The following is a 57,671-nucleotide window of genomic DNA, read 5'->3' on the forward strand; positions in this document are numbered from 1 at the left end:
GATCTGGGGCTGCCTCCGGCGTCGGAGTCGGCGGACTCCGACAAGTCGAGCACGGATCCCGCGGAATGCGGCGCCGTGCTGTCGCCCGTCGCGGATCAGCGACCGGGCGCGGTGGCGTCGGCGTCCGGCTGGTTCACCGGCCCCGACTTCGCGACCATCGACCAGGACGCGGCGAGCTACGGCACCGGCGCCGACGCGTCCCAGGCCTTCGCGGCGGTGCAGGACCGGCTGGTGGGATGCACCGAGTACACCGGCACGGACGCCGACGGCGTGCAGGTGCAGTACCGGGTCGGCGGCCGCGAGCAGCAGCCCGCCGGTGACGCGTCGGTGGCATTCCGGCTCGTCACCACCAGCGAGGGCGTCAGTCTCGTCTCGGACGTGGTGGTGGTCGTCGTCGGGAGCACCGTCACCCAACTGGTCGCGACGGGCCAGGATCCGATCGACGCCGGCGTCTTCGGCGACCTGACGAGCACCGCCGTGGTGAAGCTCGCGCCCGCACCCGCCGGCTGACCGACCCAGGCCATAAGCGACCGATGCCGGTGTCCCCGAGGGGACACCGGCATCGGTGCGAGAACGCGGCGATCCGTCAGGACCGCGCGGTTCGGCCTGGAATCAGGCAGGGCATGCAGGCGAGGTCAGCTGCGCGAGCGACACGATCTGGCATGCGGTGATCTTCGACAGCTTCCACGTTCCGTTCTCGCCGGGAACGAAGATGGCCGGAACGCCACCCTGCTGGACCTGGCCGTTGACGGTCAGCTGCAGCTGGCCGCTGGCGGTGCCGTCACCGTTGTCGATGACCGGGTCGAGAACGGTGACCTCGGCGTTGTTGGCCTTGGCTGCGGCGGCGACCTGGTTGATGAGCTCCGGATCCTGCTCCGAGCCCTCGACCATCGCGGACTTGACCTCGAGCGGCGTGGCGGGATCGAGGCCCTGCACCAGAAGCGCGTTGAGATCGGCCGCGGTGGGCACCTCGATGGCTTCCGAGGTCTCGGCAGCTGCGGAAGTCGTCGTCGTGGTCTTGGTCGCCGTGTCGCTTTCGTCGGAGCCACACGCGGACATCGTGAGGGCTGCGGCGATTGCTACTCCGGCAACCGTGATCTTACGAAGCTTCAACTCAATAACCTCTTCATTCTCGGTGTTCGTTCTCGGACGATCTGAGCATCTATCGCTACCCGGGCCAACATTACCCAAGGGTAAGCATCAGCGCCCGAGGCTACCTTCTCGTGGAGCCGGTCTCCACTCCTTCGTCCGGGCGGTGGATCCGGTCACTCGAGCGAGCCTTCCACATCGGCCCGTTCGAGTTGTACGTCGTCCTCCTTGAAGGTCCGCGCCTTCCCCGGACCCGTTGTGCGCGTTTCGAATCGGACGGTCACGACACCGTGGCCGGCTCCCTGTACCCAACCGTGGCCGAAGTCCGGGTGCGTCACGTCGAGACCGGGATGCCACCGGGTGTCGATCGCCCGGGCGGGTGCGGGAACGGGCGCGGAGAGGCCGTCGTCGGCGCCCGCCATCGTGATCTTCGACTCCTGATAGCCGGGGACGTCCAGGTCCAGTTCGGGGAACAGCGAACCCTGGCGGACCGTCGACAGTCCGGCGAATCCCACCCCGACCAGACGCACCGGCCCGAGTTCGAGCGGATCGATCACCTGGCGCTGCGCCGCCGCAACGAGGATCTGACGGTCGAGGGTCGCGTAGGGCAGCGTGACCGAGCGCGTCAGGATGCTCATGTCCGCCTTCTTCAGCTTGAGCACCACCGTCCGCGCCGCCCGGCCGTCCTTCTGCAGGCGCACGAACGCGGACGCCGCGCTCGACTCGACGGCACCCCGCAACTCCGCCATCGTGACGATGTCGGTGGCGAAAGTCGTCTCCGCACTGACCTGCTTGGACTCGGCGCGTTCGGCGACGGGCCGATTGTCGATGCCCTGCGCCAGCCGGTGCAGGCCCGGTCCGACCGTGGTGCCCAGAATGGACGCCACCTCCGATTCCGGAGTCCGCGCGAACCCGCCGATGGTCTCGATGCCGAGGCGCTTCAGCTTCTCCTCCGCGACGGGGCCGATGCCCCACAGTTTCCGCACCGGAAGCTCGTCCAGCACCGCATGCTGCTCGTCCGGCGAAATCACCGTGATCCCGTCGGGTTTGGCCAGACCGGACGCGATCTTGGCCACCTGCTTGCCCGACCCGGCGCCGATGGACGCGACCAGTCCCGTCTCCTCGAGCACCAGGGCACGCAGTCCCTCGCAATAGCGTTGCACCGCGGCCGCATCCGCCCCAGCCAATTCGGTGGGTTCGCCGAACGCCTCGTCCATCGACAGTTGCTCGAGCACCGGCATCGGACCGCGGAGAGCGTCGAACACGGACTTGCTCAACATGCCGTAGAGGCGACCCCGCGGCGGCAGCACCACCGCACCCGGACCCACCAGCCTGCGGGCCTGATGCATCGGCATGGCCGAACGCGCTCCGAACACCCGCGCCTCGTAGCTGGCCCCGGCGACGACGCCGCGTCCGCCGAGACCACCGACGAGAACCGGGCGGCCACGGAGCGTCGGCCGGGTGAGCTGCTCGACCGACGCGAAGAACGCGTCCATGTCGAGGTGCAGCACCCACCGACGACTCACCTGGTGCAAAATACCCGCCCGGTCCGACAGGTCACGCCTTGGCGATCGCCGCCCGCACACCCTCACCGAGCTCGACGGCGTCACCCGGCGCCTCGGCCAGTTCCAGCTCGACGGCGAGGATCTCGCCCGCGATCAGCTCCCGGTGCGCGAGCGCCCAGTCCCGCCGCTCCGCGGGCACGTCGAGGACGACGGTGATCCGATCGGACACCTCGAGCCCGGCGGCGCGCCGCGCGTCCTGCAACTCGCGGATCCGGTCCTTCGCCCAGCCCTCGGCTTCCAGCTCCTCGGTGACCGCCGAGTCCAGGACGACCAGACCGGCCCCGTCGGGCAGGGCTGCCGTCGACTCCGGTTCGGCGGCCACGAGCCGCTGCGTGTACTCCTCCGGCAGCAACTCGATCCCCGCCGCGACGACGACGCCGTCCGAATTCTCCGACCAGTCACCGGCCTTCACGGCCTTGATGACGGTCTGCACGTCCTTGCCCAGGCGCGGTCCCGCGGCGCGCGCGTTGACGACCAACTCGAACCGGCCGTGCACGTCCACGTCGGTGGTGAGGTCGACCTTCTTGACGTTGACCTCGTCGGCGATGAGACCCAGGTACGGGCGCAGGCGCTCCGCGTCGTCGGACGCGACCGTCACCTCGGGCAGCGGCAGCCGCACCCGGAGATTCTGCGCCTTGCGCAGTCCCAGCACCGTCGAGCACACCGACCGCACCTCGTCCATCGCCGACACCAACTCCGCATCCGCCGGCAGCTCACCCGCGGTGCTTCCGGGTCGCTCCGCAGGCTCCGCTCCCGCCGGCCAGTCCGCGAGATGCACGGACCGTCCGCCGGTCAGTCCCCGCCAGATCACCTCACTGACCAGCGGCAGCAACGGAGCGGCGAGCCGGGTGACCACCTCGAGCACCGTGTGGAGGGTGTCGACGGCGTCCTTGTCCTCGTCCCAGAAGCGCGAACGCGACCGCCGCACATACCAGTTCGTCAGCGCGTCGCAGAACGTGCGCAGTTCGTCGCACGCCCCCGCGATGTCGTTCGCCTCGAGCGCGCCGGTGATGGCGTCCCGGGTTCCGGCCAGCTTCGCGAGGATGTACCGGTCCAGGACGTTCGCCGAATCCGTGCGCCACTCACCGGACGTGGGCGCGTACAGCTGCAGGAAGCTCCACGCGTTCCACAGCGGCAGCAGCGCCTGCCGGACACCCTCGCGGATGCCCTGTTCGGTGACGACGAGGTTTCCGCCGCGCAGGATCGGCGAGGACATGAGGAACCAGCGCATGGCGTCCGAGCCGTCGCGCTCGAACACCTCCTTCACGTCCGGGTAGTTGCCCTTGGACTTGCTCATCTTCAGTCCGTCTTCGCCCAGGACGATGCCGTGGGCCGCAACGGTCTTGAAGGCGGGACGATCGAACAGCGCCGTCGCCAGCACGTGCAGCGTGTAGAACCAGCCGCGGGTCTGCCCGTTGTACTCGACGATGAAATCGCCCGGGAAGTGACTGTCGAACCACTCGCGGTTCTCGAACGGGTAGTGCACCTGCGCGTAGGGCATGGACCCGGACTCGAACCAGCAGTCGAGGACCTCCGGCACACGCCGCATCATCGACTTCCCGGTCGGATCGTCCGGGTTCGGGCGCACCAGATCGTCGATCATCGGCCGGTGCAGATCCGTCGGCCGCACACCGAAGTCGCGTTCGAGTTCGTCGAGCGAGCCGTACACATCGGTGCGCGGGTACGCCGGGTCGTCGGACACCCACACCGGAATCGGGCTGCCCCAGTACCGGTTGCGGCTGATGTTCCAGTCGCGGGCACCCTCGAGCCACTTGCCGAACTGGCCGTCGCGGATGTGCTCGGGCACCCACGTGATGTCCTGGTTCAGCTCCACCATGCGGTCGCGGAACTTGGTGACCGCGACGAACCACGACGGGACCGCCATGTAGATCAGCGGCTGCCCGCTGCGCCAGCTGTGCGGGTACGAGTGCTCGATCGTCTCGTGCCGCAGCAACTTTCCAGCAGCCTTGAGGTCCTTGATGATCACCGGGTTCGCGTCGAACACCTGGAGACCCTCGTAGGGCGGCACCATCGCCGTGAACTTGCCGCCCGGGTCGAGCGGCTGCACGATCTCGATCCCGTTCGCCGCACAGTACTCCATGTCCTCTTCACCGAAAGCCGGTGCGAGGTGGACGATTCCGGTACCGGACTCGGTGGTGACGTAGTCGGCGGAGATGACGCGGTGCGCGTTCTCGTGACCGACGAAGAAGTCGAACGGCGGGTCGTAGCGAAGCCCGACGAGGTCCGAACCCTTGTGCTCGGACAGCACCTCGGGCGTCTCACCGAGTTCGCGGGCGTAGTGCCCCAGCCGATCCTTGGCGAGCACGTAGCGCTTACCGTCGGCGCCCGTCACCTGGACGTAGTCGATGTCCGGGTGCACCGCGACAGCGAGGTTGGACGGCAGCGTCCACGGCGTCGTGGTCCAGATGATCGCGTTGGCGCCGTCGAGCGGGCCCTCGCCGTGCAGCGGCATGTCGACCGTGACGGCGGGATCCTGGCGCATCTTGTACGCGTCGTCGAGCCGGGTCTCCTGGTTGGACAGCGGCGTCTGCTCGTACCAGCTGTACGGCAGCACACGGAAGCCCTGGTAGATCAGGCCCTTGTCGAACAGTTCCTTGAACGCCCACATGACCGACTCCATGAAGTCGAGGTCGAGTGTCTTGTAGTCGTTGTCGAAATCGACCCACCGGGCCTGACGGGTGACGTAGTCACGCCACTCGTCCGTGTAGCGCAGCACGGAGGACTTGCAGTACTCGTTGAACTTCTCGAGACCCATGACGTCGATCTCGGACTTGTCCTTGATGCCGAGTTGCTTCTCGGCCTCGAGTTCGGCGGGCAGACCATGGCAGTCCCAGCCGAATCGGCGCTCGACCTTGTTGCCGCGCATGGTCTGGAACCGCGGGATCAGGTCCTTGACGTACCCCGTCAGGAGGTGGCCGTAGTGCGGGAGACCGTTCGCGAACGGCGGACCGTCGTAGAACACGAACTCGGGCGCGTCGTCGCGCTGGGCGACCGACGCCCGGAAGGTGTCGTCCTCGTCCCAGCCGGCCAGCACACGCTGCTCGATCTGAGGGAACCGGACACCCGCATCCTGCGAGACGCCGTAGTCGACCTTGGGGTAGGACTCGTTGCTGCTGGTCACGTTGCTGGTGTCGGTCACCGCGATCTCCTCGTGCCTGACGTACTCGGCACGGGGACGACGGAGACGCCTCCTGCGTCACCACCGCGGTACCACCCCGCTTGCACCCCGGAGGGCGCCTCTCGGTGCCGGGCTGTGACGGGCCCACCCGTTCGGTTCTACTGAGCCGGCGTGCCGGCCGTTCTTCCGAAGGCTCCCCGGTGATGGCCGGATCGTCGCCGCGAAACTCGGTTACTGAATTACTCGCTGAATGCAGTCTAGCCGCCACCCGCGTGCGGCAGCTCAGTCGCCCTCGTCGGATCCGGGCGTCGTGTCCGCGTCCCGTGCGGGACCACGTTCACCGGGGACACCGCTCGCGGGTTGCCCGGGCACGGCCGCCGCCTTCTTGCCCGCGAGGGCGCTGACGAGCAGCAGGACCGCTCCGGCGACGCACACTACGATGCATCCCCAGGCCCACACGACCGAACCGGTCATGAGAGCCACCACCAGGAGAGCGAACCCCACCGCTGCAAGAGCGAGTGTCACGACCAGCACGGCTCAACCTCTATCCGGGCCGCTGGCTGGGCAACTACCGCGCGCTCAGTCAGCTATTGCCCTTGGCGTAGGACTGGCTGTAATTGGACTGCGATCCACCCTGCGCGAACGAATCCTGACCGCCGTCCACCGGAACCGCGGATCCCCGCTGCTCCAGCTCTTCGAGCTGCGACTCCAGGTACGACTTCAGGCGCACCCGGTACTCGCGCTCGAACGTCTTGAGCTGCTCGATACGGCCCTCCAGCACGGAACGCTGCTGGTTGATCGTCGCCATGATCTCGGTGTGCTTCTTCTCCGCGTCCGCCTGCAGCGCGTCGGCCTTCTCCTTGGCCTGGCGCAGCTGGGTCTCGGAACGGGTCTGAGCGTCGGTGATCAGTGCTTCCGACTTCTGGCGGGCGTCCGCGATCATCGTCTCGGAACGGGTCCGCGCATCGCTGACCAGCTGCTCCGAGTTGGTGCGCGCGTTGCCGAGCAGCTGCTCGGACTCCGTCTTCGCGTCACTCGTGAGGCGGTCCGCCATCTCCTGGGCGAGACCCAGAACCTTGGCGGCCTGCATGTGAGCGTCGGCGCCCTGCGCGGGGGCTGCCGCAGCAGCAGCGGCGGGAGCCGGTGCCGGCGCGGGAGCCTTGGGCTGCTCGACGACGCGAGCCGGCTCCGCCTTGGGAGCGGGAGTCTGTGCCGCGGACGCAGGGCGTGGAGCCTTCTTCGCATCGGCGAGCTCCTTGTCGAGCTCCCCTACTCGCTGCCGAAGGTCGGCGTTCTCCTCGATCAGGCGCGACAACTCTTGCTCGACGAGGTCGAGAAACGCATCGACTTCGTCTTCGTTGTAGCCCCGCTTACCGATCGGTGGCTTGCTGAACGCGACATTGTGCACATCAGCGGGAGTCAGCGGCATGGAAGGATCCCTTCACGCGTCATTTGGCGGTCTAGCAAGCATTCAGTTACAGCGCAGTCTACGTAACGGTGAAACAAGACTGGATCAATGGGGTCCATTCTGTCACACCAGACCCGTAGCACGCGCTTGTCCCTGAACGATCGACATCAGGATGAAGACGATGAACAGCAAGACCATGATGGATAGATCCAACCGCACCCCACCGAGATTGATCGGGGGGATCAACCGCCGTAGCAGTTTGACCGGTGGATCGGTGACCGTAAAAATCGCCTCGAGAATAACGACCACGACGCCGGTTGGCCGCCAGTCTCGTGCGAAGGTCCGTACGAACTCGACAATGATTCTGCCGATGAGTAGCAGCCAAAAGACAAACAGTATCAAGTAGATCACCGAGAACAAGGCCACACCTTCACTCTGCCTGAGAATGTCCGGCCGATCAAAACGAGCCGCGTGGCCAGGGCTTTCTCCGCCACAGCCGCCGCGGCCCGCGTCGTTTCGGACGTTCGGATCCCGATGGTCGTTTTCCCCGCTCCCCGGTTTACTTCTGGCTGTAGAAGCCGGTTTCCGCGATGCGGCGACGCTCCTCGGCGGACACGTCGATGTCTGCGGGTGAGAGCAAGAACACCTTCGTGGCCACCTTGTCGAAGGACCCACGCAGCGCGAATGCCAACCCGGCAGCGAAATCGACGAGGCGCTTGGCGTCGGCGTTGCTCATCTCGACGAGGTCCATGATGACGGGAGTGCCGTCACGGAACCGCTCGCCGATCGTGCGGGCCTCCCCGTAGTCGCGGGGGCGCAGCGTGGTGATCTTGGACAGCGGGCCGCCCTCGTCGAAGAGGGGTCCGCGACGACTCTCCACCCGCTCGGACCGCGTGTCGACGGCCAGCGCGCCGCGGGTGCTGCCGCGCACCGCACCGCTCGCGCTGGGACGGGCCGACCGGACGGCCACGGGTTCCACCCGGGACGAGTGCCGGGGGCCGTCGTATCGGTCGAAGTCGTCGTCGAGGTCGTCCCGGCGGCCGGGAGCGTAGGCAGCCTTACTGAAGGCCGGTTCGGCGAAGTCACGGTCGTCGCGGTCGAGGTAGGGATCACGTCCACTGTCGCGGGCCGGTCGAGCGGGCCTGCGGGCAGGTTCCGGCTCGTCCAGGTACTCGTCCTCGTAGTCGTCGAGGGGAACCATGCCGAAGTAAGCCTTGAACTTGTGCAGACTGCTCATTGATCGACCTTCCTTGGCGCGGCGGACAGGATCCAACTGCGACCGGTCGCAGCGGTGTGGACGGGTTGGCGATCACCTGGGCGATCTATTTCGAGGTTATAGGCCTCGAACCCAACAGCGCGGTTCCGACACGCACGCACGTCGACCCGTGTCGGACAGCGTGCTCGAGATCATTCGTCATGCCCGCCGAGAGTTCCGTCGCATCCGGATGGTCGCGCCTCAGCCGCGCGTGTATCTTCTCCAGTTCCTCGAACGCCGCATCCGGGTCGGCATCGATCGGCGGAACCGCCATCAGCCCGCGGTATTCGAGTCCCGGCGACGACTGCACCTGCGCGGCAAGATGTTCGAGGTCGGCGATCGCGGCACCGCCGCGCTGCGGATCGCCGTCCAGACTGACCTGCAGCAGCACCCGCAGCGGCTCGGGCCGCTCCCCCGCCTCGAGTGCCGTGGTCGCCGCGCGACCGAGGGCGCCGACGAGGCGTTCGCTGTCCACCGAGTGGATGGCGTACGCCCAGTGCGCGACGGCCTTCGCCTTGTTGCGCTGGAGGTGTCCGATCATGTGCCACCGCACCGACGGATCCGCCACCGCGGTCCGGAACTCCGCGATCTTGGCCGTGGCCTCCTGCTCCCGTGACTCCCCGAACTCGCGGCACCCGAGGTCGTACAGGATCCGCGCGTCGGATTCGGGGAAGAACTTGGTGACGGGCAGCAGCGACACTTCCGCGGGGTCGCGGCCGGCGTCCCGGCACGCCGCGTCGAGCCGTGCGCGCACGGCGCCGAGCGCAGTCTCGATCTCCCCGACCCTGCTCATCGTTTCCACTCCCACACCGAATCCCTCGCCGCCACCGGCGGCACTCGTCACACGCTGTCTTGCCCAGTATCCATCCAGATCACCGCCGCGAGCCGACCGGTCGGGGCCTGCCGGCGATGACTGAACAGTGTCTGGTCCTCGATGGTGCAGCGCGGATCCTCCGCCACTCCCGCGACACCCGCGTCGAGCAGCTGCTTCCGCAGGCCGGCCCGCAGGTCCAGGCCGGGGGTGCCCTTGACGGTGCGGGTGGCGCTGCCGGGAAGGAACTTCTCGACGTCCGCCTGCATCGCCGCGGGGACCTCGTACTGTCGGCCGCTCGCCGCCGGACCCAGGAACGCGCCGATCCGGTCGAGCCGCGCCCCCTGCTCGACCATGACGTCGAGCACCCGCGGGACGATGCCGATGCGGGCACCGATCCGGCCGGCGTGGACGGCGGCGATCACCCCGGCCTCGTCGTCGGACAGCAGCACCGGGACGCAGTCGGCGCTGAGGGTCGCGAGCGCGAGCCCCGGCACCGTCGTCACCAGCGCGTCCGTGGCGGGCACCGGCGCGTCGGTGGGCCCGTCGACCACGGTCACGGTGCGACTGTGGATCTGCTCCATCCAGACCAGATGGTCGAAGGCCACGCCGATGTTGTCTGCCAGTCGACGCCGGTTGGCCTCCACCGCGGCCGGATCGTCGCCGACGTGATCACCGAGGTTGAACGTGTCGTACGGTGCGACGGAGTGCCCTCCGGCACGGGTGGTGACGACCCGGCGAACCCTGAAATCGGGGGCGGACGGTGAGCTCAACGACGCATGAAGGAGGGCACGTCGACTTCGTCTTCACCCTCCTCGTCGGACACCGGCACCGCGCGGGACTGACCGTTTCCCGGCAGTGGCGGGAGACTGCTCGGGCTCTGGTGGGAGCTGATCGTCTCTCGGGTCACCGACATCGGCTCGCTGTGCTGCTGCTCGGCCGACTGTCCTACCTCGCCTGCCCGCCCGGCTCCGATGGCGCTGCGACCGGCAGCGCCCGACTCGACCGGCCGGCGGGCGGGGGCGCCGCCGTCGAACCCGGCGGCGATGACGGTGACCCGCACCTCGTCGCCGAGCGAATCGTCGATGACGGTGCCGAAGATGATGTTGGCGTCGATGTGGGCGGCTTCCTGCACCAGCGACGCCGCCTCGTTGATCTCGAACAGGCCGAGGTCGCTGCCACCGGCGATCGAGAGCAGCACGCCGCGCGCACCCTCCATCGACGCCTCGAGCAGCGGAGAGTTGATCGCCGATTCCGCGGCCTTGATGGCCCGGCCCTCGCCGCGCGAGGATCCGATGCCCATCAGCGCGCTACCCGCGCCGGACATGACGCCCTTGACGTCGGCGAAGTCGACGTTGATCAATCCGGGGGTGGTGATGAGGTCGGTGATGCCCTGGACACCGTTGAGCAGGACCTCGTCGGCACTGCGGAACGCGTCCATGAGGCTTACGGCGGCGTCGCCGAGCTGCAGGAGGCGGTCGTTCGGGATCACGATGAGGGTGTCGCACGATTCGCGCAGCGACTGGATACCGGTGTCGGCCTGGCCGCCGCGGCGCTTGCCCTCGAAGGAGAAGGGGCGGGTGACGACACCGACGGTGAGGGCTCCGAGCTTGCGCGCGATACTCGCGACGACCGGTGCGCCACCCGTACCCGTGCCGCCGCCCTCGCCTGCGGTCACGAACACCATGTCGGCGCCCTTGAGGACTTCCTCGATCTCGTCCTTGTGGTCTTCTGCGGCCTTGCGGCCGACTTCGGGATCCGCGCCGGCGCCGAGCCCGCGGGTGAGTTCCCGGCCGACGTCGAGCTTGACGTCGGCGTCACTCATCAGCAGCGCTTGCGCGTCGGTGTTGACGGCAATGAACTCGACTCCCTTGAGTCCCTGCTCGATCATCCGGTTGACTGCGTTCACGCCGCCGCCGCCGATGCCGACGACCTTTATTACGGCGAGGTAGTTGTGCGGGGGCGTCATCGGCTCTCGCCTTCCATGAGTGTGTATCACGCTTTCGTACAGATCGGTCCAGCCTGAACCCTCAACCTCAACCATAGGGTTACGGTTATGTCAAGTGCTGCTCGACTAGAGCGAAACGCTATGCACCGGCACAGGGATACGCCATTAGGCGCGCCGAGACGCGCCGAGTTATTTGACGAACTCGCCCGCAACTCTTTCGCTTCCGGGTCACCACCCGTCACCGCACCGTCGGCAGGTCGGGACTCGACACGTCGTAGGTCTGCCCGGGCTGGGTGAGCAGCGGCAGGGTGACCGCAGCCTTGCGCTCGGACTTCTCCGTACCGCCCCACACCACGATCCGGCCGTCGAGCAGCGTCACCGAGATATCCGAAATCGACTTCGCCGCAACCTGTCCCACCTGACCGCGCAGCTGCGGCGGCATCGACTCCAGCACCTCGATCGCCGCCTCCGTCGACGGGTCGCGCCACCCCGGCGACTCCGTCACCAGACGCGGCACCCCGGGCGGCGGCGGTGCGATCTCGTAGTCCACGGCCTCCGCGTCGAGGAGATGGGTACCGCCGGGGCTGTCGACGAACACGACGGGCACCCGCTCGGTTACCGTCACCCGGATGGTGGACGGGTACACCCGCTGGACGCGCGCGGACGCCACCTTCGGGATCGCGGCGACCCGCTGAGCCGCACCCTCCGTATCGACACGCAGCAACGGCTGTCCCTGCGGCACCGCCAGCACCTGGCGAATCTGCTCCCCGGAAATCGACGTCGCCCCCGCGACGTCCGTCTCCCGCACCGACAGCAGCGGCGTGAACCAGGCGACGAGACCGAGGGCCACGACCACGACGACGCCGACGACGCCCATCACCGACGGCCGCCGGTACCACGGCCGCCGCGGCGTCTCCACCGCGGCGGACTTCCGTGCCGCCGAAGCCGATTCGCGGGTGCGCCGGGTTCCGGGGTCGGTGACCGTCGAGGTGCGCCGGCGCGACGACGTCCGATCGCTCGCCGTCGCGCGGGCACCGGCCGCACCCCCCGGCCGCGGACTGCGCTGGACGTCGCGGCGGACAGGGCGGTCCGGCCGCTCGGACCGGCCCCGACGCTCCCGCGTCATCGCGACGGGTGGTGGTGCGGAGCCGCACGCAGAGCGTCGAGGATCTGGTTGCCGAGCATCGTCACGTCACCGGCACCCATGGTGATCACCACGTCCCCGGGGGACGCGAGCGCCGCGACCTGCCGCGGCGCCTGCGACAGGTCCGGCTGGTAGTGCACCGGCTTCGACACCGACAGCGCGACCAGGGCGCCGCTGACGCCGGGGAGCGGTTCTTCCCGCGCGCCGTACACGTCGAGGACCACGACCTCGTCGGCGAGGTCGAGCGCGTGCCCGAACTCTTCCGCGAATGTTGCTGTCCGGGAATACAGGTGGGGCTGGAACACCACAATGACTTTGCCGCTGCGCACCGAATCCTCCGACTCGCGGCGGTCGGCCTCGTGGGGCTGGCGCACCAGATCGGCGGCGGCGCCGAGCACGGCACGCACCTCCGTCGGATGATGCGCGTAGTCGTCGAACACGCGGACCCCGTGCTCGCGGCCGGTGAACTGGAACCGGCGGTGCACTCCCCCGAATCCGGCGATACCTTCGAGGATCTCGTCCACGTCGGCGCCCGCCTCCCGGGCGGCGAGAAGAGCGGCCAGCGCGTTGAGGGCCATGTGCCTGCCGGGCACACCCATCCGGACCGTCCTCGGCGACTGCTCGCCTGCCAGCTGGAACTGCAGGACTCCGCCGACGTCCCTGGCCTCGAAGCTCAGCAGTCGCGCGCCGACCTCGACGCCGTCGACGGGAGCGAAGGCCCCGTCGGCGTACTCGGCGCTGCCGTATCCCAGCACCCGCACACCGGGCAGTCCCCGCGCCGCCACCCGCTGCGCGAGCGCCGCGGACCCCGGATCGTCGAGACAGGCGACGAGCAGACCACCGGGCGACAGACGTGCCGCGAAATCGTCGAACACCTGGATGTACGCCTCGGTGCTGCCGAAGTAGTCGAGGTGGTCGGCTTCGACGTTGGTGACGACGACGACGTCCGGTTCGTACTGGAGCAGCGAACCGTCACTCTCGTCGGCCTCCGCGACGAACACGTCGCCGCTGCCGTGGTGGGCGTTGGTTCCGGCCTCGTTGAGTTCGCCGCCGACCGCGAACGACGGATCGAAACCGCAGTGTTGCAGCGCCACCACCAGCATCGACGTGGTCGACGTCTTGCCGTGGGTGCCCGACACCAGCAGGGTGCGGTGCCCCTGCATCAGCGAGGCCAGCACCGCGGGTCGCAGGATCACGGGAATCCCGCGCCGGGCCGCTTCCACGAGTTCCGGGTTGTCCTTGGGGATCGCGGCGTGGGTGGTGACCACGACGGTCGGGCCGCCGGGGAGGAGGTCGAGTGCGCCGGCGTCGTGGCCGATGCGGACGTGCGCGCCGCGGGCACGCAGCGCGAGGACGCCGCGGCTCTCCTTGGCGTCCGATCCGGACACCTGCCCTCCCCTGGCCAGCAGGATCCGCGCGATTCCGGACATTCCGGCGCCGCCGATCCCGACCATGTGGACACGTTCCAACTCCGCGGGCAGGTCGGTCATCGGGTTCCCCTTGTCAGCGCGGCCACGTCGAGCACGATGCGCGCAACCTCGGTGGCTGCGCTACGGTGACCCGCGCCGGCCGCACGTCGCCCCATCTCCTCGAGCTGTGCGGGGTCGCGCAGCAGCGGGATCACGGTCTCCGCGACGAATCCGGCGGACAGGTCTCCGTCGGCGACAATCATTCCACCTCCGGCGGCGACCACCGGTCGCGCGTTCAGTTCCTGCTCCCCGTTGCCGTGCGGCAGCGGCACGTACACCGCGGGAAGTCCCACCGCCGACACCTCCGCCACCGTCATCGCACCCGACCGGCAGATCACCGCGTCCGCGGCCGAGTAGGCGAGATCCATCCGCGACAGGTAGGGAACGGCCACGTACGGCGGGCCGCCCGGTGTCGCGGGAACGTCGAGGCTGTTCTTCGGTCCGTGCGCGTGCAGAACGGCCACACCGGCCGCGGCGAGCGACTCCGCCGCGCCCGACACGGCCTCGTTGAGCGACCGCGCGCCCTGCGAACCGCCGAAGACGAGCAGCACGGGACCGTCGGCGGGGAGGCCGAAGTGTGCGCGTGCCTCCGCCCGCAGGGCGGCCCGGTCGAGACCGGTGATCGATGCCCGGACCGGGATCCCGAGGATCTCCGCGTCCGAGCGGCCGCGCGCGGAGACTCCGGAACCGGCGACCGCGGCCAGGACCCGGGCGGCGCGTCGGGCACCGATCTTGTTCGCGATCCCGGCGCTGGCGTTCGCCTCGTGCACCACGATCGGTATGCGGCGCCTGCGGCGGAGCAGTCCGGGGCCGGCCGCCAGATATGCGGGCAGCGCGACGTACCCGCCGAATCCGACGACGACGTCGGCGCCGGTCGCGTCGAGCACCTCGCGGGTGCGGCGCACCGACGCGCGCACCCGGCCGGGAAGCCGCAGCAGGTCGAGGGTGGGTTTACGGGGCAGCGGCACCGGCGGAATGAGCTCGAGCGGGTAGCCCCGCTCGGGAACCAGGGTGGTTTCGAGGCCGCGCGCCGTGCCGAGAGCGGTCACCACCGCGCTGTCGTCGATCGCCTTGATCGCATCGGCCACTGCCAGAGCCGGTTCGATGTGCCCGGCGGTACCACCACCGGCCACGATCACCGACAGGGTGGACTTGTCGCCGTTCACCTACGAAATCCTCGCTCTCCTGCTCGGCCACCCGAGCTTCGCTGTTGACGTGCACCCCGTTCGGGGGTGCGGCCCTTGCCGCGTTCGGGGCGGCCCTTCTCGTATGTGACGCTGCGGGTCCGCGGGGCCATCTCGCGGCCGGCCCGCCGGCGGGCTTCGGCTCGGCGCACCGCCTCGGCGCGCGCCGCGTCGGCCCGCACCGGCGAATACGCCTCCGGCTTGCGGAGCCGCAGGAGACGACCGAACGGGCCGTCCTGCCCGGAGTGCAGCGCCGCGACCGCCTCCGGTTCGTGCCGCGCCGCGTTGGCGACGAGGCCGAACATGAACAGCGTGGTGGCCGTCGACGTTCCACCGGCCGACACCAGCGGCAACTGCAGACCGGTGACGGGCAGCAACCCGATCACGTATCCGACGTTGATGAACGCCTGTCCGGTGATCCACACCGTCGCCGTTCCGGTGAGCAGGCGCAGGAACGGGTCGGCGGATCGGGCCGCGATGCGCAGGCCCGTGTACACGAACAGACCGAACAGGCCGAGGACGGCGGCGCCGCCGAGATATCCGAGCTCCTCGCCGATGATGGCGAAGATGAAGTCGTTGTGGGCGTTCGGCAGGTAGCTCCACTTCGCGCGGCTCTGCCCCAGCCCGCGTCCGAGGATCCCGCCGTCCGCGAGCGAATACATCGCCTGCCGCGACTGGTACCCGATGCCCTGCGGGTCGGAACCGGGATTGAGGAACTCGCGCACGCGAGCGGAACGGTAGCCGGCGGTGAGCGCGAGGATCACGATCCCGCCGAAACCGGTGCCGACGATGGCGATGAACAGCTTCAGCGGCAGGCCCGCGAACCACAGCAGCGCCATCAGGATGATGGCCAGCGACACCGTCGTACCGAGGTCGGGCTGCAGGATGATCAGGACGAACGCGACGAGCGCGGCCGGCACCAGCGGAACGAGCATGTCCCGGATACTGGAGATGTCGCTGCGCCGCGACGCCAGGATGTGCGCACCCCACACGGCCAGCGCGATCTTGGTGAGCTCGGCGGGCTGCAACGAGAATCCGGCGACGACGAACCAGCCGCGGGTGCCCTGGGACACCGTGCCGATGCCGGGTATGAGGACCAGGACCAGCAGGATGATCGTGACCGCGAAGGCCGGGAACGACAGGGCACGCATCACCCGGACCGGGATCTGCAGCGCCGCGTAGAACAGGCCGAGTCCGAGAGCCGCGAACAGCGCCTGCCGGGTGAAGAGGGTGTACGCCGAACCGTCGGAGGCGTAGGCCTCGACGCTCGAGGACGACAGCACCATCACCAGGCCGAGGACCGTCAGCAGAAACGCGATCGTGACCACGAGGTGGAACGACGCCAGAGGCCGCGACAGCCAGGCCCCGATCCGGGTGCGTGGGCCGCGCGGAGGTGCCGTGCGCGTGCGGGGACTCGACGGTGCACGTTTCGCCACCCCCGGGCCGGCCGCCGCGCGGGCCGGGGACCGCTGTCCCTCGGGGACGCGGCGGGTGCGGGCTCCGGCGGAGGTCATCGCAGCGTCCTGGAGATGTCCGACTCGTCGAGCCCGCCGACGGCGTCCGCGAAGCTGCGCCCCCGGTGACCGTAATTGTCGAACATGTCGAGCGAGGCCGCCGCGGGCGCCAGGACCACGGAATCCCCTGCCGTTGCCAGCGCAGCCGCTTCGCGCACGACGACACCCATCACGGTGTCGCTGTCGGTGTCCGCCGGCAGCACCACCCGGTGCGTCGCGGTCTGCGGGACTGCACTCACACCTGCATCGTCTCCCGTTTCGACAGTGACCACGGGAACCTCGGGGGCGTGTCGCGCAAGGGACTCTGCGATCTGCATCGCATCGCGGCCCAGCAGGACGGCGCCGGCGAGACGACCGGCCACCTCCCGAACGAGGTCGTCCACCCGCGCACCCTTCAGCAGACCACCGGCGATCCACACCACCCGCTCGTGGGCGAGGATCGACGGGCGAGCGGCGTGCGGGTTGGTGGCCTTGGAGTCGTCGACGAACGTCACCCCCCCGACCTCGGCGACGTGTGCCGCACGGTGCGGGCCCACGACGTGGGCGGCCAGGCCTGCGGCGACGGCGTCCGGCGGAACTCCGATCGCCCTGGCCAGAGCTGCCGCGGCCAGGGCATCCATCAGTCCGGCAGGCCCGGGCGGGGTGATCCCCGCGGCCGGGGCCAGCCGCTCACGATCGGCGAACGCGCGGTCGACGAGATACCCGTCCTCGACACCCAGTTCGCCCGGCGCAGGCACACCCAGCCGGAAACCCAGGGTCCGGACTGCGAGGGACGAGGAGAAGAGAGAGGACGCGACCTCGTCGTCGAGGCCCAGTACCGCGACCTCACCGGTCAGGGCGCGGGCCTTCGCATCGATGTACGGCTGCATCCCGCCGTGCCAGTCCAGATGATCTTCGGCGATGTTGAGGATCGCGCCTGCGGTCGGCCGGACCGACGGCGCCCAGTGCAGCTGGAACGACGAGAGTTCGACCGCCAGCACCTCCGCCCGGGGTTCGGTCCGCCGCAGGGCGTCGAGTACCGGCAACCCGATGTTGCCGCAGGCCAGACTCGGCAACTCGGCCGCCTCGAGGACGGACTGCAGCATGGAGGTCGTCGTGGTCTTGCCGTTGGTGCCGGTGACCACCAGCCACCGCCGGGCCGGGCCGTAGAGCCCGGCCCGGTCCACGTGCCAGGAGAACTCGATGTCGCCCCAGATCGGCACCCCGTCCCCGGCGGCGAGCGAGAGCAGCGGCGCGTCCGGGCGGAATCCCGGGCTCGTCACGACCAGCGCGAACTCGGCGACCCGGTCCCGCTCGGCGAGCAGATCGTCGATCGGGACGGTGGCGGCGCCGAGCCGCGCGCACTCGGCGAGAGCGTCGACGTTCGCATCGGTGACGGTGACGAGCGCACCGAGGTCACGAAGGGGTTCGATGGTGGCCCGGCCGGAGACACCCGCACCGGCGACGAGGACGCTGCGACCCCGCAACCAGTCGAGCCCGCCGTGTTCCTCTGCCACGTCGTCAGCCCCCGATCGCTGCCAGGTACTCGCTGTAGAACAGCGCGAGCCCGATCGCGGAGGCGATGGCGGCCAGCAACCAGAACCGGATGATCACCGTGGTTTCCGCCCACCCGGCGAGTTCGAAGTGGTGGTGGAACGGAGCCATCCGGAACACCCGTCTTCGGCTCGACCGGAACACCGCGACCTGAATCACCACCGATGCCGCCTCGGCGACGAACAGCGCGCCGATCACGACCATCAGCAGTTCGGTGCGCGTTGTGATCGACAGTCCGGCGAGCATGCCGCCGAGTGCCAGCGAACCGGTGTCGCCCATGAAGATCTTGGCGGGCGCCGCGTTCCACCACAGGAACCCGATGCATGCACCGGCACCGGCCGCGCAGATCAGGGCCAGGTCGAGCGGATCGCGGACGTCGTAGCAGCCCTTGCCGGGGCTCGTCTCGCACGCGTTGCGGTACTGCCAGAACGTGATGATCACGTACGCGCCCAGCACCAGGCTCATGGAACCGGCAGCGAGACCGTCGAGTCCGTCGGTGAGATTGACCGCGTTCGACCACGCGCTCACCAGCAGATAGCAGAACGCGACGAACACGACGGAGCCCATCGTGACCGTGGCGATGTCACGCACGTACGACAGGTGCTCACTGCCGGGGGTGAGGTCGTTCGCGCCCCGGAACTGCAGCGCGAGAATGCCGAACGCCACTGCCGCGATGAGCTGTCCGACGAGCTTCGCGGTCTTGTTCAGACCGAGGTTGCGCTGCTTGCGGATCTTGATGAAGTCGTCGAGGAACCCGACCCCGCCGAGCGCCGTCGTGAGACCGAGAACCAGCAGTCCCGAAGCCGACGGCCCGTCCGCGTTGTAGCCGATGCCGATCAGGTGAGAACCCCAGTAGCCGGCCCACAGTCCGGCGAGGATGGCGACGCCACCCATCGTCGGGGTGCCGCGCTTCGACTGGTGGCTCGCCGGACCTTCGACACGGATCTCCTGGCCGAACCCCTGACGGGAGAAGGCCTTGATGAGAACGGGGGTCAGCAGAATCGAGACGGCGAGCGCGATGCCCGCCGCGAAGAGGATCTGTCTCACCGCGTAGCCTCCGAACCCTTCTGTCCCGTGCTTCCCGCCAACACCGTGTCCGCAACCTCCCACAATCCGATGGACTGCGACGCCTTGACCAGCACCAGGTCACCCGGCGCCAGTTCCGCTTCGAGCAATGCGACCGCACCGGCGATGTCGGGGACGAGGATCGACTCCTCACCCCACGAACCTTCCATGACCGCACCCTGGTGCATGGCGCGGGCGGGCCTGCCGGTTCCGACGATGATCAGCCTGCTCACGTCCAGCCGGACCGCGAATCTGCCGATGGCGTCGTGTTCGACCACTGATTCTGGACCCAGCTCGGCCATTTCTCCGAGCACCGCCCAACTCCGGCGCGCCGCCCCCCGGCCCGTCCTGGCCATCGACACCAGCGCCTTCAGAGCCGCCCGCATCGAGTCGGGGTTCGCGTTGTACGAATCGTTGACGACGGTCACACCGTCCGGCCGGTCGCGGACGTCCATCCGGCGCGCCGAGACCGCGGCGGCACCGGAGAGAGCCTGCGCGATCTGCTCGAGGTCCGCCCCGCATTCGAGCGCCACCGCCGCCGCGGCGAGCGCGTTGCCGACCTGGTGTTCGCCGTGTACGGCGAGCTCGACGGCGACACTGCCCGCCGGCGCCGTGAGAGTGAAACGCGCCCTTGCCTTCTCGTCGAGCACGATGTCGGTGGCCCGCACGTGCGCGGACTCCGACCGACCGACGAGGACCACCCGGGCCGACGTGCGCGGGGCCATGGCCGCCACCAGCGGATCGTCTGCGTTGAGGATCGCGACGCCACCCTCGTCCGCCGGGGGCAGCGACTCCGCGAGCTCACCCTTGGCGACGGCGATCGCCTCACGCGAACCGAATTCGCCGAGGTGCGCCGTTCCCACGTTGAGGACGACCCCGATCTTCGGGGGCGCAATGTTCGCGAGGGAGGCGATGTGGCCGCGGTCGCGGGCCGACATCTCCAGAACCAGGAATCCCGTGTCCGCGTCCGCGCGGAGCGCGGTCCACGGGTGGCCCAGTTCGTTGTTGAACGATCCGGGCGGCGCGACGACGGGGCCGAGGGGGCGCAGGACGGCGGCGAGCAGATCCTTCGTCGACGTCTTCCCCGCCGATCCGGTGACGCCGACGACGGTGAGCCCCTTCGCGGTGAGGTCGTCGACGGAGGCGCGCGCGAGCTTCGCGAGGGCCGCGAGCACGGCGGCGCCCGATCCGTCGGTGTCGTGCTCGAGTGCCATCGCCTTGCTCGGGATGTCGCTCGGTGTCGGGGTGACGACGACGGCGGGGACGCCGACCGGGCGCGCCGCCAGGACCGCGACCGCGCCGGCCTCGACTGCCGAGGCCGCGTGATCGTGGCCGTCGACGCGGGCGCCGGGCAGTGCCAGGAACAGTCCCCCGGCGGTGACCTTCCGCGAGTCGAACTCGACCGTTCCCGTCACCTCGGCCGACGGGTCGGCGACGTCGTGCAGTTCGCCACCCACGATCTCGGCGATGCGAGCGAGTGTCATCGGAATCATCGCGCTCCTCCGACCTGTCGCTCGATCGCGTCGCCCAGTACGTCGCGGTCGTCAAATGGGTACTTCACCCCGTGTATCTCCTGACCGATCTCGTGTCCCTTGCCTGCGACCAGAACCACGTCGCCTGCCTGCGCCCAGCCGACGGCGTCGGCGATCGCCTTCGCTCGGTCCGCTACTTCCCACACCTGTCCCCGCTCGGATTCGGGCACCCCGAGAGCGCCCTCGCGGACCGCGGCCCTGATCTTCGCCGGATCCTCGGTGCGGGGGTTGTCGTCCGTGATGATCAGCAGGTCGGCTCCGCGGGCTGCCGCGGCGCCCATCAGTGGCCGCTTTCCTGCGTCGCGATCGCCGCCCGCACCCACGACGACGGCGACGCGACCGCGTACCTGCTCGCGCAGCGTCGCGATCACGGCCTCGACCGCTGCGGGCTTGTGCGCGTAGTCGACGACGGCGAGGAAATCCTGCCCCCGGTCGATCCGCTGCACCCGGCCCGGCACGTCGACCCCGGCGATGCCCCGGGCGGCGTCGCGCGGATCGACACCCAGCGCCGCGCACAGCGCGACGGCGAGGGACGCGTTGGCGACGTTGTACTGCCCCGGCAGACGGAGCTCCACGTCGAGCGTCGTGCCCTCGGCGGTGGTGAGCGCGAAGGTCTGCGAGCCCGAGGGCGACACCGTCGCCGGGCCTGCCGTCCACACCGCGCCCTCGCTCTCCGGCGTGGTGGCGACGGTCGTCACCATCGAGTGCGCGCCGCGGGCGACGTCGGCCATCCGCTGCCCCCACACGTCGTCGACGCAGATGACGGCGTGCTGGGCGTGGACGGACGAATCGGCCGCGAAGAGCCGTGCCTTGGCGGCGAAATAGTCCTCGAAGTCGCGGTGGAAGTCCAGGTGGTCCTGGGAGAGGTTCGTGAACGCGCCCACATCGAAGCGGACCCCGTCGACACGGCCGAGCGACAGCGCGTGGCTGGACACCTCCATGACGACGGTGTCGATCCCCTGCTCGAGCATCACGGCGAACAGGGCGTGGAGCTGCGGCGCCTCGGGGGTCGTCAGCGCGCTCGGCACCCGGCGGCCACTCATCCGGGTCTCGATGGTGCCCACGAGGCCCGTCGTCCGCCCCGCGGCGGTGAGGGCGGCTTCGACGAGATACGAGGTCGTGGTCTTCCCCGACGTCCCGGTGATGCCGATGACCTGCATCTTCTCCGAGGGTCGACCATAGATGGTGGCCGACAGCTCACCGAGGACGCCGCGGGGGTCGTCGTGGACGAGCACCGGCATGTCGGAGCCCAGCGCGGATACCAGCGCGAATCCGGCCTCGTCGGTGAGGATCGCGGTCGCGCCGCGTGCGAGAGCGTCGGCGGCGAATGCCGCGCCGTGCGCGCGGGCCCCGGGGAGGGCCGCGAACAGATCGCCCTCGATGATCCCCTGGGCGCGGAGATCCACCCCGGTGACGATCACGTGCTCGGCGGTTCCGGTGGGTGCCTCGACCCTCGCTCCGGCGAGCGCTGCCAGAGCGCTCACCGTGGTACGGACCGGCTGGGCGGGGCGAAGGCTGTCTGTGACCTTCACCTCCACTGACGCCGACTGCGGGCGGGACGGAACAGGCACCGGGCTCCTCTCGGATGTCGACTCTCACTGACAACGGCATAGTGCACGGATCGATACAGCGTGCTACCTCGGCAGTTCCGTGCGTCCACGGAAAAGTCCGTGTCCACTGAACGGCCGACGTGTCAGATTACCGCGACAGCTCTCGGAACCCGATTCGGCCGACCTTCGCTCAATCGGCCTGCAGCACCAGCCTGCGTCCGGGGTCCGGGGACATCGGCACGCTGTCGCGTTGCAGCATCCAGGACGCGATGTTGTGGAACAGCGGTGCCGCGGACTGGCCGCCTGTGCCGTCCGCGCTGCGTGTCGGCGCATTGAGCATGATTCCGACGACGTACCGCGGATTGTCGGCCGGGGCGATCCCGGCGAACGTGATCCAGTAGTTCGAGTTCGAGTAGCACTTGCAGGCGGGATCGACCTGCTGGGCGGTACCCGTCTTGCCGCTGATCTGATACCCGTCGACGGCGGCCTGCACCCCGGTGCCTCGCTGGTTGCCCGTGTCGTTCTGGGTGACGGACCGGAACATGTCGCGAACCGTGGACGCGGTCTGGGGGCTGACGACCGTCACCTCCTCGGGCGCCTCGGTCTCCGTCCGGTTCCCGGACGCGTCGACCGTCGCCTTGACGATGCGCGGCGGGATGCGGACACCGTCGTTGGCGATCGCCTGGTACATGCCGGTCATCTGCAGCAGCGTCATCGACAGGCCCTGACCGATCGGCAGGTTCGCGAACGTGCCCCCCGACCACTGGTCGCGGCTGGGGACGCTGCCGGCGCTCTCACCGGGTAGCCCGACGTCGGTGCGCTGGCCGAGGCCGAACCTGGACAGCATGTCCGCGTAGCGGTCCTCCCCCACGCGCTGGGCGAGCATCAGGGTGCCGACATTCGAGGACTTACCGAACACACCCGTGGCGGTGTACGGGGCGACCCCGTGGTCCCACGCGTCTTTCACCGACACACCCGACATCTGAATGTTGCCGGGGACCTCGAGAACTTCGTCCGGTGTGGTCAGCCCGTACTCGATCGCGGCCGCCGCGGTGACGATCTTGTTGACGGAGCCCGGTTCGAACGGCGTGCTCACCGACAGGTTGCCCATCTCCACGGTCCGCGGATTGTTGCCCACCCCGATCGCCGGATTGAACGTGCTGTCGTTCGACATCGCGAGCACCTCGCCGGTGTGGGAGTCGAGTACGACCGCCGACGCGTCCTTCGCACCGGACTTGTCCTTGGCCATCTGCACCTGCTGCTGGACGTAGTACTGCAGGTCGGAGTCGATGGTGAGTTCGACGCTCGACCCGTCCACCGCCGGTTGCTTGTCACGCCAGCTGCCGGGAATCACCGCGCCGTCGGAGCCCCGGTCGTAGGTCTGGGAGCCGTCGGTGCCTGCGAGAGTGGAGTCGAGCGAGTCCTCGAGGCCGAGCAGTCCGTGACCGTCCCAGCCGGTGGCGCCGACGAGGTTGGCGGCGAGGGATCCGCCGGGGTACTCGCGGATGTCCTGGCGTTCGAGTCCGACCTCCGGGAACTTGTCGCTGATCTGTGCGGCGATGTTGGGGTCGACGCTGCGCGCGAGATAGACGAACGTGTCGTCGCCGTGCAGTTTCTCCTTCAGATCCTTCTCCGGTGCGGCGTCGCCGAGCCGGTCGTGGATCTCCTTCGCGATCGCGTCGAGACGGGAGTCTACGTCGGGGGCGGTGTCGCTCTTGGCCTTCGCCTCCTCGAGTTCCTTCCGGACCCGTGCGGGCTGGAACGTCAGGGCCTTCGCCTCCATCGTGAATGCGATGGGGTTGGCGTTGCGGTCGGTGATCGATCCGCGCAGCGCCGGATCCACCTCGGTGGTGGTGCGCTGGTTCGCCGCTTCCGCGGACAGTTGTGGTGCGTCGATGACCTGGATCCACAGAAGCTGCGCGGCCGCGAGGCCGAGCGCCAAGAACATCACCAGGCGTCCGTACCGTTGTCTGAACGGAAAGGACGCCGTACCGGCGCCCTTGGGGCGCCGGGGACGACTTCTCGGTGCGCTTCGACTCACCGGCGACCGCCGGACGGTGGAGCAGTCGTCGGAGCGGCGGCCGAGGGGATCACGGGAACCAATTGTTCACCCTGCGCTTGGATCTCCGTGCCATTGCCGGGCTGTGGCGTGGCGCGCGGCGACGGCGTCGTCGTCCCTCGGTTCGGGGCGGTCGCGACGGCGTTGCCGCGCTGGGTGGGCGGGGCGGCGACGTCCAGCGGCGGCACGGGGGCACCCGACGCCGGGGCCGGCTTTCCGACGACCTCGACGCTGCCGTCGGGGTGGACGACGAGTCGAGCGGGATCGTTGGCGGGCACCATGCCGAGCTTGGCGGCTTCCTCCGCCAGTTTCGGGGCCGAGTTGGCGGTCTCGACGTCACGCTGGAGCGCCGCCTTCTCCTCCGCCAGCGACTGGTTGTGGGCGCGGGCGGCGCTCAGCTGGTACGAGTCCTCGGCGGACCGGGTCGTCAGCAGCAGTGTCATGGCCAGGCCCATGGCGAGCAGAACGAGGATCGTCGCCACGAACGGAATGCGGGCGGTGAGCGTGCCGGTGCGGTTCTTGCCGGAGACGGCGATCGCGGACCCACTGTGCACGGCCGCGCGCTGGGTGCGCTTCTTGTACGCCCGCTCAGCCGCGCCCGTCCGGTTGGCCGCCCGTGCGGGCCGCATCTCGGTGGAACTCACCTGAACCGTCATGCCGCCGACCTCCTGGCAATTCTTTCTGCAGCGCGCAACCGCACCGGGGCTGATCGTGGGTTCTCTACGACTTCCTGTTCGGACGCCCGCTCCGCCCCTCGTGTGAGGATCCGGAACTCCGGTCCCATCCCCGGTAATTCGACAGGAAGCCCCTCGGGGCTCTTCGACTTCGACCTGGGAGTGATTTCCTGCTTGACGACCCGGTCTTCCAGGGATTGGTACGACATGAACACGACGCGTCCCCCGACGGTCAACGCGTCGAGTGCAGCCGGGACCGCGGCGCGCAGTGAATCGAGCTCGCCGTTGACCTCCACTCGAAGGGCCTGGAACGTCCGCTTGGCGGGATGTCCCCCGGTACGGCGGGTCGCCGCAGGAATGGTGCGGTACAGCAGTTCGACCAGCGCTGCGCTGGTGGTGAACGGCTCCTTCGCGCGCTGCCGGACGATCTCCGACGCGATCTTGCCTGCGAAGCGCTCCTCGCCGTACGTGCTGAGGATGCGGGCGAGATCGCCGTGGCTGTACGTGTTGAGGACCTCGGCCGCGGTGATGCCGGTGGTCGGGTCCATCCGCATGTCGAGGGGCGCGTCGATCGAGTACGCGAACCCCCGATCCGATTCGTCGAGCTGCATCGAGGAGACACCGAGGTCGAAGAGGATCCCGTGCACCGATTCCTGCGCGGGGAGGCCCGCCTCGGTGAGCGCGTCCTCGATGCCGTCGTAACGGGTGTGCACGAACGTGATGCGATCGGCGAACGGCGCGAGCCGGCCACCGGCGATCTCGAGCGCATGCGGATCACGGTCGAGGGCGATGAGTCGCAGCTGGGGGTACGTCCGCAGGAAGTGCTCGGAATGTCCGCCGAGACCGAGGGTCGCGTCGATCATGACGGCTCCCCCGCCCTGCGGGTCGTTCACGGTGAGGGCAGGGCCCAGCAGTTCGTCTGCGCGGTGAAGCAAGACCGGAATGTGACCGAAACCATCGGCGGGCGAGGAATCTTCCCCCTCGTGATCCACCATGATCCCTCCGGCTCCTGCTCTGTGGTGCGGGTGAAGTGCCCGATGCCGGGGTTCACTGCTCGAACTTCTCTTGTCGGCCAGTTGCCGTGGCGAATGCTTCGAGGTCCCTGCCCGAAATGAAAACCTGGCGCTGGGGAAGTGCGTCAGGGTTCCGTCGGACAGAGGCCTCGCGGCATTCGCGGGGGCGCGGTCACGCTCAGACGATCTCGCCGAGCGCGACTCCTGTTGCCTGCGAGTAGTTCTCCTCGTTCGCCTCGACGTAGGTCTGCCAGGCTTGCGCATCCCAGATCTCGAGGAAATCGACCGAACCGATCACTACGCAGTCCTTGGAGAGACCCGCGTAACGACGGTGATCTGCCGAGAGGGTGATGCGCCCCTGGGCATCTGCGTGCTGCTCGTCGGTACCTGCCGCCAGTCCGCGAACGAAGGCTCGCGCCTCCGGATCGCTTCTCGACGCGGCCGCGGCCTTGCGTGCGAGAGCGGTGAACTCTTCCCGGGGATACACCGCGAGGCTGTGATCCTGACCCTTGGTGACCATCAACCCTCCCGCCAGCGCATCCCGGAACTTTGCGGGCAACGTGAGCCGCCCTTTGTCGTCGAGCTTCGGCGTGTAGGTACCGAGAAACACTCGACACCTCCCACCGCGTTCATATCGAACGCCGTATGCCCGGGCGGTTCACCTTCGCTCCCCGCTGCGCACCACAGTACCCCACTTTCCCCCACCCACAAGGTGGATAACGGCGTGTTGTCTCGCAATTTGCCCAATACTTGCTGGTCAACGCTTATTGAAGGAGGTGGGGGAAAATTCCCGACGTGATCACCGACACGGGACCGTCCGATCGGGTTCTGCCGCACACCGTCGCAAGATGCACCAAAAGCCCAGGTGAGAGCGCAACGCGAGGGGGCGACGCCCCCTCCTCGCGGTTCATCGCGGAGCGGAGGGGGGAAAGTGGGGAAACGGGGTGGGTGCGGGTGGGGATTCGTGGGCGGAAGCGTTCACTGGCCCCACCGGATCGACCCTGGCCTACCGCACCCGGGCGTCCCCGCACCGGGCCCGGACACAGCAGTGGCGGCGTGACATCACATGCCACGCCGCCACTGGTGCTACTGAGCGGGTCGTACTACTCCTGCTCGAATCTCTTCTTGAAGCGGTCTTCCATTCGCGACGAGAATCCGCCACTCTTGCGCCCGCTTCGGGGCTTACCGCGTTCGGCACGGCCGGTGTCACCTTGCGTGGTCGAGCCACCACGAGAGGACTGTCCGGACTTGCTCTTTCCTCCACCCCACAGGAGGAGGACTCCGGCACCGAACATGACGATGAAGCCGATCAGGCTGATGACGGGGAAACCGCCCGGCTTGATCGGAAGGGCGACGCCGGCGATCAGCAGGACCAGCCCCAGAACGAACAGGGCCACCGCCTGCAATCGACGACGACTCGATGCCGCACGCATGCGACCGCCTCGCACAGTGGAGGCGAACTTGGGATCCTCGGCGTAGAGAGCGCTCTCGATCTGGTCGAGCATGCGCTGCTCGTGCTCGGAGAGTGGCACGGTACCTCCCCCGGCACTGGAGTGTTGGCCACCGCCTCACGGTGCGAGACGGTGGGTAACCGACTTTGGCGGCTACCTAGATTTAATAATACGAGCAGTTCGATCCCCGTACCACCTACTCCACGTACGAGTTCCCTGCCAACCTTACGGACTCCCGCACCGAACCCCGTTCGGGGCACCGCAATGTCGCGGTCGCCTCACCGTTTTCCCGCCGTTTCCGGTCCGTCGCCGGCTACGACGCCCGCAGATCGAGACCTGCGCCACGTCCGATGTGATCTTCGACGGCCTGGAGAAAGCGCCCGACCTCGACGAAGAACTCGTCGGCCTCGAGATCGGTGAGGGTTCGCGACATTCCCGCCTCGATCGCGGCGCGGGTGGCCGAGTGACCGGCGAAGTAGTCGGCCCAGTTCACGAATTCCGGCGCCGCGTCGGCCATGAGAACCCAGGCGTTACGCGTTCGTGTCCGTCTGCTCCCCGCCGCAGCCCCCTCGACGGCGGCCAGCACTGCGCCCGCGCCGCGGAGTGCGGCCAGATACGCACTGTGGAATCGATCCGCCGGCCCACCGGCCCCCACCGATTGCGCGAGGAGCGCGTCGGCGCGATCGAGCAGCACCGAACCCCGCCTGGACGCCGGGTTGCGTACGTCACCCGGTCGGCGCGAGTTCCCAGAGGTCGGTCCCGTGACCGGATTCGTCATCACTTCGAACACCTCCAAAACCCCGGTGCAACCACCCCGCCGGGCGTAGTCAGGTCGTGAGTTCGGGGGCCGGCGATGCTCGCTTCCCTCGAGCATCGCCGGATCCCCGCTATCGAACATGCGTTCGACCTATTCAATATAGCTGGACCCACCGACACGTCGTCAAGAGAAAGGTGAGACCGGTCGACACGAACGCTGACCAGACTCCGCTCGTGGTCGAACTCTCGGCCGCCGAGTTCCGCGACCGCCTGCACGAGGCGCTGTCGATCTACGTCGCCGCCATGGGCTATCCCCACGGCACCGAATACCACCGGGCGCCGATGTGGAACGAGCACCTGCAGCGATCGGGGTGGCGTGGCGTCGGCGCGCTCGTCCCGGCCGGTGACGGATCCGCCGACAACGCGGCCGACCGCCTCGTCGCCGTCGCCTACGGCTACCGCGGGGCGCCCGAACAGTGGTGGCATCAGCAGGTCCGTTCCGGCCTGCGCCACACGGGATGGACCCGGGACCAGATCGACGTGATCCTCGGCAACTATTTCGAACTCACCGAACTCCACGTCCACCCGGACGCCCAGGGACACCGGCTCGGCGAGACCCTGCTGCTCCGCCTCCTCGCACGCAGGCCGGAACGCGGGGTGCTGCTCTCCACCCCGGAAGTGGCGGACGAGGACAACCGCGCGTGGCGGCTGTACCGGCGCCTCGGCTTCAGAGATGTCCTGCGCCACTTCCGGTTCGCCGGGGACAACCGGCCATTCGCCGTGCTGGGACGCGGGCTTCCCCTGTGATCGACGCCGTGGTGGTGGGGTCGGGGCACAACGCCCTCGTGTCGGCGTGTTACCTCGCGCGGTCCGGGTGGTCGGTCGAGGTGATCGAACGCGACACCGTGCTCGGCGGCGCGGTGTCCACGGTGGAACGCTTCCCCGGGTACAAGGTCGATCGCGGGTCGTCCGCGCACATCATGGTCCGCCACACAGGGATCGTCGAGGAACTCGACCTCGGCGCGCACGGCCTGCGGTACCTCGACTGCGATCCGTGGGCGTTCGCCCCCGCCCCCACGGGTACGGATCGGCCGGGGATCGTGTTCCGCCGCAGCCTCGAACAGACGTGCCGGTCCATCGAGGAGTCCTGCGGCGCCGCCGATGCCGACGCGTACCGCCGGTTCGTGTCGGTGTGGGGTCCGCGCAGCGCACGCGTCATGCGCGCGTTCTCGAAACCGCCGACCGGTCCCGCGCTGCTCTCGTCGTTCTGGGGGCTCGACACGGGCGGCGGCGGCAGCGACCTGTCCCGGCAGTTCCTCGGTTCGGGCGACGCACTGCTCGACGAGTACTTCGACGACGAGCGTCTGAAGGCCGCCCTCGCGTGGTTCGGCGCCCAGTCCGGCCCGCCGATGTCGGAGCCGGGGACGGCGCCGATGGTCGGATTCGCGGCCCTGATGCACACCGTTCCGCCCGGCCGCGCCGTCGGCGGCAGCGGAGCCCTGACCGCGGCTCTCGCCGCGCGGCTGCGGGCCGACTCGGGGACCGTCTCGCTCGGCGACTCGGTGGTATCCCTGAGCCGCGACGGCGACTCCTGGACGACGCGGACGTCGTCCGGCCGGGAGATCCGCTCACGGGCGGTGATCGCGGGGTGTCACGTGCTGACCACCCTCGGCCTGCTCGAGCGCGGTGGGTACGACGCGCAGACCCTCGACCGGTGGCGTCGCCGCATCCGCGTCGGCCCGGGTATCGGGATGGTGGTGCGGCTGGCCACCGACGCCCTCCCCGACTATCCGAGTGCGCCCGACGCCTCGGTCACTCACGGCCTCCAGCTGCTGGTCTCGGATCGCGCGCACCTGCGGCTCGCGCACGGCGCGGCGCTCGCCGGGGAACTCCCACCGCGGCCGGCGGTGCTGGGAATGAGCTTCAGTGGCCTCGACCCCACCATCGCACCGGAGGGGAGGCACCAGGTGACCCTGTGGTCGCAGTGGCAGCCGTATCGGCTGACCGGCGGCCGGCACTGGAGCGACCTCGCCGGGCCGGAGGCCGATCGGATCGTCGCGGAGATCGACGCGCTGGCACCCGGTTTCGGTGAGTCCGTCCTCGACCGGCACGTGCAGTCACCGCAGGACCTCGAAGCCGAGATGGGGTTGCTCGGCGGCAACGTCATGCACGTCGAGATGTCGCTCGACCAGATGATGATGTGGCGTCCCCTTCCCGAGCTCTCGGGGCACCGGGTTCCGGGCGCCGACCGCCTGTACCTCACCGGCGCCTCGACCCACCCGGGCGGTGGGGTGTCCGGCGCGAGCGGCCGGAGCGCCGCGCGCATCGCGCTCCACGACGACCGCCGGGGCCTGGGACGCCTGCGGCGACGGCGATGACCTCCCGCCTGCCCCTGTTTCTCGCGGGCGCGGCGATCGCGGCGCAGATCGTCTACCCGCTGGTGCACGGCGGGACCCGCGACGTCGTCACCGTGCTCGTGGTCGCGCTGCTCGCCGCGGCGTCCGTCACCCACGCGGCCGTGACCCGGGGTGCCCGCTGGACGGTGGGACTGGTGCTCGTCACCGCGGGGCTCGGTCTGTGCTCCGAGGTCGCCGGCACGGCCACCGGCTTCCCCTACGGCTGCTACGACTACAGCGTCGACCGGCTCGGGCCTGCTCTCGCGGGGGTTCCTCTGGTGGTGCCGTTCGCCTGGACGGCCGGGTTCTATCCGGTGTGGTGCGTGGCGTCCGTGCTCGCGCGCGGCCCGCGTCGACGGCTGACGCGGATCGCGCTGACGACGATCGGTGTCGTCGGCTGGGACCTGTACCTCGACCCGCAGATGGTCGCGGACGGGCAGTGGCGCTGGTGTGTCGCCGAAGCCGGCCTGCCCGGTATCGAGCACATTCCGCTGACGAACTACGCCGGGTGGTTCGTCGTCGCGGCCGTGATGGCCGTCGCCGTGGACCGGATCGACCGTCGATTCGACGCCGGGGCGCGGCACCCTGACGGTGTCCCGATCGGGTTGTTCCTGTGGACGTGGCTCGGTTCGGCGCTGGCCCACTCGGTGTTCCTCGGCGCACCTGAGTTGCGGTATTCCGCGATCTACGGGTGGTTGGCGATGGGAATCCTGGGAGTTCCGCTGCTCGTGTCGCTGCTTCGGCCGCGCGCCCGGCGACCCGGGACCCACGACACGCACCCTCACGCCTGACACCGATCCACTCCCCTGGCACGATACGACTGTGCAGCCGCCCTCAGTTCCGACCTCGACCCGCTCGCGGAGGGCTTTGTCCCTCGCGGCCCTCGGCCTCCTCCTCGTGCCCCTCCTCGCGGGATGCCTGCGGGTTCAGGTGTCGATGGGTGTGTCCGCCGACGACCGGGTGTCCGGCCAGATCGTGGCCGCCGCCGTGCCGGCGAACGATCAGGACAAGGGCCCGCAACTCACTCCGCCCGACTCGCTGTCGGGCAAGGTGCGCGTCCAGGAGTACAAGAAGGACGGGTACGTCGGCAGCCAGGCGTTCTTCAGCGACCTCACGTTCGGCGACGTGCAACAGCTCGGCACCATGTCGGAGCAGGCGAACGGAAGTTTCCAGATCTCGCTCCAGCGGACCGGCGATCTCGTGACCCTCGACGGGAAGGCCGATCTCAGCTCGGTGCCCGCCCAGGGCACGGACGTGCAGTTCACGATCGCCTTCCCGGCGCGGGTCGCCACCACCAACGGCACCCGCGAGGGCGACTCCATCGTGTCGTGGAAACTTCCCGCCGGCGACACCTCGACGATCCGCGCCGAGGTGCGCTACTCGGACCCGAGCACCCGCAGCTTCGCGGGCTGGGCGGGCATCATGGCCGGCGTGACGCTGGGTGTCGCCGTGATCGTCGGTGCGCTGGCCTGGATGGCCCGCAACAAAGATCCGGTGATCGGCAGCGGTCGCGGACGGGACCGCTCGGAGGTGTGACCTCTCCGCCGATCGAGCGGGTCGTCCGGATCGGCTCCCTGATCTCGGTTCTCGGTCTCGCCACCACCGTCGCCAACCTGTGCCGCGCCCCGCGGCTCCCCACGGCGGCCCGCCCGATCACCGAACCGGTCACGGTGTGCATTCCGGCCCGGGACGAGCGTGACCGGTTGCCGAACCTGATCGACGAACTGCGAGAACAGCGGGGCGTCGACGATCTGCGGGTGTTCGTTTACGACGACGCCTCCGCGGACGGGACGGCCGACGTCGCCGAAGCCGCGTGTGGCGCGGACTCCCGCTTCTCCGTGGTGCGGGGAACCGCGGAACCGCCGCCGGGCTGGGTGGGCAAACCCGCGGCCTGCCATCGGGTGAGTGAGCACGCCTTCGCACAGGGCCGCGGTGACGGCGGGATACTCGTGTTCCTCGACGCCGATGTGCGGTTGCGTCCGGGCGCACTGAACGCCGCCTGCGCCGCGCTGCGCGAGTCCGAAGCGGCGCTGGTCTGCCCGTGGCCGTTCCAGCAGACGGGGTCGCTGACGGAGGTCCTGGTGCAGCCGCTGCTCGCGTGGTCGTGGGCGGCGACACTGCCCGTCGGCGCGGCCAACCGGTCGCGGCGCCCGTCGACGGCCGTGGCGTGCGGGCAGTTCATGGTCTTCGACTCCGTCGCGTACCTCGGCGTCGGGGGTCACCGGGCCGTCGCGGACAGCCTGACCGAGGACCTCGACATCGCGCGCCTGCTCCGTACGCGCGGTCACGCGACCACACTGGTCGTGGCGGGCCGGTCGGCGTCGTGCCGGATGTACGAGGACGCCGATGCGCTGCGCCGCGGTTACGACCGCTGGCTGTGGACGGCATTCGGCTCCCGCCTCGGTACCGTGGCGGTTCTCGGTGCGGCAAGTGTGGCGTTCGCCGTGCCGCCGGTCGCGTTCGCGGCCGGACGGGGACGCGTGCGCCGGTGGGGTGCGGTGGGGTATCTCGCGGCCACGACGTCCCGTCTGTGCGCTCGGGCACTCGAACGTGGTGACCGACTCACCGTCGCCGACGTGGCCGGTGCGGTCGTGCATCCGCTGTCCGTCGCCGCGGTGACGGCACTGACGGTGTCGTCACACCGCAATCGCCGCCGCGGGCGCACCCGGTGGAAGGGGCGGACGCTCAGCTGACCCGCGCCGAGGTGACCGGGGCGGGATCCGCCACACCCGAACCGACCTTGTCGCCGAGCCGGGCCAGGACCTCGCTGGTGGCGCGCGCGAAGTTGAGCGTGATGAAGTGCAGGCCGGGTGCACCCTCCGCGATGAGTCGTTCACTCATCTCGGTGGCGACGTCGATGCCGATCTCGCGCACGGCGGCGCGGTTCTCCTCGGGACCGTCCCCGGCGGCCGTGGCCAGACGCTTCTCGAGGTGCGCCGGGAGACTCGACCCCGACAGTTCGAGCACGCGGCGGACCGACCGCAGCGACGTGATCGGCATGATCTCCGGAATGATCGGCTTGGCGCCCTGTTCGGGGTCGTACGCCGACACGCGGTCGCGCAGCCGCAGGTAGTCGTCGACGTCGAAGAACATCTGGGTGATCGAGTACTCGGCGCCGGCCCGCAGCTTCGACACCAGGTACCGGGTGTCGTGCGCGAGATCGGGCGCGCGGTAGTGGCCCTCCGGGAACGACGCGACGCCGACATGGAAGTCGCCGAGGTCGCGGACGAGCCGGACGAGTTCCTCGGCGTACTCGACGCCGTCCGGATGCTTCTCCCATTCGCCCAGCGGGTCGCCGGGCGGGTCGCCGCGCAGGACCAGGATGTTGCTGATTCCGCGGTCGGCGTAGGCGCCGACCATCGACCGCAGTTCGTCGACGCTGTGCGACACGGCCGTGAGGTGCGCGACCGGCAGGAGGGTGGTCTCCTCGGCGAGCTGGCCGGTGACGCGGACCGTACGGTCCCGCGTCGAGCCGCCCGCACCGTAGGTCATGGACACGAAGGCCGGACCCAGCCGCTCGAACTCCCGGACGGCACGCCACAGCCGAGCCTCGGCGGCCTCGTCACGCGGCGGCGAGAACTCGACGGAAAAGGGGACCCGGCCGTCGCTGGACGACCGGATCCGGTCGACGATGGACGGAGTGCGGGTCACCCAACCTTCGCTGGCCCGCCCCCTGACGGAATCGAATGTCACGCATCCAGCATAGGTAGTGCCCGGGGCAATGCACCCACTGCGTCTGCACGGGCGGCGGGATCCGGGTATCCGGCCACCCGGGAGAGCGCCCACTATGGTGGTGTCGACGCCTGTCGCCGGTCTCGGCGCGCACGCGAGAATTCGATCCTGGAGGCAACACTGTCCGTTGGAACGCGCCCCGCCGCCCTCGCGGCCGAGGTCGAAAATGCGCTTCGCGACTTCTTCACCAGCCGGCAGGACCTCGTCGACTCCGTGGGCGGTGGTTACCGCGAGGCCGTGACCACCCTCGAAGACTTCGTCCTGCGCGGAGGCAAGCGGGTCCGGCCGGCCTTCGCCTGGACCGGCTGGCTCGGGGCGGGCGGCGACGCTCGCGGCCCGGACGCCGGACCCGTGCTCCGCGCCTGCTCCGCGCTGGAACTGGTTCAGGCCTGTGCGCTCGTTCACGACGACATCATCGATGCCTCCACGACGCGCCGCGGGTTCCCCACCGTCCACGTGGAGTTCGCGGAACAGCATCGCGCCGGGGCGTGGAGCGGTGATTCCGCTCACTTCGGCGAGGGCGTCGCGATCCTCCTCGGCGATCTCGCGCTGGCCTGGGCCGACGACATGATCCGTGAGTCGGGCATCACCCCGGAGGCGTCGGCCCGCATCTCGCCCGTCTGGTCCGCGATGCGCACCGAGGTGCTCGGCGGACAGTTCCTCGACATCAGCAACGAGGCCCGGGCGGACGAATCGATCGACGCCGCCATGAAGGTGAATCGGTACAAGACCGCGGCCTACACCATCGAGCGGCCCCTGCACCTCGGTGCGGCGCTCGCAGGCGCCGACGAGACCCTGGTGTCGGCGTACCGCCGATTCGGCACCGACATCGGTATCGCCTTCCAGCTCCGCGACGACCTGCTGGGCGTGTTCGGGGATCCGGCCGTGACGGGCAAGCCCTCCGGCGACGACCTGCGGGCGGGCAAGCGTACCGTCCTGTTCGCGATGTCGCTGCAGCGCGCCGACGCCGACGACCCCGCGGCGGCCCGACTCCTCCGCGAGGGCATCGGCACCGATCTGTCCGATTCGGACGTGGACACCCTCCGGACCACGATCACCTCACTCGGCGCGGTCGCGGACGTGGAGAAGCAGATCGAGGACCTCGTCGGGAACGCGCTGTCGACGCTGGCGGCGAGCACCGCCACCGCCGAGGCGAAGCAGCAGCTCACCGAGATGGCCGTCGCCGCGACGCGCCGCGACTACTGAGGGTCCGGGATGGCCCGCGCGCTCCGGACGGTTTCCGGCCGCACCGATCACGTCGTCATCGTCGGTGCCGGCCTCGCCGGCCTCTCGGCCGCACTGCACCTCGCCGGATCAGGCAGGCGGGTCACCGTCCTCGAACGGGAGTCGTCACCGGGCGGCCGGGTGGGCACCTACCGTGGTCCCGGCTACGACATCGACAACGGTGCCACCGTCCTCACGATGCCCGAACTGGTGGGCGAGGCCCTCGCCGCCGTCGGCGCGGATTTCGCGTCCACCCGGCCGCCGCTCGTCCTGGAACGGCTGGCACCGGCGTATCACGCGCGGTTCGCCGACGGTTCCTCGCTGGACGTCCATTCCGACCCCGACGCGATGGTCGCCGAGGTCAGCCGGGTGTGCGGGCCGGAGGAGTCGGCCAGGTACCTGCGACTGCGGCGCTGGCTGGGCCGGATCTTCGACGCCGAATACCACCGCTTCATGGACGCGAACTTCGACTCCCCGCTGGATCTCGTCTCGTCCCCCGCGGCCGCGCGGGATCTGCTGACGCTCACCGCCCTGGGCGGGTTCGGCCGGCTCGGCGCCCGGGTCGACCGCACGATCACCGATCCGAGACTCCGCCGGATCTTCACGTTCCAGGCCCTGTACGCCGGGGTCGCTCCCGCCGAGGCCCTCGCGGTGTACGGCGCGATCGCCCACATGGACACCTCGCTCGGCGTCTACTTCCCCCAGGGCGGGATGCGCTCGATCGCGCTCGCCCTCGCCGACGCCCTCACCACCGCGGGCGGCGAGATCCGGTTCGACACCGAGGTCGCGGCACTCGAGCGAAACGGCGACCGCGTCGGCACCGTCGTCACGGCGGCGGGTGAGCGCATCGACTGCGACGCGCTGGTACTCACCCCGGACACGGCCGTCGTCGACGCACTGCTCCGCCCGGTGACACGCCGGACCCCCCGCCGGGTGCGAGTGTCGCCGTCCGCCGTGGTCCTGCACGGGACCGTCCCCTCCGCGGTCGCGTCGCAGTGGGCCGCCCAACGGCACCACACCATCGACTTCGGTCACGCGTGGAAGCGGACGTTCGCGGAGATCACCGCTCGCGCGGGGCGCGGACGGCTGATGACGGACCCGTCGCTGCTGATCACCCGGCCCGCCCTGTCGGATCCGGGCCTGGTCGTGGACCGCGCGGGCACTCCCTCGGAACCGCTGTCGGTGCTGGCGCCCTGCCCGAACCTGCACAGCGCACCGCTGGAGTGGTCCTCGCTGACCGGCCCGTACGTGAACGAACTGCTGCGCGAACTCGAGACGCGCGGGTACAGCGGCATCGCGGAACATTTCACGATCGACCACGTCGACACCCCCCTCACGTGGCTCGGCAAGGGCATGGCCGCGGGCAGTCCGTTCGCGGCGGCGCACGTGTTCCGGCAGACCGGACCGTTCCGGCGCCCCAACCTGGTCAGGGGCCTGGACAACGCGGTGCTCGCCGGTTCCGGCACCGTCCCCGGCGTCGGAGTTCCGACCGTCCTGCTGTCGGGGAAGCTCGCGGCCGCCCGCATCACCGGGCCCACCACGGCACGAAGTGCGGAAAGACCCACCGCGGCACGAAGTGCGGAAAGACACACGGAAGCATCAAGTGCGGGAGGATAGGGCGAGGCGTGGCGGGAACTGGTGCCGGGAGCAATTAAACTGGGTCCTCGACCATGCGATGCGCACGACGACGAGCGCACCGACCGCAACCGAACTCACCTCGGGGGAGGAATCTGCACTCATGACGTCCTCTGCCCCGCAGGCGACCGTCGCCGCTGCGACGACCACGCCGCAGCGGTCGTGGCCCCAGACCACGGCCGACTTCCTCCGCAGCCCGGAGGGGCACGCCGCCATCCTCGGTTTCGCGGGTGCCGTGATGATCACGTTCGGTGGTTTCGGTGCGGGCAGCGTCCGCCGCGAGGACCCGCTCCTCGAGGCGATGCACCTGTCGTGGCTCCGGTTCGGTCACGGTCAGATCCTGTCGACGGTCATCGTCTGGGTGGGTGTCGTCGCCATGATCACGGCCTGGGTGCGGCTGGGCCGCGCCACGCTCGGCGGCGACGTCACCCTCAGGCAGTTGCGGATGGTCGTGCCGGTGTGGACGGCGCCGCTGCTGCTGGCCGTGCCGATGTTCAGCCGGGACGCCTACTCCTACCTGGCGCAGGGTGCGCTCCTGCGTGACGGGTTCGACCCCTACGCCGTCGGGCCGGTGGTCAACCCGGGAGTCCTCCTCGACAACGTCAGCAACGTGTGGACCACCACCACCGCGCCGTACGGTCCGCTGTTCCTGCTCCTCAGTCAGGGGATCACCGGGCTGACCGGCGACAACGTGATCGCCGGGACGATGCTTCTGCGCGTGACGATGCTGCCCGGACTCGCGCTGATGGTGTGGGGCGTGCCGCACCTCGCGCGGCACCTCGGCGGCAATCCGGCGATCGCCCTGTGGCTCGCCGTGCTCAACCCGCTGGTCCTCGTCCACCTCATCGGCGGTGTCCACAACGAACTGCTGATGGTCGGCCTGATGATCGCCGGCATCGCGCTCGTCCTCGAACGCCGCCATCTCGCCGGGATCGCCCTCGTCGCGGTCGCGGTCGCGATCAAGGCGACCGCCGGCGCCGCGCTGCCCTTCATGGTGTGGATCTGGATGCTCCACGAGAAGGAGAAGGCCGAGGCGGAAGGGCGCACACCCGCGTCTCCGCTCGCGTCGTTCGCGAAGACCGCGGGCGCGGGATTCGCCGTGTTCGTGGCCATCTTCGCGGCCGCGTCCGCCGTCGCCGGTGTCGGGCTCGGCTGGATGACCGCGCTGTCCGGGTCGAACAAGATCATCAACTGGTTGTCGCTGCCGACGATCCTCGCCCACATCGTGACGGTCGGAACGTCGTGGTTCGCGGAGCTGCGGCTGGGTGAGGTGCTGGCCGTCACCCGCCCGATCTGCGCCGTTGCGCTGGTCGCGATCGTGCTGGCGGCCTGGTGGCGCTACCGGAAGACCGAGCGTGACGCGATTCTCGGAATCCTCATCGTCCTGGTCGCGATCGTAATTCTGTCGCCCGCGGCGCTGCCCTGGTACTACTCGTGGCCGATCGCGATCGCCGCCGGTTTCGCGTTGTCGACGCGGACCCTGATGATCCTCGTCGGGCTGTCCACCTGGTTGATGCTGGTCTTCCAGCCCGACGGGTCGATCGGCCTCTACACGTTCCCGCACGTCGTGCTCGCGACGTTCGCCGCGGTCGTCGCGGCCGTATCGCTCCGCACGGTCGACCCGCTGCGGCTGCGGACACCCCGGCCCGTCGAGGAAGAGCGCACCTCCGACCTCGCAGGTGCTGCGACGTCGCCCCGCGTCGAATGACCGGTCGATGACCGAGCTGGCCGACAGTTACCGGTATTGCGGCGCGGTGACGGCGGAGCACGGTCGCACCTATCATCTCGCGACCCGGCTGCTTCCCGAGCGCCGCCGGGCCGCCGTGCATTCCCTCTACGGGTTCGCCCGGACGGTCGACGACATCGTGGACGTCGATCCCGGTCGGACGGCCGGCGACTGCGCTGCCGAACTCGATCGGATCGACGCGGCACTGCGTCTCGGCTTCACCTGCCGGACCGCGGTCGGGCCGGATGCGTGCGCACCGGAGATGCGCCGGGTTCTTCCCGCGTTTCTCGACACCGTGGCGTCCTTCGACATCCCGCACGACTACTTCTTCGCGTTCCTGCAGTCCATGCGGATGGATGTTCCGGGGACTGCGGAGCATCGGGCCGAGTACGACACCATGACCGAGCTCCGGAAGTACATGTACGGATCGGCCGTCGTGATCGGGTTGCAGATGCTGCCGGTCCTCGGAACCACGGGGCCCCTCGCCGATGCCGAACCGCACGCTGCGGCTCTCGGTGAGGCGTTCCAGCTGACCAATTTTCTTCGCGACGTCGGCGAGGACCTGGATCGGGGCCGGGTCTATCTCCCGGCTGACGAACTGGGCGCGTTCGGCGTCGACACCGAACTTCTCGCGCACAGTCGCCGCAGCGGCACGACGGACCGGCGGATCGTGCGGGCTCTCGCCCATCTGATCTCGGTCACCCGGTCGGTGTACCGGGAGGCGGAACCGGGCATCGCGATGCTGGACCGACGGGTGCAACCGGGCATCCGGACCGCGTTCGTGCTGTATTCCCGCATTCTCGACGAGATCGAGCGAGGCGGTTACCGGGTTCTGGACCGGCGCGCCACCGTGTCCCGGAGAAACCGGTGGGCGACGGCGCTGCCTCAGTTCGCCCGGCTCGCGGTGCCTGCCCGTGGCCGGGTGCGGTGAGCGACGATCAGAATCCCATCGCCTGAGCGCGGCGGATCACTTCGCGGGCGAGGTCGCCGTGCAGGGCCTGGACGGGTGTACCGGGCAGGCTGTCGTCCTCACGGAACAGCCACTGCAGGATTTCCTCGTCCTTGAATCCGCCGTCGTGCAGCACCGCGATGAGACCGGGCAGCCATTTGACGGTCTCGCCGGTCTCGTCGAAGAAGAGTTCGGGAACGCCGAGGACGCCGTCGCGTCGGACGGCGATCAACTGCTGATCGCGCAGAAGCTGCTGCACACGGGTGACGGCCACACCGAGGTTCTTCGCGACGTCCACCAACTGGAGGAGCGAGACGGAAGGGTCCAGGACATCGTCACAGTAAGGGATGGCACTCACTCCCCTAACGTTATCTGGTCGCTTCCGGCGTGGCGCTACCGGTCGGTGTCGCTGGCTACGATTGAGGGGCGCGTCGCCGGGCTGCGCGCACTGACGGGGGAACGGACACTGTGCACGATGGAGGTCAACGTTTGATCGGCGAGCTGCTCGACCGGCGCTATCGGGTGGATGCCACGATCGCGCGTGGCGGCATGTCCACCGTCTACAGGGGGCTCGACACCCGCCTCGACCGTCCGGTGGCCATCAAGGTGATGGATCCGCAGTTCGCGGCCGACCCGGCGTTCGTCACCCGGTTCGAATTCGAGGCCCGATCGGTCGCGCGCCTCAAGCACCCGTCGCTGGTCGCGGTCTACGACCAGGGGCACGACCGCGAGCACGCGTTCCTGGTGATGGAACTCGTCGACGGCGGAACGCTCCGCGAACTGCTGCGGGAACGCGGGCCCATGCCTCCGCACGCGGTGGCCGCGGTCGCGGGCCCGGTTCTCGACGCGCTCGCCGTCGCTCACCGGGCCGGTCTCGTGCACCGCGACGTCAAACCCGAGAACATCCTGATCTCCGACGGCGGTGAGGTGAAGATCGCCGACTTCGGTCTGGTGCGGGCCGCCGCCGCGTCGACCACCACCTCGAACAGTGTGATTCTGGGCACGGCGGCGTACCTGTCGCCGGAGCAGGTGACGTCCGGGATCGCGGACACCCGCAGCGACGTCTACTCCACGGGTGTCCTGCTGTTCGAACTCCTCACCGGACGGACACCGTTCACCGGGGACACGTCGTTGTCCGTCGCGTATCAGCGGATCAACCAGGACGTGCCGAGGCCGGGTTCGTTCATCGCGGGCGTGCCGCCCGAGTTCGACGAACTCGTCGCGGAGGCCACCCACCGGGAACCGTCGCACCGCTTCGCCAACGCCGAGCAGATGGGCTCGGCCCTGCGTGGCATCGCGGCGGCGCTCGACCTGCCCGCGTATCGGGTGCCCGCCCCGCGACGCTCGGCGCAGCACCTCAGCGCCGCGGCCGCCGCGAGCGCGCCGCCCCTGGGCGCGCCGCCGGGGCCCGTCGCACCGCCCACGGTGCACCTTCCCCCCGCTGCTCCGCTGTCGCCGCCCAGCCCGCTGCCTGCGCAGCCCGGTGTCCAGCACACGCGGGTCGTCACCACCCAGACTCCACGCCCGCCGATCGACGAACCGTCGTTCGCGGCGGAGGACGAGCCCGACGACGGCTATCACTACCCCGACTTCGCCGCCGAACGGCAGCGGTCGCGCCGGACCACGATCGTGTGGCTGCTCGTGATCCTGATGCTCGCGCTGGCGGTCGGTTTCGGTGGCTGGTGGATGGGTTCGGGCCGGTTCACCGCGGTCCCGACCACCGACGGTCTCGATCGCGGTGCGGCGGTGACGGCGATCGAAGCGGCCGGTCTGTCGGCGGAGATCCGGGGGAAGTACTCCGACACGGCGGCGCTCGACACGGTGCTGGGCACCGATCCCACCGGCGGCTCGCGGATCTCCCGCGACGGCACGGTGGCCCTCCTCGTCTCCCTCGGGAGACCGACCGTCCCGCCCCTACCCGCGGGCGGTGAGCGCGCCGGAATCGAACAGGAACTGCGGAACCGCACGTTCACCCCGGTCGACGGCGGTCAGGCGTTCAGCGCGAAGGTCCCGATCGGTGCGGTGGCCGCACTCGACCCGGCTCCGGGCACCGAGCTCGCGACCGGTTCCACGGTCAAACTGATCGTCAGCAAAGGTGCACCGCCGGTAGACGTTCCCGACGTGAAGGGCATGTCGGAGGGCGAGGCGCGCACCTCACTCGAGGCGGTGGGCATCGTCGTGCAGGACGTCACGACGGACTTCGACCGCACTGTCGCCGCCGGAGACGCGATCGCCACCAGCCCGAAGGCAGGCACCAGCGTCAATGCGGGCACGAGCGTGACGTTGAGTGTGTCGAATGCGGTCCGAGTTCCGTCGATGCTGGGCCGGACGGTCGGCTCCGCGCGCGACGAGCTGAGCCGCCTCGGACTCGACGTGAAGGTGCGTTCGGTGACCGACACGGACAGGTCGTTCGTCATCAGCCAGAACCCGGGCAGCGGCGACCTCGTGAAGCCCGGAAGCACGGTCACCCTGGTCTCACTGCCCTGACCCCGCGGGAGCAGGGCAGTGAGGGTCCGAATGATGCGGGCGATCAGCCGCGCAGCATCTCCGCGACGAGGAACGCCAGTTCCAGCGACTGCTGGGTGTTGAGACGGGGGTCGCACGCCGTCTCGTAGCGACCGGACAGGTCGAGGTCGGAGATGTCCTGCGCGCCGCCGAGGCATTCGGTGACGTTCTCACCGGTGAGCTCGACGTGGATGCCGCCCGGGTAGGTGCCGAGACCGTTGTGGACCTCGAAGAATCCCTGGACCTCGTCGACGATGCGGTCGAAGTGGCGGGTCTTGTACCCGGTGGACGCCTCGTGCGTGTTGCCGTGCATCGGGTCGCACTGCCAGATCACCTGGTGACCGGTGGCCTGGACCTTCTCGATGATGGGCGGCAGCAGGTCGCGGACCTTGTTGTTGCCCATGCGCGAGATCAGGGTGAGGCGACCCGGCTTGTTGGTGGGGTCGAGGCGCTCGACGTATTCGACCGCCATCTCCGGTGTCGTGCTGGGTCCGATCTTCAGGCCGATCGGGTTCGACACGAGTTCGGCGAACGCGATGTGCGCTCCGTCGAGCTGGCGGGTGCGGTCGCCGATCCACAGGAAGTGAGCGGACAGGTCGTACAGCTTGGCGTGGTCGTCGTCGTTGTCGAGGCGCAGCATCGCGCGTTCGTAGTCGAGGACGAGCGCCTCGTGGCTGGCGAAGATCTGCGCGTGGTGGAGGCTGGGATCGGTGACGCCGCAGGCGTTCATGAACTGCAGCCCGCGGTCGATCTCCGCGGCGAGTGCCTCGTACCGGGCCCCGGCCGGCGACGACGCCACGAATTCGCGGTTCCAGTCGTGCACCTTGTGCAGGTCGGCCATGCCCGCGCCGGTGAGCGCGCGGACCAAATTCATCGCGGCGCTGGCGTTGGCGTATGCCCGCACGAGCCGCGACGGGTCGTGGGCACGCACGGCCTCGTCCGCGACGAGGGAGTTGATCATGTCGCCGCGGTACGACTGCAGGCCCAGGGCGTCGACGTTCGACGACCGCGGCTTGGCGTACTGACCGGCGATGCGGGCGACCTTGACGACGGGCAGGCTCGCTCCGTACGTCAGGACGACGGCCATCTGCAGCAGCGTGCGGATGTTGCCCTTGATGTGCGGCTCGGTGTTGTCGGCGAACGTCTCCGCGCAGTCACCGCCCTGGAGGAGGAACGCCTCGCCGCGCGCGACCTGGGCCAGCTTCTCCTGCAGGGCCACGACCTCGCTGGCCACCGTGATCGGCGGCACGCTCTCGAGGACGGTCCGCATCGCGGCGGCCTGACCCTCGGGCCATTGCGGCTGCTGGGCAGCGGGCTTGGCCAGCGCTGCGTCGAGACGCTCACGCATCTCGGTGGGGAGCGGCGGGAGTTCGGGCAAGCGGTCGATCGGCACGTCGACAGTCCAGTTCACCCATACAGGATATTCGCTCGACCGGAGCGATGGCGAGTCAGGTCACCGCAGTGACCGCGCCGCCTGAACTGCCTCGAACTTCGCCAGGTTGTGCCGGGCGTCGGCGAGGGCGTCGTGAGCGTCATCCGGTGCAGGTGGGAGGGTCGGGCTCCCGTGCTCCTCCCAGTACTGGCGGAGTTCCCGCGTGTACCGGGGCAGCGACTGCGGCAGCTCCGTCATGTCCCCCCACAACTGGCAGAGGGCGACGTGGTCGTAGGCGGCCACCCACGCCCACAGCTCGGGGACGATGCCGGGCCGGGGAATCAGGAACGCGTAGAGGTCGTCGCGAATGCGGGCGCGGCTCTTCCAGAGAGGCGACGACGGCTGCGGCAGCTTCGGCAGCACGTTCCTGCGCACCCACTTGCCCGCACGGTGGGGATCGAACTCGGTGGACACCGCGTAGAATTCACGTCCGTCCTCTGCGACCACCCCGATCGACACCAGGTCGATCGTGCGACCATCCTCGATGAACTCGCAGTCGTAGAAGTAACGCACGCCCGCAAACTATGCCTCACCCGTTGGCGTCATCCGGATCCACCCCTACCTCGTGAAGGAGGCCTCGGTGCGCGCAACCTCCGACGGTCGACGGTCCGCCGCCCCTGTCGCGGACCCGCTCGACCCCCCGCGGGTGCCTCTGCATCTCCGCGTCGGAGGTCTCCTCGTCCGAGTCCTCGTCCTCGCCGGGCTCGCGGTCGGATTCGCGTACAACCTGCTCGGACTGCCCGGCCTGCGGGATTTCGGCAGCTACTACCGGCTGGATCTCGACGTCTACCGTCTGGGCGGATCGGTGTTCCTGCACGGACCGACCCTGTACGGGTCGATGCCGGCCACCCAGATGGGCAACTTCCTGCCGTTCACGTACCCGCCGCTCGCCGCCGTCGTCTTCAGTCCGCTGTCGACGGTGTCGCTGGCGACGGCCGGGACCGTCGTGACGGTGTTGTCGTTGATCGCGCTGTTCGGCGTCCTCGTCGTCACGCTCGACTCGCTGGGCATCGCACCCCGCACCACGCTGGTGTGGACGGCCCTCGGTGCGCTCGCGGTGTCGATGGCCCTCGAACCCGTCTCGTCGACCCTGGACTACGGGCAGATCAACATTCTGCTGATGCTGCTCGTCGCGGCGGACTGCCTGCCGAAGAGGACGGCGTGGCCCCGCGGCGTGCTGATCGGCCTCGCGGCGGCGGTGAAGCTGACGCCGGCCGTGTTCGTCGTGTACTTCCTGGTGCGCAAGGACTTTCGCTCCGCCGTCGTGACCGCGGTCAGCTTCCTCGCATTCAGCGCCGTGGGCGCGATCGCGACGTGGAACGACTCCGTCACCTACTGGACGCACACCCTCTTCGATTCCGATCGGATCGGCACACCGGCATATCCGGCGAACCAGAGCATCACGGGTGTGCTGGCCCGGCTCGGCCTGAGCGACTCGGTGCGCACCCCGATCTGGCTGCTGCTGAGCGTCGTGGTTCTCGCACTCGTCGTTCTCGCGATGGTGCGGGCGCTCCGATCCGGTGAGACCGCGCTCGCGCTCGGACTCAACGCCGTCCTCGGGCTGCTCGTCTCCCCCGTGTCCTGGTCGCACCACTGGGTGTGGTCGGTGCCGGTGATCCTCGTGCTCGGGGTCCTCGCCTACCGTCGCCGGAGCGTCGCCCTGGCGGTCACGGCCGTGGCCGGCGTCGTCGTCGTGAGGCTCGCCGCGCACTGGAAACTCGGGGTGGGCCGCTGGAGCGGAACCCACTGGAACCTGGGGGATCAGTTCCTGGCGTCGTCGTACGTGTGGTGGGGACTCGCGGTGGTGCTGGTCGCGATCGTCGCGTTTCGCACCCGCCCCTCACAGTCCGACGAGGACGATCGGTCGGAGACCTCCGACGATCTCACCGTCCCCGTCGGCTGAGAGGCTACGGCGGTCAGCTCGCCCGCGTGTCCGGCAGACGGGTGACGGTGGTGGCGTCGCTCGCCGGCGCCACGTCGGCCACCGAGGCGTCGGCGGTGGGCGCCTTCTTCTTCAGCGTGGCCGCGTAGATGTCGACGTATTCCTGCCCCGACAGCTTCATCAGCTTGTACATGACCTCGTCGGTGACGGCCCGCTCGACGAACCGGTTGCCGCCCATGCCCTCGAAACGCGAGAAGTCGATGGGCTCACCGACGCGGATGGTCACCTTCGAGGGACGCCACACCCGGGAGCCGATCGGGTTGACCTTCTCCGTTCCGATCATCGCGACCGGGATGACCTTCACACCGGACTCGAGCGCCATGCGGGCCAGGCCCGTCTTGCCCTTGTAGAGGCGGCCGTCGGGCGACCGGGTGCCCTCCGGGTAGATGCCCAGCAGCTTGCCCTGCGAGAGGACCCGCAACCCGGCGTTCAATGCGTCCTGCGCGGCGTCGGCGCCCGTCCGGTCGATCGGCACCTGGCCGACCACCGAGAAGAACCAGCGCTGGAAAGCGCCCTTGAGTCCCGTCCCGGTGAAGTACTCGCTCTTGGCGAGAAAAGTGATCCTCCGCGGCACACGCAACGGCAGGAAGAACGAATCCAGCACGGCCTGATGGTTACTCGCCAAGATGGCCCCACCCTCCGCCGGAATGTTCTCCGTACCCTCCACGGTCGGCCTACCCAGCCCCCAGAGAACCGGCCCCAAAAACACGTACTTGAAGAGCCAGTACCACATGGCGTCCCTCCCGTTCACAACCCAAGCTTCGTTCGGGTCGACTCTACTTCGGGTGGGTGAGGGTCGCTACACACGGCCGGGAGGCCCGCACAGCATCACACTCTGCGGGTTTACAGCGACGGGCCGGACGTCAACCCACCCGATCGGGCAGGACGGCCCGAGCGAGTTCCGCCGCTCCGATCATGCCCGCCGCCTCCCCCAGCTGGGTCGGCCGGATGCGGGCCAGCGGCCGGTGCCCGGCCCCCGTCGTCAGCGCCGCGTAGTGCTCGCGGGCCTCGTCGATGAACAGCGGTGAGGAACTCGCGACCCCGCCGGCGATCACGACGAGATCCGGGTCGTACACGTCCCCGATGAGCGCCAGGCCGACACCGAGCCACCGGGCGAACTCCCGCATGGTCTCCAGTGCCAGCGGATCGCCGTCCTGTGCCGCGCCCGCGATCCGCCGGCCCGTGAGCACACCGGGATCGACCGCCACCTCCCGCGCCAGGACGGTCGACGTCGCCGGATCCGCGGCCAGAAGTTCGATCGCGGTGTCGACGAGGGCCGTCCCGCTGCAGTACCGCTCCCAGCAGCCGTGCTTGCCGCACGCGCACGGGCGTCCGTCGGGGACCACCTGGATGTGGCCGAGTTCAGGTGCGACGCCGTGGCTGCCCCGGTACAGCCGACCGTCCGCGAGGAGCGCCGCCCCGATACCCGTGCCGATGGCGAGCATCACCACGTTCCGGCCGCCCGCTGCCGCACCGAACCGGTGCTCGGCCCACGCCGCCGCGTTCACGTCGTGTTCGAGGATCACCGGCAGCCCGAGACGCTGCCCGAGGTCCCGGCCGACGGGCGCACCCACCCACGGAAGATGCGGCGCGAACCGCACCGTCGTGCGGTCGGGGGTGATGAACCCGGCCACCGCCAGCCCCACCGCGGCGACCTCGTGCCGCGCGGACAGCTCCCGGACCGCGCGGTCCAGGCCGTTTTCGAGTGCCTTCGCCGACGCCGGGGTCGGCGACTGGAGCGAATCGAGCACCTCGCCGGCCGAGTCGACCACCGACGCACGGATGCTCGTTCCACCCACGTCGATGCCGATGGTCAGCGCCGCACTGCCGCCACGTTCGCTGCCCGTGCCTGTGCTCATGGAGATGATTGTGCCCATGCCGGATCGCCGACGTGCAGGAGTCCGGCGATCCCGCGCGCGCGAGGCACGCTCAATGCTTGATGGTGACCGAGATCGGCTCGAACGCAGAGCCGCCTTCGGGTTCGGACGGTCCACCGCCGGGGCCGGGTTCCGGAGCGTCGGGGCCCGGGGTGTCGTGAACGGCGTGCTCGTCGAGGACCTGCCGCAGCACCGCGATCAACACGGACGCCTGGCCGGCGAGCAGGGTCACGAGATCGTGCTGCTCACCACGGATCAGAGCCGCGAGTGCGCACACCGGGCACCACGTGCATCCCGACCACTGTCCGGTTCCGGGCGGCGTTCCCTCGGCGTCCGCCTGGGCGTGCGGCGCCGCCGCGCGCTGGAGAATCGGCTCGAGACGGTCCAGGGCGGTCTCGGCGAGCGCCCGCAGCTCCGCCACCAGCTGCGCGTGGTCGTCGGTCATACCGGCCACACCTGCGGGTCGGGCGTGAAGCGCACGACCAGATCACTTCCGTCGAGTTCTGCGCCCGCGACGACGCACCGGCGCAGGACCGAGGCGAGGCGTACCCGGCGGCGCACCCCTTCAGCTCCCACAACCAAGTCGTCCTCCACTCGACCCAACGTGAGGGTCGACGGGTTCACGAGCGGCAGATACATCCGCATCGTGTACACAGAATCCACACCGGCCCCCGATTCCAGCCCCACCCGCACCGCAGGTGGATTCTTCCCCAACACCGCAACCGCGTCCGTGTCGTCGGCATACAACTCCCGGGCGATACCGCCGAGATCGGCCCACCCTACCGGCTCCGTCACCGACCGGGTCACCGAGAGGATCACCGTGGTACCCGCGGAGGCGGTCAGCTCGGCGAGCACCCGCTGCTGCAGGGCTCGCCGTCTGATCAACCATGCCACACCGGGATCGTCGTGTCCTGCCGGCGAATCGAAGTGCGGCAGAAGGTTGTTCACGAGGATTGCATCGACGCGCAGGCCGGACAGCGCGGCCACCGCCACGGTGCGCCGGGTCTCCGTCAGCACCACCCGCTCCGGTGTCGTCACCAGTCGCACAGTGGTTTTCGCCCGGTTCGCGAGCATCTCCCGGACCTCGCCGACCGCGGCGACGACCTGTTCGATCAGCGACACCAGCATGACGAGGCGGGGATCGGACCCCAGGAGCGCGACGATGCGGCGGTGCTGCGGCCACACCCGCTCGATGTACTCGAGAGCCATCGCAGGCGCGGCGAGCGTCCGCAGACAGTCCGCGGTGGGCGGGCAGTCGACCACGACGGCGTCGTAGTCGCCCTCGGTGGCGAACCGGACGATCTCCCGCAACCCGAGCACGTCCTGCACGCCGGGGAGCCCGGTCAGCTCCTCCGGTTCGAGCGCGGACAACTGGGCGCCGTGATCGTGTGTTCCGGCGGCCGCGAGAACCGCTGTCAGACCCCGGAATCTGTCCTCGAGCAACGTGAGGGTGTCGAGTTCGAGGACGTCGAGCCTGTCGGTCACGGACACGAGGTCCCGGGCGGCGGCGATCCCGATCACGTCGGCAAGGGAGTGCGCCTGGTCGAGCGAGACGAGGAGAGTCCGGCTGCCCGCCTCTGCGGCCGCCTGCGCCGTCGCAGCCGCGAGCGTCGTCTTGCCGACGCCCCCCTTCCCTACGAAGAACTGGACCCGCGCAGGTCCGGCACTGCCCTCGCTGCTCAGCCTTCCACCCGTTTCTTGAGTTCCTTGAGCGCGGTGTCGGTGATCGCCTTCTCCGCCTTGCGCTTGAACAGGCCGATCATCGGAATGGTCAGGTCGACGGTGAGCTCGTAGGTGACGGTGGTGCCGCCGCCCGGCTCGTCCTCGAGCACGTACGAACCGAACTGCGACTTCTGTATCTCACCGGACTCGAGCTCCCAGCTGACGGATTTGCCGTCGGGCGCCCAGTCGTAGCGGAGTACGTACGTGTCCTTGACCATGCCCGCGTCGAGCACGAACCGCACCCGGTCGGCCCGGCCGCCCTGTCCGGGTTCCATGACCTCGACGGACTTCGCGGCGGCCACCCACGCTGGGTACGCGTCGAAGTCGGCGATCACATCCATCACCCGGGCGGGCGGCGCCTCGATACTGATCGACCTCTTGGTCCTCTCGGGCATGGAGTGAACGCTTCCTTTCGCCTGGCCGACCCGCTCGTCGAACGCGGGGCCACGCCGTTACCGGTTTCGTATGTCTGTGTTGTGCCCGACTATCACACACGATCTCGGCGCCCTGACACAATGCCGACCCCGCCGCGGCGGGCGAATCTCCCTCAGGACGGCGGTTCTCCCGCAGCGCGACCCGCCTCGAGTTCCTTCTTCACCTCGAAGGACATCACCTTTCCCTCGACGCGCCTGCGACGGTTCAGCGCGGCCAGATCCGGAGCGGTCTCGCTGCGGGCCGGTTCGGCGTGGAGGAAGTAGTGGACGATCGCTCCGTCCAGCACCGGCTCGAGCCACACTTCCATCGTTCCGGTGAGGGGCCCGGCCACCGTCCACCGGATGCCCTTCTCGGCCCTGTCCTCGCGGACCGCGAGGGTGAGATCCGGCCACCACCGACGCCAGCGGGCGGGCGGGGCGATCGCCGCCGCGACCTGCTGCGGCGGGGCCGCGATGAACGTCTGGTCTGCGACCTGAATGCTGCTCACGGCGACTAGCTTCACACACCGCGGTCGGCGGTGGCCGCGGGGTTCCGCCGCACCTCGTGAACAAAGCTCTGACCACCCTTCTTCGGCCTGGAAGCAGACCGGGCCGGCGAAGGTCTAAAGTTGGGAAGACAATCCTACTCGTCAGTATCTTCAGTGTCGGAGGTTTTTGTGCCCGAGTTCAGCGCGCCACAGTCGTTCACGATCGCGGAGGACGCGTCCGCGGTCGACTCGGTGTTCGCCCACGCCGCGGCCGACCCGACGCTGGTCGTGTACAAGCGCAAGATCGGCGGACGCTGGACCGACGTCACGGCCGCCGAGTTCGCCGCTCAGGTCACCGCGGTCGCCAAGGGTCTCATCGCTCTCGGCGTCCAGCAGGGCGACCGGGTGGCACTGATGTCGGCCACCCGTTACGAGTGGCCCCTCGTCGACTTCGCGATCTGGGCGGCGGGCGGCGTCACCGTCCCGATCTACGAAACGTCCTCCGCCGAGCAGGTCCGCTGGATCCTCGAGGACTCCGCCGCAATCGATCTCGTCGTCGAGAACGCGACGCACGCGGCCACCGTGAAGGCCGTGGCCGCCGAGGCGACCGCGCTCCGCGGCGTCTACCAGATCGAGGCGTCCGACGGCGGCCGTGGCGTCGTCGAGGAACTCACCGAACTGGGTGCCGACGTGCCCGACTCCGAAGTCCGGGCGCGCGTCGCCGCGCTGAAGTCGAGCGATCCGGCCACCCTCATCTACACCTCCGGCACCACCGGCAGGCCCAAGGGCTGCCAGCTCACCCATTCCAACCTCATCGCCGAGTCCAAGGGCATCCTCGATTCCAGCCTCGGCACCCTGTTGAAGACCCCCGGCGTCAGCACCCTCATGTTCCTGCCGATGGCGCACGTCCTGGCGCGCGCCGTCAGCGTCGCGTCGTTCGACGCCGGCGCCGCACTCGGACACACCAGCGACATCCCGAACCTCGTCCCCACGTTCGGCGAGTTCCGCCCCGACTTCATCCTGTCCGTGCCGCGGGTGTTCGAGAAGGTGTACAACAGCGCCCGCGCCAAGGCGCACGGCGAGGGCAAGGGCAAGATCTTCGACGCCGCCGCCGAGACCGCCATCGTCTGGAGCGAGGCTCAGGACAAGGGCGGGCCGGGGCTCGTCCTCAAGGCCAAGCACGCGCTGTTCGACAAGCTGGTGTTCTCGAAGCTGCGGGCCGCGCTCGGCGGCAAGTGCCAGCTGGCGATCTCGGGCGGCGCCCCCCTCGGCGCCCGCCTCGGCCACTTCTTCCGCGGCATCGGCATCACCATCTACGAGGGCTACGGCCTCACCGAGACGTCCGCCGCGTTCGCGGTCAACACGATCGGCGAGCAGAAGGTCGGCTCGGTCGGCAAGCCGTTGGCGGGCAATTCCGTTCGCATCGCCGACGACGGCGAGATCCTGCTGTCGGGGCCGGTCGTCTTCGGCGGCTACTGGCGCAACGAGAACGCGACCGCCGACGCGATCGAGAACGGCTGGTTCCACACCGGCGACCTCGGATCGGTCGATCAGGACGGGTACATCACCATCACCGGCCGCAAGAAGGAGATCATCGTCACAGCGGGCGGCAAGAACGTCTCCCCCGCCCAGCTCGAGGATCACCTGCGTGCGCACCCGCTGATCAGCCAGGCCATCGTCGTCGGAGACCAGCAACCGTTCATCGGCGCGCTCATCACCATCGACGCCGACGCACTGCCCGCATGGAACGAGCGCAACGGCAAGCCCGCAGGCACCACGGTCAAGGACCTGCTCACCGACGCCGACCTGACGGCCGAGATCGACGAGGCCGTCGCCGAGGCCAACAAGCTCGTGTCGCACGCGGAGGCCATCAAGAAGTTCCGGGTCCTGCCCGTCGACTTCACCGAGGAGACCGGCGAGCTCACGCCGACGATGAAGCTCAAGCGCAACGTGGTGCACGACAGCTTCGCCGACGACATCGCCGCCATCTACGCGAAGTAATGCCTTCGGCCCGTGAGTACTTCTCAACCGCCCGCGGTTGAGAAGTACTCACGGGTGGTCACGCAAGCAGTGCCTGGAGCTTGGCGGCGAGCACGTCCCACCGCCACTCCGCCTTGACCCATTCGCGGCCGGCCGCACCCATCGCGGCCGCGCGGTCACGATCCGACAGCACCGAAATCACCGAACGCGCCACTTCGGCCACCGACGTGCCGTCCACGACCATCCCGGTCTCGTTCTGCCGCACCGTTTCCGGAGCGCCACCGGACTGTCCGGCGACGACCGGCACACCGGTCGCCGACGCCTCGAGGAAGACGATGCCGAGACCCTCGACGTCCAGTCCCGCACCCCTCGTCCGGCAGGGCATCGCGAACACGTCGGCGATCGTGTGGTGCGCCGCCAGCTCCGCGGACGGCACCGTGCCCGTGAACACGACGTGGTCCTCCACCCCCACCGAGCGCGCGAGCGAGCGCAGACGGTCCTCGTACGGACCGCCGCCGACGATCACGAGCACGGCCCCGTCGATGTGCTCTCGGATGCCCGGGAGCGCCTTGATGAGGATGTCCTGGCCCTTGCGCGGCACGAGACGTGACAGGCACAGGACCGTCGGCCGCTCCCCCAGCCCGTAGCGGGACCGCAGCTCGGCCCTCGCGCCGCTGTCCGGGGTGAACAGGTCGGTGTCGACTCCGGGCGGCAGGTGTTCGAGCGCGGCACTCGCGCCGAACGCGGACGCGAAGCGGCCCCTCGTGTACCGGCTGACATACGTGACGACGTCGGTCCGGTCGCCGATCCGTCCGAGGGCCTGGCGGGCGGCAGGGAGCATCGACCAGCCGACCTCGTGCCCGTGGGTACTCGCGACCACCCGTTCCGCCCCGGCGCGGCGCACCGTCGCACTCAGCAGCGCGAGCGGGGCGGCTGCGCCGAACCAGACGCCCGTGCAGTCGTGTTCGGCGAGCAGCGTGGCGGCACGTCGGGCGACGAACGGTGTGGGCACCATCAAGGTGGTGGGGTGCCGGACGACCTGAAACGGTTGCCGCGCATCGAACTTGATGTGCGAGTCGCCGCGCCAACGCGGGGCGTAGACGACCAGGTCGTCGGCGGGCAGGTGCTTGGCGAAGGTGTGCAGGTACGACTGAATTCCGCCGGGTCGCGGCGGAAAATCGTTCGTCACCAACAGGGTTCGGCGCATGTGATCACCGTAGGCGGTGGACCGCACGGCAACCGACCCAGGGTCACCCCAGGTGGGCGCCCACCCAGTCGGTCCAGCGGTCGCGGAACTGGTCGGCGTCGACGCCGAGGACGTCGGACAGCCGTCCGTCGACCGTCTCCGGGTCTGCCTCGCCCACGGCCAGCGTCCGGTACAGCGCTGTCAGCCTCGATTCGCCGTACTGCTCGGCGACGAAGGCGTTGATCGACCACGCCGTCTCGTAGGCGACCGAGCCGCGTTCGCCGTAGCCGGAGAAGTCGGTGTCCTCGGGGAACTCGGTCGGCGGACCCTCGGCCCCCACCTGCGCGGTCAGCGCAGGCGCGATCTGCCGTTCGGCCTCGCCGGTACCCCGGTAGGCGGCGTACTCCGCGTAACCCTCCAGCACCCACATCGGCGAACGGTCCACCGTCTCCGCGCGCGCCGCCACGTGGATCAGCTCGTGCCGCAGGATCGCCCGCCGGGTGACCTCGGTCAGCCGGTCCGCCGACGCCGGGCTGAACACGATCCGCTGGCCCGTGACCGTGGCGGCGTCCGGGTCGACGGCGTCCGAGATGGCGACGGCGGCGATGTCGCGTCCGTCGTGATTGGGGCCGACGAGCGCCGTGAACTCGTCCTGCGATCCCGCGACCCACACGAGCGCGCGGCCCGCCCAGTTCGAACCCCACAACTGGGTGGCGTTGACGACGGCGGCGGGGAGTTCGTCCGCCAGCCGGTCGACCATGGCGGCGTTCTCGGGATGTCCGAGCACTACCGACGTCCGCCCGTCGCCGGTATCGACGCGTCGCGACACGACGGGTCCGAAATCCCACGGTCCGCGCCAGGTCCGCCGCTCGCCGTCCACGGTGGCGCTGTCGCTGACCAGTGCCCAGCGGTCACCGCGCCGGGCGACGACGAGAGCCACCGGTTTGCGGGTGGGACTCTCGTCCGCGATCGCGTAGCGGAGTTGCACGGCGGGCGCCCACACCTCGTCGGCCCCGAGCGCGTCGACGAGACTCGACGGCACCGCCGTCTCGGCGCCCTCGGCGATCTCGTAGCCCCAGTCCGAGAACTCCACCCCGGCAACGTTGCCCGCCCGCCGCGTCTCGGCGGCCAGGAATCCCGGGGCCGCAGCCTGATCCATCAGACCGGACAGCCGGGCCGCGTCGTTCGTCCGCACGGCCGACGCCCAGGTGTCGAGGAGCGTCTGGACGGCTGCCGCACGCGCCTCGGTGTCGGCGTGCGCGGTGCCGACGGCTCCGTCGGCGCCCCGCCCGGTCCGTGAGAACCCGGTCAGTGCGAGTACGACGACCACGGCGAGGACGAGTCCGGCCAGTGCGGCCAGCTCCCACGGGCGCGCCTGACGGCGCGAGGTCGGATCCGTTGCGGGAGACGGGTCTGAAGCGGGCACGCCGGTGAGTGTATGAGCACGCCCCGGCGCCGCTGCCGGACGGTCGCCGTCAGTAGCGGCGGGCCCCGTAGAAGGGGAACTTCGCCATCGACTCGATCTTCACCGGAACACCGAACGTCGAGGCGTGGAGAATGTTGCCGTTTCCGGCGTAGAGGCCCACGTGGGACGCGTCGTTGTAGAAGAGGACGACGTCGCCGGGCTGCAGGGCGTCGCGGGACACCGGGGTGCCGCCGCTGGCCTGCGCCTGACTGGACCTCGGCAGCGTCTTGCCGATCTGCTTGTACGCCCACACGACGAGTCCCGAGCAGTCGAACTCGTCCGGACCGGTGGCGCCCCACACGTACGGGTCACCGATGCGGGTCATGCCTGCCTGCAGCGCGCTGGTGCCCGAACCGGGGGTGAGATGCGCGAGGATCGTGTTCGGGTCGAAGCCGGGCGGGAAGGGCGTCCCCGCGAGTTGGTCGCGTTCGGCGCCGGTGAGATCTCCGAAGGCCTTGATCACGTCGGCGATCTGCGCCTGCAGGTCACTCTGCTTGCGTTGCAGATCGTCGCTCACCGCTTTGGCCTGCTCGGTCGCGGACCGCGCGGCATCCGCCGACTCCTTCGACGCCTCGGCCGCCTTCGTGGCTTCCGACGTGGCCGACTGGAATTGCGCGACCTGGTTGCGGGTGTCGTTGGAGATGGCGTCCAGAGCGGACATCTGGTCCAGCAGTTGCTGCGGTGAATCGCTCACCATGACGGCGAAGAGGCGATTGGTCCGTGCGCCCTGGTAGTTGGCGGTGGCGAGTTTGTTCACCACGGGCTGGAAGACGGCGACGCGCGCGTTGGCGGCGTCCAGCACACCCTGGTCGGCCGCGAGTGTGGCGTCGGCGTCGCGTTGCGCCGACTGTTTGGCCTCGAGGTCGATCTGCGCGTTGTGGAGTGCCTCGGACGTCTGCTCGGACTGCCGGGACAGGTCACCGAGCTTCGTCAGGGCATCGGTCGGGTTGGTGGTGACCGGGTCTGCACCCGCCTGGATCGCGGGCAGCGACACGAGCGCCACCGACAGCACGCCGGCTGTCAGCACGCTGCCCAGGGAGCGCTTCATCTTGTGTGAGGCCACGGAAATGCAGTTCTCCGATCGTCGATCTCCACCAGCCGGGTCGGTTGTCCGATGCGCGGCTCAGGGATTTCCTCGGCCGAGGCGACCGTGGAGTGCCGAAGAGGTGGTGACCCGCGTTGCCGCCCGGTTGGCGCGACAAGACTTCGCAAGGTCTCGGATAGGTTACGGAATGGCATACGTTTGTGTCCACCCATGTCACGAACGGGGTGGCGGGGACCACCCGACGGGTGAACGACACGCTGTCTGCCTGGGGCGCAACGACATCGAGGATGGGTTCGAATCGTGATTCGAACCCACCCTCGGTGGTCGTGCGAGATCCTACGAAGCTACCCCGTGCATCCCCGCCCTCGACTCGGTGGATGCGTCGCCTCGCGTGTGGATCAGTAGCGGCGTGCGCCGTCGAAAGGCATGGACGCGATGGGCGCCAACTTGACGGGCTGCCCCTCGGTGGAGGCGTGGATCACGTTGCCGTTGCCGGCGTAGATGCCCGAGTGCGATCCGCCGTAGAAGGAGACCACGTCGCCGGGGCGGAGATCGGACTGCGAGACGGGAGTGCCTGCCGCCGCCTGCGCGTAGCTGGTGCGCGGCAGGTTCAGTCCGGCCTGCTTGAACGCCCACTGCACCAGACCGGAGCAGTCGAACGAGTTGGGGCCTGCGGCGCCGTAGACGTACGGCGAGCCGAGCTTGGTCTGGGCGGCCTGAACGGCCTTGTCACCCGCGGTATTGGCCGGCGCCGGGGGCGCGGGCAGGTTCGGGACACCGGGGATCTGCGGGATGACGACACCCGGGATCTCGAAGGTTCCGACTCCGGGGATGGTGACGGGATCTGCGGCCGCGGGGGCCGCGGTAGCGGTGAGCGCTCCGACTGCGAGCGCGCCGGCGACGACTGCCCGTCGCACATTCCGCTTGGAAACTTGTGACGCCACGAAAGGGGTACTCCGTTTCTTCCATTCATCCGCCGACCGAGTTAGCTGACGGGTTCGGGCTGGGAAGATCAGCCCTACCCACCGGTGCGTGAGGACGTCCCGGCGGGATTCACCCCAGTAGAAACTTGGGTTCCCGGTACGACCGCTCTCGCGAGTGGCCGATTAGGCGGTGACTAGCGATGCTGCCCCGGTATTGGGGCTGCGAGACTCCGCTAGGTCTCAGGAAGGTTACGAAATGGAATACCCAGATGTCGACCGGAACACGCGGAAAGTGTCCGTTTGGGCCGATTCCGGCTTTGCGGGCGCGCGATACCCACATTCGGTAACGACTGGATAACAGGCGGTTTGTTTTCGATCGCTTTTCGACAGCGGGAGTGGGCATTTCGCGAAGCCTGCCCACTCCCCGGTTTCGTCCCGCGCCGCGTTCCCGCTGTTCAACGGGGGTGCCGCGGATCGAACCCGCGACACGCGCCGGACCCGCCGACACCGGCCCCCGCCCCACGCAGACCCCTCGATCGTGGTCGCGCGCCCGCCCCTCGCACCGCCCGCGACCGCCGCCCGAGACGGGCAGTGTGATCCTCGTCTCTCCGGGCTCTCCGGGCGGGTCTGTCGGTGCCCGTCCATACGCTCTGAGCCGTGAGTGTCCCCGGTGTACCCGAACAGCTGAGATTCGACGAGCTCGACACCCCACTGCGGGACACCACGTTCGTGGTGGTCGATCTCGAGACCACCGGCGCGCGACCGGGCGAGGACGCCATCACCGAGATCGGCGCCGTGAAGATCCGCGGCGGCGAGGTGATCGCCGAAATGGCCACCCTCGTCGACCCGGGACGATCCATCCCCCCGCACAT

General features: G+C 69.4%; 52 protein-coding genes and 1 riboswitch (2 of these 53 cut by a window edge). Of the genes, 14 read left to right on the forward strand and 38 right to left on the reverse strand.

Features of this window, described 5'->3' with window-relative positions; translation table 11 throughout:
• Positions 1–510: the 3' portion of a sensor domain-containing protein gene (locus DTA22_RS13405; RefSeq protein ID WP_112299758.1), read on the forward strand. It extends 243 nt beyond the left edge of the window; the window shows 510 of its 753 coding nt (coding positions 244–753); its start codon lies off the left edge, out of view; it ends in the stop codon at positions 508–510.
• A gap of 102 nt (positions 511–612) precedes the next feature.
• On the opposite strand, the gene DTA22_RS13410 is transcribed toward DTA22_RS13405, so the two are convergent.
• The 24 genes from DTA22_RS13410 to DTA22_RS13525 all read right to left on the reverse strand — a co-directional run bounded on the left by DTA22_RS13410 (position 613) and on the right by DTA22_RS13525 (position 28,181).
• The gene (locus tag DTA22_RS13410; protein ID WP_005247603.1) at positions 613–1,113 is read right to left on the reverse strand and encodes a hypothetical protein; all 501 of its coding nucleotides are present in this window, start codon (positions 1,111–1,113) and stop codon (positions 613–615) included.
• Between the two features lie 152 nt (positions 1,114–1,265).
• A complete protein-coding gene (locus tag DTA22_RS13415) occupies positions 1,266–2,615 on the reverse strand; it encodes a DNA polymerase IV (RefSeq protein ID WP_457920859.1) in 1,350 nt (449 codons plus the stop codon).
• A 31-nt stretch (positions 2,616–2,646) separates the two neighbouring features.
• A complete protein-coding gene (gene ileS / locus DTA22_RS13420; RefSeq protein ID WP_112299725.1) occupies positions 2,647–5,814 on the reverse strand; it encodes an isoleucine--tRNA ligase in 3,168 nt (1,055 codons plus the stop codon).
• Between the two features lie 261 nt (positions 5,815–6,075).
• A complete protein-coding gene (locus DTA22_RS13425; protein WP_037226653.1) occupies positions 6,076–6,327 on the reverse strand; it encodes a membrane protein in 252 nt (83 codons plus the stop codon).
• A 49-nt stretch (positions 6,328–6,376) separates the two neighbouring features.
• A complete protein-coding gene (gene wag31, locus DTA22_RS13430; protein ID WP_005247608.1) occupies positions 6,377–7,222 on the reverse strand; it encodes a DivIVA-like cell division protein Wag31 in 846 nt (281 codons plus the stop codon).
• A gap of 102 nt (positions 7,223–7,324) precedes the next feature.
• A complete protein-coding gene (locus DTA22_RS13435) occupies positions 7,325–7,627 on the reverse strand; it encodes a YggT family protein (protein WP_005247609.1) in 303 nt (100 codons plus the stop codon).
• 133 nt (positions 7,628–7,760) lie between these two features.
• Positions 7,761–8,438, reverse strand: a complete 678-nt coding sequence (locus DTA22_RS13440; protein WP_005574458.1) for a cell division protein SepF — start codon at positions 8,436–8,438, stop codon at positions 7,761–7,763.
• An 85-nt stretch (positions 8,439–8,523) separates the two neighbouring features.
• Positions 8,524–9,249, reverse strand: a complete 726-nt coding sequence (locus DTA22_RS13445; RefSeq protein WP_174233798.1) for a YggS family pyridoxal phosphate-dependent enzyme — start codon at positions 9,247–9,249, stop codon at positions 8,524–8,526.
• Positions 9,250–9,296: 47 nt separating this feature from the next.
• Complete coding sequence (pgeF, locus tag DTA22_RS13450; protein ID WP_037226651.1) at positions 9,297–10,040, reverse strand: peptidoglycan editing factor PgeF; 744 nt, start codon at positions 10,038–10,040, stop codon at positions 9,297–9,299.
• Positions 10,037–11,236, reverse strand: coding sequence for a cell division protein FtsZ (ftsZ, locus tag DTA22_RS13455; RefSeq protein ID WP_037226649.1), 1,200 nt, complete (start codon positions 11,234–11,236; stop codon positions 10,037–10,039). The genes pgeF and ftsZ overlap by 4 nt, the downstream gene beginning before the upstream one ends.
• A 217-nt stretch (positions 11,237–11,453) precedes the next feature.
• Entirely contained in the window at positions 11,454–12,341 is an 888-nt protein-coding gene (locus DTA22_RS13460; RefSeq protein WP_245973471.1) for a cell division protein FtsQ/DivIB, read from the reverse strand.
• A complete protein-coding gene (gene murC, locus DTA22_RS13465; protein WP_037226648.1) occupies positions 12,338–13,849 on the reverse strand; it encodes a UDP-N-acetylmuramate--L-alanine ligase in 1,512 nt (503 codons plus the stop codon). The genes DTA22_RS13460 and murC overlap by 4 nt, the downstream gene beginning before the upstream one ends.
• On the reverse strand, positions 13,846–14,994 hold the full coding sequence (gene murG, locus DTA22_RS13470) for an undecaprenyldiphospho-muramoylpentapeptide beta-N-acetylglucosaminyltransferase (protein WP_112299726.1): 1,149 nt from the start codon (positions 14,992–14,994) through the stop codon (positions 13,846–13,848). The genes murC and murG overlap by 4 nt, the downstream gene beginning before the upstream one ends.
• Complete coding sequence (ftsW, locus tag DTA22_RS13475) at positions 14,991–16,526, reverse strand: putative lipid II flippase FtsW (RefSeq protein WP_112299727.1); 1,536 nt, start codon at positions 16,524–16,526, stop codon at positions 14,991–14,993. Before ftsW ends, murG begins: the two co-directional genes overlap by 4 nt.
• Positions 16,523–18,022, reverse strand: coding sequence for a UDP-N-acetylmuramoyl-L-alanine--D-glutamate ligase (murD, locus tag DTA22_RS13480; protein ID WP_112299728.1), 1,500 nt, complete (start codon positions 18,020–18,022; stop codon positions 16,523–16,525). Before murD ends, ftsW begins: the two co-directional genes overlap by 4 nt.
• Before the next feature lie 4 nt (positions 18,023–18,026).
• Positions 18,027–19,106, reverse strand: coding sequence for a phospho-N-acetylmuramoyl-pentapeptide-transferase (gene mraY, locus DTA22_RS13485; RefSeq protein ID WP_005247625.1), 1,080 nt, complete (start codon positions 19,104–19,106; stop codon positions 18,027–18,029).
• Entirely contained in the window at positions 19,103–20,617 is a 1,515-nt protein-coding gene (locus DTA22_RS13490; protein WP_112299729.1) for a UDP-N-acetylmuramoyl-tripeptide--D-alanyl-D-alanine ligase, read from the reverse strand. The genes mraY and DTA22_RS13490 overlap by 4 nt, the downstream gene beginning before the upstream one ends.
• Positions 20,614–22,227 (reverse strand): UDP-N-acetylmuramoyl-L-alanyl-D-glutamate--2,6-diaminopimelate ligase, encoded by a 1,614-nt coding sequence (locus DTA22_RS13495; RefSeq protein WP_037226643.1) that lies wholly within the window; start codon positions 22,225–22,227, stop codon positions 20,614–20,616. Before DTA22_RS13495 ends, DTA22_RS13490 begins: the two co-directional genes overlap by 4 nt.
• A 169-nt stretch (positions 22,228–22,396) precedes the next feature.
• On the reverse strand, positions 22,397–24,247 hold the full coding sequence (locus DTA22_RS13500; protein WP_037226642.1) for a peptidoglycan D,D-transpeptidase FtsI family protein: 1,851 nt from the start codon (positions 24,245–24,247) through the stop codon (positions 22,397–22,399).
• Positions 24,244–24,921, reverse strand: a complete 678-nt coding sequence (locus tag DTA22_RS13505; protein ID WP_112299730.1) for a hypothetical protein — start codon at positions 24,919–24,921, stop codon at positions 24,244–24,246. Before DTA22_RS13505 ends, DTA22_RS13500 begins: the two co-directional genes overlap by 4 nt.
• Positions 24,918–25,934, reverse strand: coding sequence for a 16S rRNA (cytosine(1402)-N(4))-methyltransferase RsmH (rsmH, locus tag DTA22_RS13510; protein WP_112299731.1), 1,017 nt, complete (start codon positions 25,932–25,934; stop codon positions 24,918–24,920). Before rsmH ends, DTA22_RS13505 begins: the two co-directional genes overlap by 4 nt.
• Positions 25,935–26,130: 196 nt before the next feature.
• Positions 26,131–26,562: a division/cell wall cluster transcriptional repressor MraZ gene (gene mraZ, locus DTA22_RS13515; RefSeq protein ID WP_005247637.1), complete on the reverse strand. Its 432-nt coding sequence runs from the start codon at positions 26,560–26,562 to the stop codon at positions 26,131–26,133.
• A gap of 493 nt (positions 26,563–27,055) precedes the next feature.
• On the reverse strand, positions 27,056–27,484 hold the full coding sequence (locus DTA22_RS13520; protein ID WP_037226637.1) for a DUF3040 domain-containing protein: 429 nt from the start codon (positions 27,482–27,484) through the stop codon (positions 27,056–27,058).
• Between the two features lie 232 nt (positions 27,485–27,716).
• Positions 27,717–28,181 (reverse strand): SAV_6107 family HEPN domain-containing protein, encoded by a 465-nt coding sequence (locus tag DTA22_RS13525; protein WP_245973470.1) that lies wholly within the window; start codon positions 28,179–28,181, stop codon positions 27,717–27,719.
• A 173-nt stretch (positions 28,182–28,354) separates the two neighbouring features.
• Here DTA22_RS13525 and DTA22_RS13530 point away from each other — a divergent pair, with 173 nt between their 5' ends.
• The 5 genes from DTA22_RS13530 to DTA22_RS13550 are packed head-to-tail and all read left to right on the forward strand — an operon-like array spanning position 28,355 to position 33,248.
• Positions 28,355–28,966, forward strand: a complete 612-nt coding sequence (locus DTA22_RS13530; protein ID WP_112299733.1) for a GNAT family N-acetyltransferase — start codon at positions 28,355–28,357, stop codon at positions 28,964–28,966.
• Positions 28,963–30,537, forward strand: a complete 1,575-nt coding sequence (locus DTA22_RS13535) for a phytoene desaturase family protein (protein ID WP_112299734.1) — start codon at positions 28,963–28,965, stop codon at positions 30,535–30,537. The genes DTA22_RS13530 and DTA22_RS13535 overlap by 4 nt, the downstream gene beginning before the upstream one ends.
• Entirely contained in the window at positions 30,534–31,346 is an 813-nt protein-coding gene (locus DTA22_RS13540) for a carotenoid biosynthesis protein (RefSeq protein ID WP_112299735.1), read from the forward strand. The genes DTA22_RS13535 and DTA22_RS13540 overlap by 4 nt, the downstream gene beginning before the upstream one ends.
• 31 nt (positions 31,347–31,377) lie before the next feature.
• A complete protein-coding gene (locus DTA22_RS13545) occupies positions 31,378–32,091 on the forward strand; it encodes an LppM family (lipo)protein (RefSeq protein WP_037226631.1) in 714 nt (237 codons plus the stop codon).
• Positions 32,088–33,248, forward strand: a complete 1,161-nt coding sequence (locus tag DTA22_RS13550) for a glycosyltransferase family 2 protein (protein WP_112299736.1) — start codon at positions 32,088–32,090, stop codon at positions 33,246–33,248. Before DTA22_RS13545 ends, DTA22_RS13550 begins: the two co-directional genes overlap by 4 nt.
• Here DTA22_RS13550 and metF read toward each other — a convergent pair.
• Positions 33,241–34,248 (reverse strand): methylenetetrahydrofolate reductase [NAD(P)H], encoded by a 1,008-nt coding sequence (gene metF / locus DTA22_RS13555; RefSeq protein ID WP_037226629.1) that lies wholly within the window; start codon positions 34,246–34,248, stop codon positions 33,241–33,243. The two genes, DTA22_RS13550 and metF, sit on opposite strands and share 8 nt — an antisense overlap.
• Before the next feature lie 147 nt (positions 34,249–34,395).
• Between metF and DTA22_RS13560 the strand changes: the two genes are divergently transcribed.
• The 4 genes from DTA22_RS13560 to DTA22_RS13575 all read left to right on the forward strand — a co-directional run bounded on the left by DTA22_RS13560 (position 34,396) and on the right by DTA22_RS13575 (position 39,803).
• Positions 34,396–35,493 (forward strand): polyprenyl synthetase family protein, encoded by a 1,098-nt coding sequence (locus tag DTA22_RS13560; protein ID WP_181910962.1) that lies wholly within the window; start codon positions 34,396–34,398, stop codon positions 35,491–35,493.
• A 9-nt stretch (positions 35,494–35,502) separates the two neighbouring features.
• The gene (gene crtI / locus DTA22_RS13565) at positions 35,503–37,128 is read left to right on the forward strand and encodes a phytoene desaturase family protein (RefSeq protein WP_112299738.1); all 1,626 of its coding nucleotides are present in this window, start codon (positions 35,503–35,505) and stop codon (positions 37,126–37,128) included.
• A gap of 121 nt (positions 37,129–37,249) precedes the next feature.
• Positions 37,250–38,854, forward strand: coding sequence for an alpha-(1->6)-mannopyranosyltransferase A (locus DTA22_RS13570; RefSeq protein WP_037226695.1), 1,605 nt, complete (start codon positions 37,250–37,252; stop codon positions 38,852–38,854).
• A 7-nt stretch (positions 38,855–38,861) separates the two neighbouring features.
• Positions 38,862–39,803: a phytoene/squalene synthase family protein gene (locus DTA22_RS13575; RefSeq protein WP_037226625.1), complete on the forward strand. Its 942-nt coding sequence runs from the start codon at positions 38,862–38,864 to the stop codon at positions 39,801–39,803.
• Positions 39,804–39,810: 7 nt separating this feature from the next.
• On the opposite strand, the gene DTA22_RS13580 is transcribed toward DTA22_RS13575, so the two are convergent.
• Entirely contained in the window at positions 39,811–40,179 is a 369-nt protein-coding gene (locus tag DTA22_RS13580) for an Rv2175c family DNA-binding protein (protein WP_037226623.1), read from the reverse strand.
• Positions 40,180–40,289: 110 nt separating this feature from the next.
• Here DTA22_RS13580 and pknB point away from each other — a divergent pair, with 110 nt between their 5' ends.
• Positions 40,290–42,308, forward strand: a complete 2,019-nt coding sequence (gene pknB / locus DTA22_RS13585) for a Stk1 family PASTA domain-containing Ser/Thr kinase (protein WP_245973469.1) — start codon at positions 40,290–40,292, stop codon at positions 42,306–42,308.
• Between the two features lie 43 nt (positions 42,309–42,351).
• On the opposite strand, the gene DTA22_RS13590 is transcribed toward pknB, so the two are convergent.
• Positions 42,352–43,737 (reverse strand): class II 3-deoxy-7-phosphoheptulonate synthase, encoded by a 1,386-nt coding sequence (locus tag DTA22_RS13590; protein ID WP_005247669.1) that lies wholly within the window; start codon positions 43,735–43,737, stop codon positions 42,352–42,354.
• Between the two features lie 42 nt (positions 43,738–43,779).
• Entirely contained in the window at positions 43,780–44,271 is a 492-nt protein-coding gene (locus DTA22_RS13595; protein WP_037226619.1) for a polyadenylate-specific 3'-exoribonuclease AS, read from the reverse strand.
• Positions 44,272–44,338: 67 nt separating this feature from the next.
• Here DTA22_RS13595 and DTA22_RS13600 point away from each other — a divergent pair, with 67 nt between their 5' ends.
• Positions 44,339–45,661: a glycosyltransferase 87 family protein gene (locus DTA22_RS13600; protein ID WP_112299761.1), complete on the forward strand. Its 1,323-nt coding sequence runs from the start codon at positions 44,339–44,341 to the stop codon at positions 45,659–45,661.
• Positions 45,662–45,674: 13 nt separating this feature from the next.
• Here the strand turns inward: DTA22_RS13600 and DTA22_RS13605 are convergent, their stop codons facing one another.
• The 6 genes from DTA22_RS13605 to DTA22_RS13630 all read right to left on the reverse strand — a co-directional run bounded on the left by DTA22_RS13605 (position 45,675) and on the right by DTA22_RS13630 (position 50,221).
• Entirely contained in the window at positions 45,675–46,433 is a 759-nt protein-coding gene (locus tag DTA22_RS13605; RefSeq protein ID WP_037226616.1) for a lysophospholipid acyltransferase family protein, read from the reverse strand.
• A 130-nt stretch (positions 46,434–46,563) separates the two neighbouring features.
• Positions 46,564–47,577: an ROK family protein gene (locus tag DTA22_RS13610; RefSeq protein ID WP_037226615.1), complete on the reverse strand. Its 1,014-nt coding sequence runs from the start codon at positions 47,575–47,577 to the stop codon at positions 46,564–46,566.
• 52 nt (positions 47,578–47,629) lie between these two features.
• On the reverse strand, positions 47,630–48,022 hold the full coding sequence (locus DTA22_RS13615) for a hypothetical protein (RefSeq protein WP_112299762.1): 393 nt from the start codon (positions 48,020–48,022) through the stop codon (positions 47,630–47,632).
• A complete protein-coding gene (locus DTA22_RS13620; RefSeq protein WP_112299740.1) occupies positions 48,019–49,260 on the reverse strand; it encodes an ArsA family ATPase in 1,242 nt (413 codons plus the stop codon). The genes DTA22_RS13615 and DTA22_RS13620 overlap by 4 nt, the downstream gene beginning before the upstream one ends.
• On the reverse strand, positions 49,257–49,694 hold the full coding sequence (locus tag DTA22_RS13625; RefSeq protein WP_005247694.1) for an SRPBCC family protein: 438 nt from the start codon (positions 49,692–49,694) through the stop codon (positions 49,257–49,259). The genes DTA22_RS13620 and DTA22_RS13625 overlap by 4 nt, the downstream gene beginning before the upstream one ends.
• A 152-nt stretch (positions 49,695–49,846) precedes the next feature.
• Positions 49,847–50,221 carry a polyketide cyclase / dehydrase and lipid transport gene (locus DTA22_RS13630; protein ID WP_037226693.1) on the reverse strand — a complete coding sequence of 125 codons (375 nt, stop codon included), beginning with the start codon at positions 50,219–50,221 and terminating at the stop codon, positions 49,847–49,849.
• Positions 50,222–50,389: 168 nt separating this feature from the next.
• Between DTA22_RS13630 and DTA22_RS13635 the strand changes: the two genes are divergently transcribed.
• On the forward strand, positions 50,390–52,201 hold the full coding sequence (locus DTA22_RS13635) for an AMP-dependent synthetase/ligase (RefSeq protein WP_112299741.1): 1,812 nt from the start codon (positions 50,390–50,392) through the stop codon (positions 52,199–52,201).
• A 58-nt stretch (positions 52,202–52,259) separates the two neighbouring features.
• Here the strand turns inward: DTA22_RS13635 and DTA22_RS13640 are convergent, their stop codons facing one another.
• The 4 genes from DTA22_RS13640 to DTA22_RS13655 all read right to left on the reverse strand — a co-directional run bounded on the left by DTA22_RS13640 (position 52,260) and on the right by DTA22_RS13655 (position 56,820).
• The gene (locus DTA22_RS13640; protein ID WP_112299763.1) at positions 52,260–53,387 is read right to left on the reverse strand and encodes a glycosyltransferase family 4 protein; all 1,128 of its coding nucleotides are present in this window, start codon (positions 53,385–53,387) and stop codon (positions 52,260–52,262) included.
• A 43-nt stretch (positions 53,388–53,430) separates the two neighbouring features.
• Positions 53,431–54,792: a peptidase MA family metallohydrolase gene (locus DTA22_RS13645; RefSeq protein WP_112299742.1), complete on the reverse strand. Its 1,362-nt coding sequence runs from the start codon at positions 54,790–54,792 to the stop codon at positions 53,431–53,433.
• A 49-nt stretch (positions 54,793–54,841) separates the two neighbouring features.
• Positions 54,842–55,894 (reverse strand): C40 family peptidase, encoded by a 1,053-nt coding sequence (locus DTA22_RS13650; protein ID WP_112299743.1) that lies wholly within the window; start codon positions 55,892–55,894, stop codon positions 54,842–54,844.
• A gap of 380 nt (positions 55,895–56,274) precedes the next feature.
• A complete protein-coding gene (locus DTA22_RS13655; RefSeq protein WP_037226609.1) occupies positions 56,275–56,820 on the reverse strand; it encodes an NlpC/P60 family protein in 546 nt (181 codons plus the stop codon).
• A 14-nt stretch (positions 56,821–56,834) separates the two neighbouring features.
• A riboswitch (cyclic di-AMP (ydaO/yuaA leader) is annotated at positions 56,835–56,999 on the reverse strand.
• A 457-nt stretch (positions 57,000–57,456) separates the two neighbouring features.
• On the opposite strand from DTA22_RS13655, the gene DTA22_RS13660 reads away from it, so the two are divergent.
• A protein-coding gene (locus tag DTA22_RS13660; RefSeq protein WP_112299744.1) for a DEDD exonuclease domain-containing protein crosses the window boundary here: on the forward strand, positions 57,457–57,671 show its beginning. The gene runs 1,552 nt beyond the window's last position; 215 of the gene's 1,767 nt are visible here — the first part of the coding sequence; it begins with the start codon at positions 57,457–57,459; the stop codon falls past the right edge of the window.

This window comes from Rhodococcus wratislaviensis (assembly GCF_900455735.1).
GTDB classification, from domain to species: domain Bacteria; phylum Actinomycetota; class Actinomycetes; order Mycobacteriales; family Mycobacteriaceae; genus Rhodococcus_F; species Rhodococcus_F wratislaviensis.

Bases quoted from the DNA above. Each gene is read 5' to 3' on its own strand.
- DTA22_RS13615 (WP_112299762.1), bottom strand. From the start codon at position 48,022: ATGACCGACGACCACGCGCAGCTGGTGGCGGAGCTGCGGGCGCTCGCC.
- ftsZ (WP_037226649.1), bottom strand. From the start codon at position 11,236: ATGACGCCCCCGCACAACTACCTCGCCGTAATAAAGGTCGTCGGCATC.
- rsmH (WP_112299731.1), bottom strand. From the start codon at position 25,934: ATGGTGGATCACGAGGGGGAAGATTCCTCGCCCGCCGATGGTTTCGGT.
- DTA22_RS13605 (WP_037226616.1), bottom strand. From the start codon at position 46,433: ATGTGGTACTGGCTCTTCAAGTACGTGTTTTTGGGGCCGGTTCTCTGG.
- DTA22_RS13525 (WP_245973470.1), bottom strand. From the start codon at position 28,181: ATGACGAATCCGGTCACGGGACCGACCTCTGGGAACTCGCGCCGACCG.
- wag31 (WP_005247608.1), bottom strand. From the start codon at position 7,222: ATGCCGCTGACTCCCGCTGATGTGCACAATGTCGCGTTCAGCAAGCCA.
- DTA22_RS13490 (WP_112299729.1), bottom strand. From the start codon at position 20,617: ATGATTCCGATGACACTCGCTCGCATCGCCGAGATCGTGGGTGGCGAA.
- DTA22_RS13505 (WP_112299730.1), bottom strand. From the start codon at position 24,921: ATGACGGTTCAGGTGAGTTCCACCGAGATGCGGCCCGCACGGGCGGCC.
- DTA22_RS13440 (WP_005574458.1), bottom strand. From the start codon at position 8,438: ATGAGCAGTCTGCACAAGTTCAAGGCTTACTTCGGCATGGTTCCCCTC.
- DTA22_RS13575 (WP_037226625.1), top strand. From the start codon at position 38,862: ATGACCGAGCTGGCCGACAGTTACCGGTATTGCGGCGCGGTGACGGCG.
- DTA22_RS13625 (WP_005247694.1), bottom strand. From the start codon at position 49,694: ATGCCCGAGAGGACCAAGAGGTCGATCAGTATCGAGGCGCCGCCCGCC.
- DTA22_RS13610 (WP_037226615.1), bottom strand. From the start codon at position 47,577: ATGGGCACAATCATCTCCATGAGCACAGGCACGGGCAGCGAACGTGGC.
- ftsW (WP_112299727.1), bottom strand. From the start codon at position 16,526: ATGACCTCCGCCGGAGCCCGCACCCGCCGCGTCCCCGAGGGACAGCGG.
- DTA22_RS13570 (WP_037226695.1), top strand. From the start codon at position 37,250: ATGACGTCCTCTGCCCCGCAGGCGACCGTCGCCGCTGCGACGACCACG.
- DTA22_RS13540 (WP_112299735.1), top strand. From the start codon at position 30,534: ATGACCTCCCGCCTGCCCCTGTTTCTCGCGGGCGCGGCGATCGCGGCG.
- DTA22_RS13460 (WP_245973471.1), bottom strand. From the start codon at position 12,341: ATGACGCGGGAGCGTCGGGGCCGGTCCGAGCGGCCGGACCGCCCTGTC.
- DTA22_RS13640 (WP_112299763.1), bottom strand. From the start codon at position 53,387: ATGCGCCGAACCCTGTTGGTGACGAACGATTTTCCGCCGCGACCCGGC.
- crtI (WP_112299738.1), top strand. From the start codon at position 35,503: ATGGCCCGCGCGCTCCGGACGGTTTCCGGCCGCACCGATCACGTCGTC.
- murC (WP_037226648.1), bottom strand. From the start codon at position 13,849: ATGACCGACCTGCCCGCGGAGTTGGAACGTGTCCACATGGTCGGGATC.
- DTA22_RS13445 (WP_174233798.1), bottom strand. From the start codon at position 9,249: ATGAGCAGGGTCGGGGAGATCGAGACTGCGCTCGGCGCCGTGCGCGCA.